The organism is Neomoorella sulfitireducens, from assembly GCF_024733845.1.
Taxonomy (GTDB): domain Bacteria; phylum Bacillota; class DSM-521; order Neomoorellales; family Neomoorellaceae; genus Neomoorella; species Neomoorella sulfitireducens.
Genome location: NZ_JANRHG010000006.1, coordinates 57,672 through 115,053, shown reverse-complemented (window position 1 = coordinate 115,053; position 57,382 = coordinate 57,672). Strand labels below are relative to the sequence as shown.

Annotated in this window: 58 protein-coding genes, 1 other RNA gene, 1 pseudogene and 1 riboswitch (2 of these 61 only partly in view); of the genes and pseudogenes, 52 read left to right on the top strand and 8 right to left on the bottom strand. The window is 54.4% G+C overall.

The features are described 5' to 3' along the window. Together NWF31_RS08000 and NWF31_RS07995 are read left to right on the top strand one after the other, a co-directional pair. Positions 1 to 1,897: the 3' portion of a U32 family peptidase gene (locus NWF31_RS08000; protein ID WP_258359977.1), read on the top strand. The gene continues 692 nt to the left of window position 1, outside the view; only the last 1,897 of its 2,589 coding nucleotides appear in the window; its start codon lies beyond the left edge, outside the window; its stop codon occupies positions 1,895 to 1,897. Positions 1,898 to 1,978: 81 nt separating this feature from the next. Further along, positions 1,979 to 4,354 carry an endonuclease MutS2 gene (locus tag NWF31_RS07995; protein WP_258359976.1) on the top strand — a complete coding sequence of 792 codons (2,376 nt, stop codon included), beginning with the start codon at positions 1,979 to 1,981 and terminating at the stop codon, positions 4,352 to 4,354. Between the two features lie 33 nt (positions 4,355 to 4,387). On the opposite strand, the gene NWF31_RS07990 is transcribed toward NWF31_RS07995, so the two are convergent. Next, positions 4,388 to 7,108, bottom strand: a complete 2,721-nt coding sequence (locus NWF31_RS07990) for a transglycosylase domain-containing protein (protein WP_258359975.1) — start codon at positions 7,106 to 7,108, stop codon at positions 4,388 to 4,390. A 189-nt stretch (positions 7,109 to 7,297) separates the two neighbouring features. On the opposite strand from NWF31_RS07990, the gene tyrS reads away from it, so the two are divergent. From tyrS to cysK, 5 genes are all read left to right on the top strand, one after another. Then, the gene (tyrS, locus tag NWF31_RS07985; protein WP_258359974.1) at positions 7,298 to 8,521 is read left to right on the top strand and encodes a tyrosine--tRNA ligase; all 1,224 of its coding nucleotides are present in this window, start codon (positions 7,298 to 7,300) and stop codon (positions 8,519 to 8,521) included. A 55-nt stretch (positions 8,522 to 8,576) separates the two neighbouring features. After that, positions 8,577 to 9,242, top strand: a complete 666-nt coding sequence (gene yunB, locus NWF31_RS07980) for a sporulation protein YunB (RefSeq protein WP_258359973.1) — start codon at positions 8,577 to 8,579, stop codon at positions 9,240 to 9,242. 172 nt (positions 9,243 to 9,414) lie between these two features. Further along, entirely contained in the window at positions 9,415 to 9,846 is a 432-nt protein-coding gene (locus NWF31_RS07975) for a DUF3842 family protein (protein WP_258360044.1), read from the top strand. Continuing rightward, positions 9,839 to 10,030 (top strand): CooT family nickel-binding protein, encoded by a 192-nt coding sequence (locus NWF31_RS07970; protein ID WP_258359972.1) that lies wholly within the window; start codon positions 9,839 to 9,841, stop codon positions 10,028 to 10,030. Before NWF31_RS07975 ends, NWF31_RS07970 begins: the two co-directional genes overlap by 8 nt. Positions 10,031 to 10,172: 142 nt before the next feature. Next, a complete protein-coding gene (gene cysK, locus NWF31_RS07965; RefSeq protein WP_258359971.1) occupies positions 10,173 to 11,093 on the top strand; it encodes a cysteine synthase A in 921 nt (306 codons plus the stop codon). Positions 11,094 to 11,167: 74 nt separating this feature from the next. Here the strand turns inward: cysK and NWF31_RS14785 are convergent, their stop codons facing one another. Next, positions 11,168 to 11,836: a CAP domain-containing protein gene (locus NWF31_RS14785; protein WP_258359970.1), complete on the bottom strand. Its 669-nt coding sequence runs from the start codon at positions 11,834 to 11,836 to the stop codon at positions 11,168 to 11,170. A 56-nt stretch (positions 11,837 to 11,892) separates the two neighbouring features. After that, a riboswitch (cyclic di-AMP (ydaO/yuaA leader) is annotated at positions 11,893 to 12,110 on the bottom strand. Positions 12,111 to 12,313: 203 nt separating this feature from the next. Between NWF31_RS14785 and NWF31_RS07955 the strand changes: the two genes are divergently transcribed. The 3 genes from NWF31_RS07955 to NWF31_RS07945 all read left to right on the top strand — a co-directional run bounded on the left by NWF31_RS07955 (position 12,314) and on the right by NWF31_RS07945 (position 14,920). Further along, positions 12,314 to 13,072, top strand: coding sequence for a YebC/PmpR family DNA-binding transcriptional regulator (locus tag NWF31_RS07955; RefSeq protein ID WP_258359969.1), 759 nt, complete (start codon positions 12,314 to 12,316; stop codon positions 13,070 to 13,072). Positions 13,073 to 13,141: 69 nt separating this feature from the next. Then, on the top strand, positions 13,142 to 13,699 hold the full coding sequence (locus tag NWF31_RS07950) for a hypothetical protein (protein ID WP_258359968.1): 558 nt from the start codon (positions 13,142 to 13,144) through the stop codon (positions 13,697 to 13,699). Positions 13,700 to 13,807: 108 nt separating this feature from the next. Continuing rightward, positions 13,808 to 14,920 (top strand): amidohydrolase family protein, encoded by a 1,113-nt coding sequence (locus NWF31_RS07945; RefSeq protein WP_258359967.1) that lies wholly within the window; start codon positions 13,808 to 13,810, stop codon positions 14,918 to 14,920. Between the two features lie 78 nt (positions 14,921 to 14,998). Here NWF31_RS07945 and NWF31_RS07940 read toward each other — a convergent pair whose 3' ends face one another. From NWF31_RS07940 to NWF31_RS07930, 3 genes are read right to left on the bottom strand one after another with little or no spacing between them, the layout of a single operon-like run. Further along, positions 14,999 to 15,766 (bottom strand): acyl-CoA dehydratase activase, encoded by a 768-nt coding sequence (locus NWF31_RS07940; RefSeq protein WP_258359966.1) that lies wholly within the window; start codon positions 15,764 to 15,766, stop codon positions 14,999 to 15,001. 12 nt (positions 15,767 to 15,778) lie between these two features. Then, a complete protein-coding gene (locus tag NWF31_RS07935) occupies positions 15,779 to 17,044 on the bottom strand; it encodes a 2-hydroxyacyl-CoA dehydratase subunit D (protein WP_258359965.1) in 1,266 nt (421 codons plus the stop codon). Then, positions 17,044 to 18,084, bottom strand: coding sequence for a 2-hydroxyacyl-CoA dehydratase family protein (locus NWF31_RS07930; RefSeq protein ID WP_258359964.1), 1,041 nt, complete (start codon positions 18,082 to 18,084; stop codon positions 17,044 to 17,046). The genes NWF31_RS07935 and NWF31_RS07930 overlap by 1 nt, the downstream gene beginning before the upstream one ends. 173 nt (positions 18,085 to 18,257) lie before the next feature. On the opposite strand from NWF31_RS07930, the gene ruvC reads away from it, so the two are divergent. The 30 genes from ruvC to trxA all read left to right on the top strand — a co-directional run bounded on the left by ruvC (position 18,258) and on the right by trxA (position 45,516). Further along, a complete protein-coding gene (ruvC, locus tag NWF31_RS07925; RefSeq protein ID WP_258359963.1) occupies positions 18,258 to 18,764 on the top strand; it encodes a crossover junction endodeoxyribonuclease RuvC in 507 nt (168 codons plus the stop codon). Further along, a complete protein-coding gene (gene ruvA, locus NWF31_RS07920) occupies positions 18,761 to 19,381 on the top strand; it encodes a Holliday junction branch migration protein RuvA (RefSeq protein ID WP_258359962.1) in 621 nt (206 codons plus the stop codon). Before ruvC ends, ruvA begins: the two co-directional genes overlap by 4 nt. Continuing rightward, complete coding sequence (gene ruvB / locus NWF31_RS07915) at positions 19,378 to 20,388, top strand: Holliday junction branch migration DNA helicase RuvB (protein WP_258359961.1); 1,011 nt, start codon at positions 19,378 to 19,380, stop codon at positions 20,386 to 20,388. Before ruvA ends, ruvB begins: the two co-directional genes overlap by 4 nt. 24 nt (positions 20,389 to 20,412) lie before the next feature. Then, the gene (locus NWF31_RS07910; protein WP_258359960.1) at positions 20,413 to 20,637 is read left to right on the top strand and encodes a DUF2905 domain-containing protein; all 225 of its coding nucleotides are present in this window, start codon (positions 20,413 to 20,415) and stop codon (positions 20,635 to 20,637) included. Between the two features lie 58 nt (positions 20,638 to 20,695). Beyond that, entirely contained in the window at positions 20,696 to 21,418 is a 723-nt protein-coding gene (gene sigI / locus NWF31_RS07905; protein WP_258359959.1) for an RNA polymerase sigma factor SigI, read from the top strand. After that, entirely contained in the window at positions 21,411 to 22,538 is a 1,128-nt protein-coding gene (locus NWF31_RS07900) for an anti-sigma factor domain-containing protein (protein WP_258359958.1), read from the top strand. Before sigI ends, NWF31_RS07900 begins: the two co-directional genes overlap by 8 nt. Before the next feature lie 264 nt (positions 22,539 to 22,802). Beyond that, positions 22,803 to 23,831: a tRNA preQ1(34) S-adenosylmethionine ribosyltransferase-isomerase QueA gene (queA, locus tag NWF31_RS07895; RefSeq protein ID WP_258359957.1), complete on the top strand. Its 1,029-nt coding sequence runs from the start codon at positions 22,803 to 22,805 to the stop codon at positions 23,829 to 23,831. Positions 23,832 to 23,861: 30 nt separating this feature from the next. Next, entirely contained in the window at positions 23,862 to 24,983 is a 1,122-nt protein-coding gene (gene tgt / locus NWF31_RS07890; protein ID WP_258359956.1) for a tRNA guanosine(34) transglycosylase Tgt, read from the top strand. Between the two features lie 82 nt (positions 24,984 to 25,065). Then, complete coding sequence (yajC, locus tag NWF31_RS07885; RefSeq protein WP_258359955.1) at positions 25,066 to 25,335, top strand: preprotein translocase subunit YajC; 270 nt, start codon at positions 25,066 to 25,068, stop codon at positions 25,333 to 25,335. Positions 25,336 to 25,341: 6 nt separating this feature from the next. Next, entirely contained in the window at positions 25,342 to 26,007 is a 666-nt protein-coding gene (locus NWF31_RS07880; protein WP_277998894.1) for an HD domain-containing protein, read from the top strand. Positions 26,008 to 26,116: 109 nt separating this feature from the next. Beyond that, positions 26,117 to 27,403 (top strand): protein translocase subunit SecD, encoded by a 1,287-nt coding sequence (gene secD / locus NWF31_RS07875; RefSeq protein WP_258359954.1) that lies wholly within the window; start codon positions 26,117 to 26,119, stop codon positions 27,401 to 27,403. After that, positions 27,403 to 28,335 (top strand): protein translocase subunit SecF, encoded by a 933-nt coding sequence (gene secF, locus NWF31_RS07870; protein ID WP_258359953.1) that lies wholly within the window; start codon positions 27,403 to 27,405, stop codon positions 28,333 to 28,335. The genes secD and secF overlap by 1 nt, the downstream gene beginning before the upstream one ends. Positions 28,336 to 28,475: 140 nt before the next feature. Continuing rightward, positions 28,476 to 29,120, top strand: coding sequence for a TrkA C-terminal domain-containing protein (locus NWF31_RS07865; RefSeq protein WP_258359952.1), 645 nt, complete (start codon positions 28,476 to 28,478; stop codon positions 29,118 to 29,120). Between the two features lie 47 nt (positions 29,121 to 29,167). Then, positions 29,168 to 30,298, top strand: a complete 1,131-nt coding sequence (locus NWF31_RS07860) for a betaine/proline/choline family ABC transporter ATP-binding protein (protein WP_258359951.1) — start codon at positions 29,168 to 29,170, stop codon at positions 30,296 to 30,298. Beyond that, positions 30,282 to 30,932 carry an ABC transporter permease gene (locus NWF31_RS07855; RefSeq protein WP_258359950.1) on the top strand — a complete coding sequence of 217 codons (651 nt, stop codon included), beginning with the start codon at positions 30,282 to 30,284 and terminating at the stop codon, positions 30,930 to 30,932. The genes NWF31_RS07860 and NWF31_RS07855 overlap by 17 nt, the downstream gene beginning before the upstream one ends. 34 nt (positions 30,933 to 30,966) lie before the next feature. Next, positions 30,967 to 31,590 carry an ABC transporter permease gene (locus NWF31_RS07850; protein WP_258359949.1) on the top strand — a complete coding sequence of 208 codons (624 nt, stop codon included), beginning with the start codon at positions 30,967 to 30,969 and terminating at the stop codon, positions 31,588 to 31,590. A 21-nt stretch (positions 31,591 to 31,611) separates the two neighbouring features. After that, entirely contained in the window at positions 31,612 to 32,526 is a 915-nt protein-coding gene (locus NWF31_RS07845; RefSeq protein WP_258359948.1) for a glycine betaine ABC transporter substrate-binding protein, read from the top strand. A 211-nt stretch (positions 32,527 to 32,737) separates the two neighbouring features. Continuing rightward, the gene (locus NWF31_RS07840; protein ID WP_258359947.1) at positions 32,738 to 33,226 is read left to right on the top strand and encodes a hypothetical protein; all 489 of its coding nucleotides are present in this window, start codon (positions 32,738 to 32,740) and stop codon (positions 33,224 to 33,226) included. A 127-nt stretch (positions 33,227 to 33,353) separates the two neighbouring features. Beyond that, positions 33,354 to 34,283 (top strand): cation diffusion facilitator family transporter, encoded by a 930-nt coding sequence (locus NWF31_RS07835; RefSeq protein ID WP_258359946.1) that lies wholly within the window; start codon positions 33,354 to 33,356, stop codon positions 34,281 to 34,283. A 35-nt stretch (positions 34,284 to 34,318) separates the two neighbouring features. Beyond that, positions 34,319 to 34,642, top strand: a complete 324-nt coding sequence (locus tag NWF31_RS07830; protein WP_258359945.1) for a LapA family protein — start codon at positions 34,319 to 34,321, stop codon at positions 34,640 to 34,642. After that, positions 34,639 to 37,395: a single-stranded-DNA-specific exonuclease RecJ gene (recJ, locus tag NWF31_RS07825; protein WP_258359944.1), complete on the top strand. Its 2,757-nt coding sequence runs from the start codon at positions 34,639 to 34,641 to the stop codon at positions 37,393 to 37,395. Before NWF31_RS07830 ends, recJ begins: the two co-directional genes overlap by 4 nt. 6 nt (positions 37,396 to 37,401) lie before the next feature. Beyond that, a complete protein-coding gene (locus tag NWF31_RS07820; protein ID WP_258359943.1) occupies positions 37,402 to 39,558 on the top strand; it encodes a RelA/SpoT family protein in 2,157 nt (718 codons plus the stop codon). A gap of 64 nt (positions 39,559 to 39,622) precedes the next feature. Further along, the gene (gene dtd, locus NWF31_RS07815; protein ID WP_258360042.1) at positions 39,623 to 40,072 is read left to right on the top strand and encodes a D-aminoacyl-tRNA deacylase; all 450 of its coding nucleotides are present in this window, start codon (positions 39,623 to 39,625) and stop codon (positions 40,070 to 40,072) included. Between the two features lie 32 nt (positions 40,073 to 40,104). Beyond that, on the top strand, positions 40,105 to 40,725 hold the full coding sequence (locus NWF31_RS07810; protein ID WP_258359942.1) for an MBL fold metallo-hydrolase: 621 nt from the start codon (positions 40,105 to 40,107) through the stop codon (positions 40,723 to 40,725). A 16-nt stretch (positions 40,726 to 40,741) separates the two neighbouring features. Next, positions 40,742 to 42,019: a histidine--tRNA ligase gene (gene hisS, locus NWF31_RS07805; protein WP_258359941.1), complete on the top strand. Its 1,278-nt coding sequence runs from the start codon at positions 40,742 to 40,744 to the stop codon at positions 42,017 to 42,019. Further along, entirely contained in the window at positions 42,012 to 43,823 is a 1,812-nt protein-coding gene (gene aspS, locus NWF31_RS07800; protein ID WP_258360041.1) for an aspartate--tRNA ligase, read from the top strand. The genes hisS and aspS overlap by 8 nt, the downstream gene beginning before the upstream one ends. Before the next feature lie 60 nt (positions 43,824 to 43,883). After that, positions 43,884 to 44,068, top strand: a non-coding RNA gene (gene ssrS, locus NWF31_RS07795) — 6S RNA. 17 nt (positions 44,069 to 44,085) lie between these two features. After that, positions 44,086 to 44,808, top strand: coding sequence for a tRNA threonylcarbamoyladenosine dehydratase (locus tag NWF31_RS07790; protein WP_258359940.1), 723 nt, complete (start codon positions 44,086 to 44,088; stop codon positions 44,806 to 44,808). 63 nt (positions 44,809 to 44,871) lie between these two features. Beyond that, positions 44,872 to 45,165 (top strand): metal-sensitive transcriptional regulator, encoded by a 294-nt coding sequence (locus NWF31_RS07785; RefSeq protein ID WP_258359939.1) that lies wholly within the window; start codon positions 44,872 to 44,874, stop codon positions 45,163 to 45,165. A 21-nt stretch (positions 45,166 to 45,186) separates the two neighbouring features. Beyond that, a complete protein-coding gene (gene trxA / locus NWF31_RS07780) occupies positions 45,187 to 45,516 on the top strand; it encodes a thioredoxin (protein WP_258359938.1) in 330 nt (109 codons plus the stop codon). Between the two features lie 67 nt (positions 45,517 to 45,583). Here the strand turns inward: trxA and NWF31_RS07775 are convergent, their stop codons facing one another. Beyond that, positions 45,584 to 46,921 carry an AAA family ATPase gene (locus tag NWF31_RS07775; RefSeq protein WP_258359937.1) on the bottom strand — a complete coding sequence of 446 codons (1,338 nt, stop codon included), beginning with the start codon at positions 46,919 to 46,921 and terminating at the stop codon, positions 45,584 to 45,586. A gap of 147 nt (positions 46,922 to 47,068) precedes the next feature. Continuing rightward, the gene (locus NWF31_RS07770) at positions 47,069 to 47,599 is read right to left on the bottom strand and encodes a nitroreductase family protein (protein ID WP_422880263.1); all 531 of its coding nucleotides are present in this window, start codon (positions 47,597 to 47,599) and stop codon (positions 47,069 to 47,071) included. Positions 47,600 to 47,866: 267 nt separating this feature from the next. On the opposite strand from NWF31_RS07770, the gene NWF31_RS07765 reads away from it, so the two are divergent. The 10 genes from NWF31_RS07765 to NWF31_RS07725 all read left to right on the top strand — a co-directional run bounded on the left by NWF31_RS07765 (position 47,867) and on the right by NWF31_RS07725 (position 55,218). After that, positions 47,867 to 48,319 carry an RrF2 family transcriptional regulator gene (locus NWF31_RS07765; RefSeq protein WP_258359935.1) on the top strand — a complete coding sequence of 151 codons (453 nt, stop codon included), beginning with the start codon at positions 47,867 to 47,869 and terminating at the stop codon, positions 48,317 to 48,319. Positions 48,320 to 48,339: 20 nt separating this feature from the next. Next, positions 48,340 to 49,503: a cysteine desulfurase NifS gene (gene nifS, locus NWF31_RS07760; RefSeq protein WP_258359934.1), complete on the top strand. Its 1,164-nt coding sequence runs from the start codon at positions 48,340 to 48,342 to the stop codon at positions 49,501 to 49,503. 25 nt (positions 49,504 to 49,528) lie between these two features. After that, complete coding sequence (nifU, locus tag NWF31_RS07755) at positions 49,529 to 49,906, top strand: Fe-S cluster assembly scaffold protein NifU (protein ID WP_258360040.1); 378 nt, start codon at positions 49,529 to 49,531, stop codon at positions 49,904 to 49,906. A gap of 54 nt (positions 49,907 to 49,960) precedes the next feature. Further along, complete coding sequence (mnmA, locus tag NWF31_RS07750) at positions 49,961 to 51,037, top strand: tRNA 2-thiouridine(34) synthase MnmA (RefSeq protein ID WP_258360039.1); 1,077 nt, start codon at positions 49,961 to 49,963, stop codon at positions 51,035 to 51,037. 67 nt (positions 51,038 to 51,104) lie between these two features. Further along, positions 51,105 to 51,563, top strand: coding sequence for a PRC-barrel domain-containing protein (locus NWF31_RS07745; protein WP_258359933.1), 459 nt, complete (start codon positions 51,105 to 51,107; stop codon positions 51,561 to 51,563). Between the two features lie 21 nt (positions 51,564 to 51,584). Continuing rightward, a complete protein-coding gene (locus NWF31_RS15055; protein WP_489676600.1) occupies positions 51,585 to 51,734 on the top strand; it encodes a hypothetical protein in 150 nt (49 codons plus the stop codon). Between the two features lie 14 nt (positions 51,735 to 51,748). Then, complete coding sequence (locus NWF31_RS07740) at positions 51,749 to 51,931, top strand: hypothetical protein (protein ID WP_258359932.1); 183 nt, start codon at positions 51,749 to 51,751, stop codon at positions 51,929 to 51,931. 12 nt (positions 51,932 to 51,943) lie between these two features. Further along, a complete protein-coding gene (locus NWF31_RS07735; RefSeq protein ID WP_258359931.1) occupies positions 51,944 to 52,981 on the top strand; it encodes an AI-2E family transporter in 1,038 nt (345 codons plus the stop codon). A gap of 125 nt (positions 52,982 to 53,106) precedes the next feature. Beyond that, entirely contained in the window at positions 53,107 to 54,312 is a 1,206-nt protein-coding gene (locus NWF31_RS07730) for a YgeY family selenium metabolism-linked hydrolase (RefSeq protein ID WP_258359930.1), read from the top strand. Between the two features lie 552 nt (positions 54,313 to 54,864). Beyond that, positions 54,865 to 55,218, top strand: coding sequence for a DsrE family protein (locus NWF31_RS07725; RefSeq protein WP_258359929.1), 354 nt, complete (start codon positions 54,865 to 54,867; stop codon positions 55,216 to 55,218). Between the two features lie 126 nt (positions 55,219 to 55,344). On the opposite strand, the pseudogene NWF31_RS07720 reads toward NWF31_RS07725, so the two are convergent. Continuing rightward, positions 55,345 to 55,775, bottom strand: a pseudogene (locus NWF31_RS07720) (DUF1638 domain-containing protein). A 308-nt stretch (positions 55,776 to 56,083) separates the two neighbouring features. Between NWF31_RS07720 and NWF31_RS07715 the strand changes: the two are divergent. Both NWF31_RS07715 and alaS read left to right on the top strand, forming a co-directional pair. After that, entirely contained in the window at positions 56,084 to 56,962 is an 879-nt protein-coding gene (locus tag NWF31_RS07715) for a class I SAM-dependent methyltransferase (RefSeq protein ID WP_258359927.1), read from the top strand. 106 nt (positions 56,963 to 57,068) lie between these two features. Continuing rightward, positions 57,069 to 57,382: the beginning of an alanine--tRNA ligase gene (gene alaS, locus NWF31_RS07710; RefSeq protein ID WP_258359926.1), read on the top strand. 2,332 nt of this gene lie beyond the right edge of the window; only the first 314 of its 2,646 coding nucleotides appear in the window; the start codon lies at positions 57,069 to 57,071; the stop codon falls past the right edge of the window.

Sequence of the window (57,382 nt, the reverse complement as noted above, 5' to 3'; positions counted from 1 at the left end):
ATTGATAGCTGCCGGCGTTAGGGCCTTTAAAATTGAAGGGCGGATGCGACGTCCCGAATATGTGGCCGTAGTTACCAGGGCTTACCGCCGGGTTATTGACCGTTATATGGCCGATCCGGAAAGTTTCCGGGTATGGCCTGAAGAAGAACGGGAAGTAGCCCAGATCTTCAACCGCGATTTTACCCCCGGCTACCTGGACGGGAACCCGGGGGCAGAGTTGATGAGTTATGGCCGGCCAAGCAACCGCGGCCTTTACCTGGGACGGGCCGGCCGGCGCCAGGGCGAGGGTTTCCTCGTTCATCTGGAAGCCCCCCTCCGCCAGGGTGACGGCCTGGAAGTCTGGATTAGCCGGGGCGGCCATCAAGGACTGGTGGTGCACCATATCTGGCAGGAGGGGAGAGAAGTAAGCTTTGCCCCGGCAGGGACTACCGTAACCCTGGAACTACCGCCGTCTATCAGGCCAGGTGACCGCATTTTTAAAACCAGCGACGTCACCCTTATGAATGAAATCCGGCGCACCTATGCCGCACCCCGGGAAGAGCGCCGCCTGCCCCTGGTCATGGAAGTGGAGGCCCGGGCGGGAGAGCCTTTAAGGCTCGAGGTCATTGATCCCCGGGGGCACCGGGTTCATACCCGGACTTCCGTACCTGCCGTGGTGGCAGAACGCCATCCCCTGGATGAATCGGTGCTGGTAGAGCAGCTGGGCCGCCTGGGCAATACACCCTACCGGCTGGCCGGACTTACTACCAGCCTGGCGGGGCCGGTGATGGTTCCTTTAAGCGAGCTAAACCGTGCCCGCCGGGAGGCTGTAGAAAAGTTACGCCAGGTACGCCTGGCAGCATGGCCCCGGCGGGTACCGCCGGAGGAAGAATTCCGGGAAAGGGTGGCAAAACTCCTGCCCCGAAGAGGGCGGGGAAGCAGGGAGACCAGGTTGGCGCCGGGTAAGGAACACGGTCCGGGAGATGAGGACCTGTTTTCACACGGCAGGCTGGAATTCCTCCGGGTGCCGCGGTTGGCGGTAGCCGTCGGCGATCTGGAAGGTGCCCGGGCCGCCCTGGTGGCCGGGGCCGGGCGGGTTTACCTCACAGGCGAAGTCTGGCAGGGAAAAGCACCCCTTAAGGAGGCTCAACTGCAGGAGCTACTGGCTGCAGCAGGAGAAAGAGGTGCGGCGGTCATCCCGGCCCTGCCGCGAATCTGGCATGAGACCGAAGCAGTTGCCGTGGTCCGGCAGCTTGAAAAGCTGGCTGCTGTTGGCGCCAGTTTGATCCTTATTGCCGGACCGGCCGGCCTGCGGATAATAAAAAGATACGGCCTGGATGGTTGGGGCGACTATCCCTTTAATGCCTTTAATACCTGGTCCCTCAGGGCTTTAGCTTCTGCAGGCCTTAAAGGCGTAACCCTTTCCCCGGAGATGAATTTTGAGCAACTGCGGGAACTGGACCCGCCTTTACCGGTGGAAGCTGTTGTGCACGGGGCTTTGCCCCTTATGATTTCGGCCCATTGCGTCGTGGGGGCGCGTCTCGGCGGCAAAAGGCCCGGCCGGGCCTGCGAGGCTCCTTGCCGGCAGGGACGTTACGGTTTAAAGGACCGCCTGGGCCTGGTTTTCCCCCTTACCACCGACAGGAATTGCCGTTTTTATGTATATAACGCCAGGGAATTAAGCCTCATAGATCATTTGGATAAAATTGCCGCCCTGGGATTTGCCTGGGTAAGGATTGAGGCGCGGGAAAAGGAACCCGGCTATATCCGGCGGGTGACGGCTCTGTATCGCGAGGCCCTGGACGCGCTGGAAAAGGGGGAAGGAAAAGAAATACTGGCTGCCCTGGCCGGGGAAGCGGAAAAGCTGGCTCCTGCCGGCATTACCCGCGGTCATTATTTCCGGGGAGTGTTAGAATAGGGGGAGCTATTTTCCTGTTGACCCCGGTTGCCGGGCGGGTTATCATCAGGCCGGAGAAGAGAAGATATGGGGGCAAAACGGTTGGATAAGACCTTTTTAAAATTAGAACTAGATAAAGTCCTGGAGCGATTGGAGGAGAAATGTTTTTCAACCCTGGGTGCGGAACTGGCCCGTAGCCTGCAACCCAACCGGCAACTGGAAGAGGTTTATAAACGTATTAAAGCAACCAGCGAGGCTGAGCAGCTACTTTGGCGTTATCCCGACATACCCCTTGGTAATATCTACGATATCCGGCCGCAGGTCACCCGGGCGGCCCTGGGGGGGCTCTTAACAGGGGAAGAGCTGTTGCAGGTTACCGCTACCCTGAACGGCGGGAGGAGATTGCGGCAGTTCCTCCTGGGACAGGAGGGAAACTGGCCTTTGTTACGGGAGATGGCTAATAGGATTGGGGATTTCCGGGACCTGGAAAAGGCCATCAACCAGGCCATCGGGCCGGAAGGGGAAGTTTTGGACCGGGCAACGCCGCGGCTTCTAGCTTTACGGCAGCAAATACGCAAGACCCAGGAAGAGATAAAAGAACGCCTGGATAGCTATCTCCGTTCCGCGGAAATGCAAAAATATCTCCAGGACAACCTGTTTACCATTCGCAATAATCGTTACGTCCTGCCGGTAAAGCAGGAATACCGCCATCAGGTACCGGGGTTAATTCACGACCAATCGGCCAGCGGGGCGACGTTGTTTATCGAGCCCATGGCCCTGGTAGAACTGAATAACGAGCTTCGCCGCCTTAAGTTAGCCGAAGCAAGGGAAATAGAGGCTATCCTGGGCCATTTAAGCAACCTCATCGGCAGGGAAAAAGAGAGGCTGGAAATTACCCTTGTGGCCCTGGGGGAACTGGACTTTACCCTGGCTAAAGGAAGTTTAAGCCGCGAGATGGCAGCTTTAGAACCGCGGTTAAATAATGAGGGTCGCTGGCGTATAATCCGCGGCAGGCACCCCCTGCTCAAAGGAAAAGTAGTACCCGTTACCCTGACCCTGGGGGAAAGTTTCGATACCCTGGTCATTACCGGCCCCAATACCGGCGGTAAGACAGTAACGCTAAAAACGGTGGGACTTTTTACCCTCATGACCCAGTGCGGACTGCACCTGCCGGCGGGTGAGGGTACGGAAATCGATCCTACAGCTACCGTTTATGCCGATATCGGCGACGAGCAAAGCATTGAGCAGTCCTTAAGTACCTTTTCGGCCCATATGGCGCAGGTCGTGTATATTTTAAAAAAGGCAACCAGGGGAAGCCTGGTCCTGCTTGACGAACTGGGGGCCGGTACCGACCCGACAGAAGGGGCGGCCCTGGCCATGGCCATCCTGGATTATCTTACCGGCGCCGGGGCCAGGACGATTGCCACCACCCATTACAGCGAACTGAAGGCCTACGCTTATGCCACCCCGCGGGTGGAAAATGCCGCCGTCGAGTTTGACAGCGAAACCCTGCAGCCCACCTACAATCTCATCATTGGCACCCCGGGGGAGAGCAATGCCTTTGTCATAGCTTCCCGTTTGGGCCTTGCATCCGCCGTAATTGAACGAGCCCGGAACCTTCTTGGCGAAGAAAACCAGCGCGTCAGCCGCCTGATAGCCGGCCTGGCCGAAGATAAGCGGCTGAGCGCCAGGGAACGGGAGCAAGCCGAAATTCTGCGCCGGGAGGCCGAGAGGGCCCGGGATGATCTGGAGCGGGAAAAAGAAGCCTGGCAACAACAGGCAGCAAAGGAAATGGAAAAAACACGCCAGGAAGCACGGGGGCTTTTAAGGCAGGCCAGGGCGGAGATCAGGGAAATCATGGTCCGCCTGGAAAAGGCCCTGGCTGAAGAGAGCCTGCGCGGCCAGCAGCAGGCTTTGGCCAGGGCGCAGCGGCAACTTAAAGAGCTGGAAGATGCCATCGAAGCCAGCCTGAACCGGTACCAGCCTGCCGCCGGTAGCCAACCACCGGCAAACGTCCGGGTGGGCGACAGGGTTTTCCTGGTGCGGCTGGGTCAGGCCGGTGAAGTTGTCAGCCCTCCTAATGAGCAGGGAGAAGTCGTGGTCCAGGCCGGTATTTTAAGAATTAATGCAAGGCTGAAGGATCTGCGGCTGGTAGAGATGGAAGCCGGGACAAGGCCTGAAAGGGAAGGTATCAGGAACGGCTGGACGGTTAAAACAGTAGATAATAACGATATCAGGCCGGAGATCGACCTGCGGGGTCTAACGGTAGAGGAAGCTTGTCACCGGGTCGATGCCTATTTGGATGATGCCGTCCTCGCGGGCCTAAACAGGGTGTATTTAATCCACGGTAAAGGTACCGGCACCTTAAGGGTAGCCCTGCATGATTACCTGCGCCAGCATCCTTTGGTCAAAGGCTTCCGCCTTGGTGGAGCCGGTGAAGGGGGCAGCGGGGTTACGGTAGTAGATATTAGCCGCTAAAAAGCCCCGGGTGTTTTATCCCGGGGCTTTAATTTATCTCCTGGGAATGGCAATGGTGACTTCATTCGACGGCGTACCGGACTTACTGTTAGCCTCCAGGGCAATGACCCGGTAACGGTAGGTAAAGCCGGGTTTTACACTGGTATCGGTATAGGTGGTATCTTTAACTATAGCCAGGCTCTTGCGGTTAGAACCCTGGCTGCTACGCTCAATAGAAAAAAGAAAATCGCCTTTCTCAGGAAGTTCCCAGCGCAGGATCACCTTGGGCTGGCTAACGTTGGGTCCGACTTCTAAATGAGCCGTTAGATTGGGCGCTGGCGGGCCTGTTTCCTGGTTTCCGCTTCCCGAGGTATCTTTACTTATCTGGTGGTCGGGCAGGTTGCAGTACTGGGTTGGCGTTTTTTCCGGGGGTAGTTTGACATGTTTTATATACTGGGACGGGCAGCCGCCGCTTTCCCCTGGTTCCGGAATATTGGCCAGGATAAGTTCGCCGTTATGGCGGGGGTCGGTACAGATGCTTACCTGTCCCATCATGCTATCGTCCCCGCCGCCGTGGAGGGTACACACTTCCGCCGGCGCTTCCAGGAAAGCGTCTTCCGGTTTCACCGGTCCGTTGTAACCATCGGGTCGCTTTAAAAAGACACCGGTTGTAACATCCGGGCAATTAGGCGAGGCCAGCTGGCCGCTGGTAGTGCAAACCTCGGCCTGGAACCAGACATCAGATATTTTTTGGGGGAGCATATTCTGGGTAAAGATTTCTTTGACAATAAACTCCTTGGGCGTCAGGTCACTGGGCAGGAGGCCTGACTTAGCATCAACATCGGCATAGATTATGCCACCGGGACGGGGAAAATCCTTGACGGGTTGACCCTTTAATGCAGCACCGATTACTTTTTTCCATATTAAAGCCGGGTAACCACCACCGGCAACATTTTTCAAGTAGTGTTTAGCATCGGTCTGGTCATAGCCCATCCATACGGCCCCTACCAGTTCAGGGGTGTAAGCAACAAACCATGCGTCTTTTTGTCCGTTGAGGCCTTTAAATTCCGGTGTATCCGGCAGGGATGTGGTACCAGTTTTGCCTGCTACCGGCCGGCCTATCTGGGCGTTTGTACCTGTGCCGGACATTACCACGGTTTCCAGTATATCGGTCATGAGGTAGGCAACCTGCTCGCTCATTACTTCTCGCCGCTGGGGCTTATTGACAAGTAAGTCCTGCCCGTTGCGATCGGTAATCTTGGTCACGAAATGGGGGGTAATGTAAATCCCCTGGTTGGCAAAAGCGCCATAGGCAGCAGCCATTTGCAGGGGGGAGACACCGGTGGTTAAACCGCCCAGGGCCAGAGCCAGGTTGCGGTCTTCATCCTTTAAAGGCAGGCCCAGCCGGCGGCCGAATTCAAGGCCCGTATCGATTCCGATAGTATTAAGCATTTTAACAGCCGGGATATTGACGGACCACCTGACGGCCTCCCGCATGCTGATGAGACCCCGGTAGCGACCATCGTAATTGACCGGGCTGAAGGGTTTTGGTGTGCCGGGGAAGGTTACCGGCACGTCATCGATAACAAAAGCCGGCGGATAACCTTTTTCCAAAGCCGGGCCATAGACAACCAGGGGCTTGATAGTTGAGCCGGGCTGGCGTTCAGCCTGGATGGCACGATTGAAGCCCCTCCTGGTGGTATAATCCCGGCCGCCGACCACGCCCCGTACTTCACCGGTGGTGGGGTCCAGGACCACCATGGCGCTTTCAACCAGGCGGTCGGAACTGCTGGTGGGGAAGTTGGATTTATCTGCGTAAACCTTCTCCATTTCAGCTTGAATTTTAGGATCAAGGGTAGTATAAATCTTCAGCCCCCCCCGGTAAAGCTCGGCGGCTTCAATACCCTGGCTTTCCAGAAGGCGACCGGCTTCATCAATAACAGCGTCGATGAAGTAGGGGAATTTTTCAGCTTTGGTTGTTGCAGCTTCACGGTATTCCAGTTTTTGCTCCCTGGCCTTTTCTGCCTGTTCGGGGGTAATATAGCCGTACTTGACCATATTATTAAGCACTTGCACCTGGCGATTTTTGGCGGCCTCTTCATGATAACGGGGATCGTAGTTGGCCGGGCTCTGAATCAAGCCGGCTAACATGGCACACTCGGCAAGATTCAGGTTGGATACCGATTTACCAAAGTATAACCGTGACGCCGCTTCCACCCCGTAAGTCCCGGGCCCCAGGTAAACAATGTTTAGATAACTTTCCAGGATTTCTTCTTTAGTATAGGTTCGTTCCAGTTTCAAGGCCATTAAGGCTTCCTGGATCTTGCGTTTCAAGGTACGTTCAGGCTTCTCAATAAAGGCATTTTTAGCCAGCTGCTGGGTTATAGTACTACCACCTTCACGTATGCTGCCGCTGCGTAAATTAATCCACAAAGCCCGTAAGATTGCCTTTAAATCTACACCATAATGCTGATGAAAACGCGCGTCTTCGATTGCTATAACTGCGTTTTGCAGGTCTCCGGGTATCTGTTCCAGGGGAACGATAATGCGGTTTTGTTCACCGTGAAGTTCTTCGACAAGCTGTCCGTCTTTATCATATATAAATGTCGTCATTGCCATCTGGAGCTTATCCGGCTGCCAGTCAGGCATGGTACGGATGACGCCGATAGTAAAACCGGCACCGGCCCCAACAAGGACCATGACCAGAACCAGCAGGGCAAGCAATAGGGCACGGAAAACGTTTAATTTGCGTCTTCTTTTTTTCGAGGATGCCATTTGTCCTGACGACCTCCTTTGCGGCTTCTTTATTATAACACAGGATTATCCCCAGGGGAATGATAAGACCTTGAAGCTTACTTATGGCATATGTTAAACTTAAACAGGCTCGCATTTTTGTAGAAAACGATAGTTTTGATACTAAAATATACTGGTACGAATAGAGCCAGGTATGGGGGATGATAAGGTTTGGAACGGGAAGTAGAGCGGCAGCTTAAGGTCTTACGCCGCGGGGTAGCTGAAATTGTCCCGGAGGAAGATTTAAAGGCCAAGCTGAAAAAATCCATCAGTACGGGGACTCCCCTGCGGGTTAAACTGGGCCTGGACCCGACGGCCCCGGACATTCACCTGGGCCATACAGTAGTGCTCCAGAAACTGCGCCAGTTCCAGGAACTGGGTCACAAGGTAATTATCATTATCGGCGACTTCACCGGGAGAATCGGCGATCCGACCGGGAAATCGGAAACAAGGCGCCAGCTGTCGGAAGGGGAAGTCCTGGCCAATGCCGAAACATACAAAGAACAAATTTTTAAAATCCTCGACCCCGGCCGGACAGAGGTTACCTTTAACAGCCGCTGGCTGGCCCGGCTTACCTTTGCCGATGTAATTCAACTGGCTGCCAGGATTACTGTAGCCAGGATGCTGGAAAGGGAAGACTTTGCCCGCCGTTTCCAGGAAAATCGTCCTATTAGCGTCCACGAATTCTTTTATCCCTTAATGCAGGGTTACGATTCCGTAGCCCTGGAGGCCGATGTCGAGCTGGGAGGAACGGATCAAAAGTTCAATCTTCTTATGGGACGGCAGTTACAGCGGGATTTTGGCCAGGAACCCCAGGTGGCTATGATGATGCCCATCCTGCCGGGACTGGACGGCATGCAAAAAATGAGTAAAAGCCTGGGAAATTATATAGGCATCAATGAGCCGGCAAAAGAGATGTACGGCAAGACCATGTCCCTGCCCGATGAACTCATGTTAACTTATTTCGAACTGGTGACGACAGTTTCTCTCGAAGAACTGGAAACTATAAAACAGGGGCTTGCCAGTGGTTACCTGCACCCCCGGGATGTAAAAATGCGCCTGGCCCGGGAGATCGTAAGCCTTTACCACAGTGAGGAAGCTGCCCGGGAGGCGGAGAAAGAATTTCGACAGGTCTTCCAGCTTGGCGACCTGCCGGAGGAAATGCCGGAGGTGACTGTCAGCGATACCAGGATGTGGTTGCCGCGCCTGATGGTCCAGGCAGGCCTGGCCCCCAGTACCAGTGAAGCCCGGCGCCTTATCCGCCAGGGTGCGGTAAAACTCGATGGCGCGCGCCTGGATGATCCCGATACCGAGATTAATGTACAAGACGGGGCGGTCCTCCAGGCCGGCAAGCGCAAGTTTGCACGCCTGCGCCTTTCTTTAGCACCCCGCTAAATTTTTTCACATTTTAAACACCCCCGGAGTATATTTCTATATGGGGGTGTTTGCCTTGCGGCGGCGATGGCGGCGGCCGGGACGAGAGCCAAAGAGTATGCTGGCCCTCGTCTTAGTAGCCGGTTTGCTGGTAGTTTCCCTGTTGGAATGGCGCCTGCACCACGCTATGGAAACGTTGGCTTATGCCCAGGCTCGCTGGGCGGCTACCGAGGCCATCCAACAGGCGGTGCTGGAAAAAATAACCGGCCAGGTAAGTTATAATAACCTGATTCAACCCGGCAGCAGCGATGGGCGGGTAGTTTTCATGCAGGCCGACGCATTAAGCATCAGCCGCCTCCAGGCCCAGGCCCAGCTGGCTATCCAGGAATACCTGGCCCAGTTGAAAGGAAAAACCTATTATTTACCCCTGGGGCAGGTGCTGGGTTTGGAACTCCTGGCAGCTTATGGCCCGCGGGTGCCCCTGCGTTTTATTCCTATGGGTATCGTTAACGTTAATGTAGGGGATACCTTTGAAGCCACCGGCATTAACCAGACGCGTCATCGCATTTTCCTCCAGGTAGAGAGCGTAATCCAGGTCATTGCCCCCTTTACTAGAGAAGAGGTAAAAGTTACCTCAACCATTCCGGTGGTTGAGGCCATTATTGTCGGACCCGTTCCCCAGACTTATATTTCTCTCGGGTCTGACTTGGTAAAGGGTATTTTGCGAACGCCACAATTGTAATTTTCTTGTCCAACCAGGCAGGAATCGTGCCGTTAAGAGCGAATAATAATATAAAGCGGTGTGGAGACCGCGCTGGATGGAAGGCCACGAGGAGGTCGGAGTCGACATCGAAGTCGACAAGGTTCCCTGTGGCCCCTTTTTACATTAAAAATTAATTGAGGGGTGTCCGCACCTGCGGGTAGCTGTAGTAGACGGGCAGGGAGGCGGCATCGGCAAGCATATTACCGTAAAACTCCGGGCAGAATTACCCCCAGAAGTAGAAATCCTGGCCCTGGGAACCAACGCTGCTGCAACGGTAGCTATGCTTAAAGCCGGAGCCAATGAAGGTGCTACCGGGGAAAAGGCCATCATCTATAACGCCCCCCGGGTAGACGTCATTACAGGTTCAGTAGCTATACTGATGGCAAATGCCATGCTGGGAGAACTGACGCCGGCCATGGCTGCGGCTATTGCCGACAGCCCGGCGCGTAAAATTCTCCTGCCTATAAACAAGGCCGGCGTTGAAATAGTTGGTGTTGTCCCTGAACCCTTGCCCCACCTCATTGACGCCCTGGTAAGGCGCCTTAAAATCTTTTACGAAGGAGGGAACCGGAAAAATGTGTGAAGCTAATGCTTATCTTTTAAAAGAAGGCGGCGAAGAAGAACTGGTTTTTGAAAATGTCGACCGGATCGTCCCCGGGGAAGATGGTATCCTTATGGAAGACATCTTTGGCAAAAGGAAAATTGTGCGTGCCCGTATTAAAGAAATGGCCCTGGTCGATCATAAAATTTTCCTTGAAGCCATTTAAAACCCGTAAATAATACGGATGCATACGGTTGAGCCACTACCTTAAAGAAGGGGTAGTGGCTTTTTACTTGACACATCCTGTACCGGAAGCTAAAATATAATTAATTCCGATAAGAAAACTATACATTAAGGGGGCAAATAATATGCAAGTAGCCGCCGACATAACCCAGTTAATCGGCCGGACGCCGGTGGTTGGCTTACATCGCCTGGTGGAAAACGGGGCGGCAGTATATGTAAAGCTGGAATATTTTAATCCCGGGGCAAGCGTTAAAGATCGGATCGCCCTCAGCATGATTGAAGCTGCGGAAGCAGCAGGTAAGCTTAAACCGGGAGCCACCATCGTTGAGCCCACCAGCGGCAATACCGGTATCGGCCTGGCCATGATCGCCGCAGTCCGTGGCTACCGCTTAATTCTTGTCATGCCGGAAACCATGAGCATTGAACGCCGCAAACTCCTGGCGGCCTACGGTGCTGAATTTATCCTGACTCCGGGGCAGATGGGTATGAAGGGGGCCGTAGACAGAGCCCTGGAGTTAGTCCGGGAAAACCCCGATTATTTCATGCCCCAGCAATTTGAAAATCCGGCTAACCCTGAGGTGCATCGCCGCACTACCGCCAGGGAAATATTAGAGCAAATGGGAAAAGACTTGGATGCCTTTGTTGCCGGGGTAGGTACCGGCGGTACAATTACCGGAGTGGGCGAGGTTTTAAAGCAGGAAATCCCGGGAATAAAAATAATTGCCGTGGAACCGGCGGCTTCTCCGGTCCTTTCCGGGGGCCGGCCGGGACCGCACAAGATCCAGGGCATCGGGGCCGGCTTTATCCCGCAGGTCCTGCGCCGCGAGGTAATCGACGAAGTTATAACCGTATCCAATGAGGACGCCATCGCGACCGCCCGGCGCCTGGCCCAGATGGAAGGCCTGCTGGTGGGTATCTCTTCGGGGGCAGCCGTTTACGCCGCTCTTCAGGTAGCCAGGCGCCTGGGGGACGGTAAAAAGGTCCTGGCAATTGCTCCGGATACCGGTGAGCGCTACCTGAGCACCGAGCTTTTTAAAATAGGATAATTACGGGACAGGAAAAAGCCCCTTTTGACCCGCCTGCCGGGCTAAAAGGGGCTTGCCTACAGGATACGTCTCTTTTACTTGCCGATGAATAACTGCACCCAGTAGTTACCGTAGCTACCACCCTGGGTATGGCCGACGCCAATGGCCGTAAAATTGGGGTTTAAAATGTTATTGCGATGGCCAGGGCTTCCCATCCAGGCAGCAACTACAGCTTCAGGTGTTTTATAACCGGCGGCAATGTTTTCACCGGCGGTGCGATAAGCAATATTGAATTTCTGTAACATGGTAAAGAAAGAACCGTAGGTGGGCGATTCGTGGCTGAAGTAATTATTATCCCGCATATCTTCAGCCTTGAGACGCGCCACTTTTGCCAGTTGCAAATCTACAGTTAACGGTTTCAATCCGGCTTTGGCCCGCTCGGCATTGACCAGGTCGGCTACTTTTTGTTCAAACTGGTTTAGCTGGTAGCTACCCGTGTCCGGCCGGGGTGCAGGTTGCGGGGTCGGGACTGGGTCCGGAGCCGGTTGAGGTGTCGGAGCAGGTTGAGGCGTCGGAGTAGGTTGAGGTGCCGGTTGCGGGCGGAAATACTTTGTGTAAAAATAATTTTGCGGTGCGAAATGAAAAGCATAATAGTTACCATAGTAAGTCGCAGCGTTAACAGGGGCAGCCGGTACAACGGCCAGGGTAGCGACAACAAAAGCTACAGCAAGGAATGCGGTCATAGTTCTGAGTTTGGACCGCAAGATTATCTCCTCCTTATTTACCTCATTGTTTTAACGCCTGGCCAACCAGTAAAAAATCCACCTCCCTCCAACGCCTGCGAGGTTAGCTGCCGGGTGCGGGCCGAAGGTTAGCCCTACCCCGCACTCAGTTTTTCTTCCGTCGCTACCTTTGCCTTATCCAAACTTTCCGGATAATGGGATTTTAGGGAAGACGAGAAAATTACTGAGTGCGGGGATTAACCCCAGAAAAATTGGTTCCCCCGCTTTCGAAAAGGAAATTCGGCGTTTCTGGTGGCCAAGACGTGTAAATAAAAAGTTACTAACTAAAATTTTACCATAAAAGTCCGCAAAAGTTAACATAAAACTACATTCATTTGTGAGGTAAAATATTACAGGTGTATCCCGATCTGGTAATGGGTAATAGGAGGTATATTGCTTTAGGGCGGTGTTATATGCTAGAATTTTAACGGCAATTAGAGGTGAGGGGGGGTTGAAGAATTGTCCGGACATTCAAAGTGGGCCAATATAAAGCATAGGAAGGCTAAAATGGATGAAAAGCGCGGCCGCCTCTTTACCAGGATAGGCCGGGAGATAATTATTGCCGCCCGGCAGGGAGGCGGTGACCCTGAAGGCAACCCGCGCTTGAAGGCAGCCATTGCCCGGGCAAAGGAAGTCAATATGCCCAATGAGAATATCCAGCGGGCTATAATGCGCGGTACCGGAGAGATTGAAGGTGCGGCCTATGAGGAAATGATTTACGAAGGCTACGGCCCCGGGGGTGTAGCCATGATGCTCAATATTGCTACGGACAACCGTAATCGTACGGCTTCAGAAATCCGGTATATCTTTTCCCGCAATGGTGGTAATTTGGGGGAAAGCGGCTGTGTAGCCTGGATGTTTAATTCCAAAGGGGTCATTAGTGTCGACGTCCCGGCGGGAGAAGCCAGGGAAGAATTAATTCTCCAGGCCATCGAGGCCGGGGCCGAAGACGTTGACGATAGTGACCCGGACACCGTAGAAATAAAAACTGCTCCCGAAGACCTGGAGAAGGTAAAGAAAGTCCTGCAGGAAGCCGGAGCGGCTATTACCAATGCCGAAATAGCAATGGTACCCCAGACTACAGTAACGATAGACGATCCCGAAACAGCCGCTAAAGTCATGCGCCTGGTAGATCGCCTGGAGGATCATGACGACGTCCAGGCTGTTTACACCAACGCCGACATTCCTGCTGCAATTCTGGAGCAGGTGGAGTTATAGGCTGGTATAAAACTTAGTTGCGCCGGTAAAGCTAGAAGGTGGTAATCCTTGTTGGAAGGAGGTACCACCTTGAGCGAAGCTTGCCGGCGCTTTATTATTGTTGGTCTTATGATTTTTATCCTTGGAGGGATGGTTGCTTACCAGCAGGCCAGGGTAAGCGCCGGGCAACAACCGGTTATCTTAAGGGTGCCGGGCCTTCTGGAGCCGCGGGTACTGGAGAAACCCCTCCTGGAAAGGTATTACCGCTACTGCGGCCACCGGGAACCCATGTCTTTGCCGGAAGGAGTAAAGTGGAATTGGGCCGGTAAAGAAGAGATGAGCATCCTTTTCCCGCCGTCAGCGGGCTGGCGCATTATAGGGGAAGGAGGGCGCCTGGTCATCACCCAGGAGGTAGACAGTTTGTGCCCTGCCGACGCTCCTAAACGTCACCTGGCCGTCAAGGATGGGCTGGTGGCCATTTACCAGGGCCCGTCCGGCAGCCTGGGGCCACTGATGCGGGTAACGGACCTGAGAGTTGCCTCCCTACCGCCCGCCTGGCGGGAAAAGATAGAAAACGGCCAGGCAGAATTCAACTCCGAACAGGAAGTCCTGAAGGCGCTGGATAGCCTGGACGAATTTCGTCCCTGAGGACCTGCGCCCGCCCCTTGCCTTTCATACCTCCACCTGGAACATATTTCTTAACCCCCCCTTGTAAAAGCACACCTGCGGGTTTAAGCTTAGGGTGGAGGGATAAATATGTCACAGGATAGCCATAAGGGATATCTTGACGCCCACATCCACGTATGGGAATTTGCCATCTTCAATGGCTTTACCAGCCTGGAAAAATGCTTAAACCTTGAAGAACTGGTGGAAACCCTGAAGTCCCATTTGGTTGAGGGATGGGCTGTGGGGGTGCGCTTTAACCAGGAAAGGTTGGTAGAAAAAATTATTCCTGGCCGGGCTTTCCTGGACCACGCCTTTGGTTCAACGCCGGTAGTTATAGTACGGACCTGTCTGCACCTGGCTGCAGCTAACGCGGCCGCCATGGAAAGATTGGGACTTTTTGCGGAAGACGGCCTATTCTATGAGGATAAAGTATTTAAACTCCTGAATACCTTGATAACCAGCCTCAACCTGGAACCAGGAGAAGTCCTGTCCCGGGGCTTAAAGGAATTAAAGCAACTGGGGATAGTTAAGGCCATCGATATGGGGATGGACCGCCATAAGCGCCCCTTTTTCGAGGGTTTGGACCAGGGAGTCGAAGTAGATTTCTATACGGTAGATTTTGATCTGCTGGACGAAGCCCTGGGGTTCAAATTCTTCCTGGATGGGGGCCTTGGAGCCCGCACCGCGGCCCTCACAAAGGAATATGCCGATGCTCCCGGTAACTATGGCATACTGAATTACACTGATGAGGACTTCCTTTCCCTGGTAGACAAGGTACACCGGAAAGGTAAACCCATAGCCGCCCATGCCATCGGCGACCGGGCCGTTGACCAATTCCTGCGGGTTGTACGGCAGAGCCGCCACCCCCTGGACCGCCTGGAACACGTCCAGTACGCCAGGGAGGAGCAGCTGGATTCCCTGGCAGAACTCGAGATCCCCGTCTGTATTCAGCCCATCTTTTCCCGGGAAATATCCTGGGCCGTACACAGGCTGGGACCTGAGCGGATGAAGACGGCCTATGCCTGGGGGCTCATGAAGGATAAAGGTATCCGCTTGCTGGCCGGCTCCGACGCCCCGGTGGAGGGCCACGATCCCCGGGAAGCGGCCGTAACGGTCGCTTCCCTGAAAGACGGGCATCATTTGGATTTCGAAGAAGTTCTGGAACTTTTTGCGCGGGCCAACTGGGAGTTCTATAACGGTTAAACAGGGGGGGCTGGCCGGGGGCGATTCATAGTCGGTACAGGGCTCGTTGTTGGCGAGGTGATACCGGGAGGATTTTTCTTACCCGGCCGCCAGGAGGGCCGCCCCCAGGGCGCCGATTATTTGCGGGTCCGGGGGTATGCGGATACTTGTGCCGAGGTATTCTTCCAGGCTTTGGACAACCCCCAAGTTTTTCGCCACACCCCCTGTCATGGCAACCGGCTCTTCCCAGCCTGCCCGCTGGGCCATGGCCACAACCCGCTGGGCGATGGCATTATGCAGGCCCTTGATAATTTCTGCTACCGGGCGGCCTTCGGCTACCAGGGAAACAACTTCGGATTCAGCAAAGACGGTACACATGCTGCTGATGCTGGCACCCTGGCTTGCCTGCTGGGATAGGGTGCCCATATCCTTTACCGGGACCTCCAGGGCATTGGCCATGACTTCCAGGAAACGACCGGTGCCGGCAGCGCATTTCTCGTTCATGACAAAGTCCCGCACTTTGCCGTCGTCATCCAGGAGGATAACCTTGCTATCCTGGCCGCCGATATCGATGACCGTGCGTATATCCGGCCAGAGGTGATAGATTCCCCTGGCGTGGCAGGTTATTTCGGTAACCCTGCGCCGGGCAAAGGGAATGCGGATACGGCCGTAGCCCGTGGCAACAATGCCGTCCAGGGAATCTTCTTTAAACCCGGCCTGTCCCAGGGCCTCCTGTAAAGCCTTCCTGGCAATCCCTGCACTGTCGACACCGCTTTTCAGGACGGCGGCACCTACCAGGTGGCCGTCCCGGACTACAACCGCTTTGGTCGTAAGGGAACCGATATCCACTCCTGCTGTTAAGACCAAGTGGATAACCTCCTATAATAACATTTCCAGGAAACCTTCCAGGCGCGTCCTGACAGCGCCCGGGGCATATTTGCTTTGATCGACGCAGTCGCCTTCCAGGTTGAGGAAAGGTATATCCCTTTCCCGCAGGGCATCCTGCAGCAACCGCAAACCGGCTGTGCTCTGGCGGCAACCCCAGTGGGCAAAATGGATCACTCCACTGGCTTGATAGTTGTCGGCCATGGCCAGGATGGCTTCTATCCTCCTGGTCACAGGGCCGAGACCGTGGTGGCTTAAAACTTTACGTGCCAGGCTGTAAAAGGGCCTTTCCGGGTCCAGGGGTTCCCAGTAAACATAATTCATTTCTTCGCCCACCACCACCGCCCCGGCTTCCTGCTCTAAAATCTGGAATATGGCATTGGGATAATAGGGACGCAGGTGCAACCATAATAAACGGGCTTTTTCTTCGGGTACGGCCCGGCGCTGTTCCCGGTAACGCCGGTTGAGCTCAGTTAATAGTTCCTCGTAAACCTCCACCGTGCCCGGGGCACCGAAACAGGCTAGTATGAGGTAAATAAAGCTGTGGGCTTCTTCTCCCCGGATGCAGGCCGGACGCTGCTGGCGCAGGCGGTTGACTGCCAGCAGGCGTTCCCGGGCGGCGTTGGAGTTGACAAGGGCTTTCTGAAAACGGTCCCCGTTCCAATCCAGGTTTAAGGCTTCCACCAGGGAAAAGGTTATGCGTTTGAGCTGGCGGGCGACATATTCCAGGGCGGCGTCGTCCTGCCGGTGGGGCACATCTAATAGATAAAAGGGCACACCGTGGTAAGCTGCTGTAGCCGCCAGGGACTGGGGAGCAGTGTCACACAGGTGCGAGCTGCAAACAACCGCTGCCGGCGGCGGGAAGTAACCTTCGCGGTCGCAACCATGGGCCAGGCGGTGGAAGGTGCAGGCCTCGCTGCTAAGCCAATCACCTTCAGCTCGCTGCAGTACCCTGCCTGCTATTCCTAATCCTGTGGCCACCACTGCGGCTGCTTCCGGGGCAAAGGGAATTGCCCCAAGGCCATAGAGAATCTCGGTAGGGAAAAAAACATTATGCCAGACTACCGGCCCTTTTTGCAGGAATGCTGCTGCGGCCTGGTCAATGGTATGGAGGAGCAGCCGGTGGGACGCCTGCCAGGGATAATGTCTTTTCTGGGCCGCCACGGCCTGTTTTATTATTTTATAGGTCCAGGAAGATTTTAAGGCGCGCTGGCGTATAGACCCTTCCAGATAAGAGCGCAGCAACTTGTAAATGTCCATCACTGCACCTCCAGCATTTCCAGGAAGGCTTCCAGCCGCGTCTGCCACTGGCCCCGGTTACCGCCGCTGAAATCGCCATCTAAGCGCAGGAGGGGTAAACCTCGCTTTTCGCAGAAGGCCTTCAGGGCCAGGAAGTCGTACATAGCGGCATCGCAAAACTTCATGACATGGTAAATGACTCCCTGGATATGAAACCTGTCTACTGCTTCGGCCCAGTACCGGTAGCGTTTTTCACCCTCGCCTACCATCCGGGGACAGGGGGGACCTCCCAGGTAGAGCCTGGCCAGGTAAAGGTAAGGGTCCTTTTCAGCACCGGCGGCGGGGGCTAATAACAGGCGCCTGCCGTTGCAGCTATCCTCGAAAACAGATAAACCGCCGCATTCTTCTACCATAGCAATCAATTCTTCCGGGAGGATGCTGCCGGCAAGGAGCAGGCGGGGGCGCCGGTCGTTCTGGTAGCAGGGATACCTGGCCAAACCATTAATAATTACCGTCCCTTCTTCTCCTTCCCCGGGATTAAGGGACCTTTGCCACCTGGCGAGGGCGTCCATGATTTCCCTCCCGGATTGATGGCATTGTACTGCGGCCCGGCTGGTGAAGACCTCGCGCCAGGCCGCCCTTTGCTTTTCCCACCAGGTTATGGCCGCCCACAAACTCTCTTCATTCAACTGCGTCCCGGCCAGCTCTGACGCCAGCCGGCGCAATTCCAGGCCGAAATAGATAACGGCGTCCTCATCGAGGCGGCGAGGGACATTAAGGGTGAGGGTCGTGCCCTTTAAGCCGTAGCGAGGCCACACGTTAGCCAGGTGGATCATGGCGTTGCAGGAGCGGGTGATTACGACACCTGCCAGGGGCGGCAGTTCCTGCCTGAGGGCTGCTTCGAGGCAGCTCTGGACGTAAGGGCAAAGGTTTCCCAAGAGGTACGATGCGGCCCGCGGGTTATTCCCTTTTCTTCCCAGCAGCCGGTAAGGGGTGTATCCTGAAGCAGTTAAAATTTCAACCGGTGTATAATGGCACAGCCAGCCCATTAAGTTGTTCATAGCTTGCAACCCCTTGAACTGTTCCTGCCAGGTCTTGCTAACACTAAATTATACTATAACTCTTTCCAGGGGTTAAGACATTGGAAATTTGTTTAAGAATAAATTGCTTGCCTGGTATAAAAAAAGGAACTACAATCTTTAACGTCGAATAATTGCCAGGGAGGAGTAAAAGGATGTTGATCCTGGGAATCGACCCTGGTACCGCCATTGTTGGCTATGGCTTGATAGAGAAGGAAACCGCCGGGCCACTGCAGGCTGTTGCCTACGGATGCATCCGGACGCCGGCAGGGGAAAAGGTAAGCCGGCGCCTGGTGATGATTTACGACTGCCTCCAGGAGATAATAAAAAACCATCACCCGGATATAATGGCCGTGGAGGAAATCTTTTTTAATAAAAACAGCCGTACGGCCCTGGCAGTAGGCCAGGCCCGGGGCGTGGCGCTGCTTGCGGCAGCCCATGCAGGCCTTCCTGTAGCCGAGTATACACCCCTGGAAGTTAAACAGGCGGTTACCGGTTACGGCCGCGCTCCCAAGGAGCAGGTGCAGCGTATGGTCCAGGCCCTTTTGGGGCTTAGAAGCCGGCCGGAACCCGATGATGTGGCCGATGCCCTGGCAGTAGCCCTCTGTCATGCCAGCATAGTCCCGTGGCGCCGGCGGGAAGCAGGGGTGTTGCCACGGTGATCGGTTATTTGCAAGGGCGACTACTTCAGGTAGTACCGGAAGGTATTTTACTGGAAACCAATGGCATTGGCTGGTTTGTCCGCACGCCACCTGCCGAAGCCTGGCCGCCTGCAGGAACGGAGGTGGCTGTTTATACCCATCTGGTAGTCAGGGAAGACGCCCTTGAGCTATACGGTTTTACCCGGCCAGAAGGGTTGAGATTTTTTACCCTTTTACTTGGGGTGAACGGCATTGGCCCCCGCGGGGCCCTGCAAATCCTCGCCGCGGCTTCGCCGGAAAAGCTGGCGCGCGCTATAGTTGCCGAAGATATAGCCTTTTTGACCCACCTTCCCGGCATCGGGGCTAAAAAGGCTAAACGCCTGCTCCTGGAATTAAAAGATGCCGTTTTAAAATCGGGTCTCGCTGTTGAGATCATGGTAACAGCCGGGGTGTCCGGGGATAAAGGGGCCGACGACAACGATGAAGCCCTGGCCGCTCTCCTGGCCCTGGGCTACAGCCGCGATGAGATAGGCCGGGTCCTGGCGAGGGTTAAGGCAGAGCTGGGGCCGGAGGCCGGTACGGCGGCCATCATCCAGGGAGTTTTGAAAACTATGGGCCGGGGAGGTGGAGCACCTTGACGGTAGAGCGCTTGCTGGCCGGCAACCTGCACCGGGAAGATGATGAACTGGAAGTAAGCCTGCGCCCGCGTCTCCTGGCAGAATATATCGGCCAGGAGCATGTCAAGGAAACCTTGAGCATCTTTATCCAGGCGGCCCGGGAACGAGGGGAAGCCCTGGACCACGTCCTGTTATACGGCCCTCCCGGCCTGGGGAAGACCACCCTGGCCGGTATCATTGCCAATGAGCTGGGGGTGAGCTTACGGGTTACTTCAGGACCGGCCCTGGAACGAGCCGGGGATCTGGCGGCCCTCCTCACCAATCTGGAGTCCCGGGATGTTCTCTTTATCGATGAAATTCACCGCTTGCCCCGCCAGGTAGAAGAGATCCTTTACCCGGCCATGGAAGATTTTGCCCTGGATATTATCCTGGGCAAGGGTCCCGGGGCCCGCTCTATCCGCCTGGATTTACCGCCCTTTACCCTGGTAGGTGCCACCACCAGGGCCGGATTACTCTCTTCACCTTTAAGGGATCGCTTTGGTATTAATTCGCGCCTGGAGTTTTATCGGGTAGAAGAGCTTGAGCAAATTATTCTCCGGGCGGCCTCCATCCTGCAGGTAGGTATTGAGGCCGAAGGGGCAAGGGAGATTGCCTGCCGTTCCCGGGGAACACCCCGGGTGGCCAACCGCCTGCTGAAAAGGGTGCGGGATTACGCTGAAGTTCGCGCCGGGGGGACTATTACCGGGCAGGTAGCGAGGGAAGCCCTGGAACTACTTCAGGTTGACTCCCTGGGCCTGGACAATTCCGACCGCCGCCTGCTGTTAACCCTTATCAATAAATTTAACGGTGGACCGGTTGGGTTGGAAACCCTGGCAGCAGCTATAAGTGAAGAACCGGATACAATAGAAGATGTTTACGAACCCTTCTTGCTCCAGCACGGTTTTATCCAGCGCACCCCGCGGGGACGCATGGCTACGACAAGGGCCTATGATCATCTTGGGATACCCCGTTTGGGGAGTTTGTTTTAAATTCTTTCCGGAGGGGCGACTATCATGGGCGACTGGAGTTTTTTTGGCAAAATACTGCTGGGGATGGGACTGCTGCTTGCCTTGATGGGTCTCATTACCATGGGATTGGGGAAAGTTTTTTCCATCGGGCGCCTGCCGGGTGACATCTATATCCAGAAGGGCAACTTTACTTTCTATTTTCCCCTGCTTAGTTCCCTACTTTTAAGCCTGATCCTGACTATTATTTTAAATTTAATTTTGCGCCGTTAGGGATTGACAGCCGGAAAACAAAAGGAACGGGCGAATATTATGTGAGGTGAGGCTGAAAGTGCCATCGGCAGAGGACCCCAGCCAGTTATTGTTAAGGGCAAGGAACGGCGACACCGGGGCCAGGGAGGAATTAATCCGCCGTTTTACCCCCTTTATCCTGGCCGTCGTTTCCCGGGCAACGGGGCATTTTATCCGCCTGGGAGAAGATGACGAGGCCAGTGTCGGCCTGATGGCCTTTAATGAAGCTATCGACAGTTTCCGTCCAGGAGGAGGTTCCAGCTTTTTAACCCTCGCCGAGACCATAATTCGACGCCGTTTAGTCGATTATTTCCGCCGGGAGGGGCGCCACCAGCGGGTGCTATCCTTACATGCTATAGATAACGAAACGGCGGCAACCGTCGACCCCCTGGGCGGGGAAGCTATAAACATGGTCAACGAGTTGGCCGACCGGCGCCGGGAAATTGAGCGCTACCGGGAAGAGCTTGCCGGTTTTGGTATAACCTTCAAGGACCTGGTCAAGGCCAGCCCCCAGCACCGGGACGCCCGTGACCGGGCCCTGGCAGCCGCCCGGGTAGTGGCGGCCAACCCGCTATTCAGGCAGTACCTCCTGGAACGTAAAGCCTTACCTCTGAAAGCCCTGGAAAAGTCGGTTGAAACAAGCCGTAAAACCCTGGAACGTCACCGTAAATATATTATCGCCGCAGCATTAATGTTAATTGGTGACTATGAATACCTGGCAGATTACATAGGTCAAGGCAAAAGAGGTGGTCAGGATGCTTAACCCCGAGCGTGGCCTGGTAGTATCCAGGCAGGGAAAAGAGGTCATTGTTCTGACCCCGGAAGGGGAGTGGCGTGCCTTCTACCTGGACGGCCAGGTACCGGAAGTAGGGGAAGAGGTAATGGTGCCTCCGGTAAAAAAGAAATCCCGCCTGGCGGTTGCCATGGCAGCAGCGGCAGCAATTTTGTTACTTTTTTTGGCTCTACCCCTGGCCCGCAGGGCCGCGGCACCACCTGTTCCCGGTGAACCGGCCTATTATATAAATATTGACATCAACCCCAGCATTGAATTAGCGGTAGATGAACGGGAAAAGGTAATCAGTGCCCGCGGCTTAAATGAGGACGGCGAAAAGCTACTGGCCGCAATCGCTATTAAAGATGAAAAAGCTGATGTTGCCATTGAAATCCTGACCAGAGAGGCCGTGCGCCAGGGTTATTACCTGCCTGACACCCGGGGTGCTTTATTAGTAACCGTGAGCCCGGCTGCCGGGAGTGACCTGGAAAAACTGGCGGCCAGTACCGAGCTAAGCCAGAAACTGACCGGCCAGGCCAGGAATATCTTGCAGCAGGCCAGGGTCCAGGCAGTAGTGGAAGCAGCAACCGTAACGCCGGAAATCCGCAAGCATGCTGAGGCCGCCGGTCTTTCGGCAGGGAAATACGGCATCCTCCTGGAAGCCCTGGAAGCAGGGCTGCCGGTTACGGCGGCCGACCTGCAAAAAGAAAGTGTAGCCAGGGTGCTGGAGAGGTACGATACTAACTGGGAGCGGTTGCTGCAAAAGTTGCATCAGGAGAAAGATCTTTTAAAGAAGGAGCAGCAGCTGGGTGCTATCCTCAGGAAGGCCCTTGAGCCGAAAGAGCCTGGTAGCGCCCATCCCGGTACCCCCAAAAACAGTGGCGGGGAACGTACTGAAAAACAGGAAAGCATAGCCGGCAGCGACGAAGGTGGAGCGAAGGAAGAGACGGCAATCTCCCGTGAAAGCGGTAAAAGTGTTTCCGGGGAAAAAACGGGAACCGGCGGCCGGACGAAGGAAACCCCTTCAGATTATGTTAAGCCTGATAATAGAAACCTGAAAAAAGCGGTTCCCGGGAATAAAGACGCACCCGGGGACAAAAAAGCCAGGTAAAGGGTGAAGCCCTCCCGGATAAATTTTTCTGCGGTATTTATGATATTTATCCAGGACCCGGTTTCGGGCCTTTAACCGGTGCAGTGCCCGGGAGAAAACAGGAAAGGGTATACTTGCCAGGGAAATATTGAAGACTATAAAAACCGAGCTTCTTTACGGAAGCATAAAGACGGCGCCGACTTTATCATGGCTGCCGGTCCGGACGCGGCTGATGCTTCCGCGAAGTAGACTAATCATAAATAAGAGACAGCAGGTGAAAATTATTTGCGTCTTGATGAATTCGATTATAATCTCCCCCCGGACTTGATTGCCCAGACACCGGTGGAGCCGCGGGATGCCTCGCGGCTCCTTGTCCTGCACCGGGGAAGGGACTATATAGAACATCGCCATTTCTACAACCTGCCCGATTATCTCCGTGAGGGGGATGTCCTGGTTTTGAATGAGACCCGGGTGCTGCCGGCCCGCCTCTGGGGCCGCCGGGCCGGCACCGGGGCAAGGATTGAAGTCCTGTTACTTACCAGGCGTGACCGGGATACCTGGGAAGCCCTGGTACGGCCGGCGCGGAGGGTACCATTGGGAACGGAGATAATTTTCGGCAGGGGAGAACTGAAAGCACGGGTAACGGCTGTGAGCGGCGACGGGGGGCGGGTGTTGGAGTTTACTTACCAGGAAGGTTCCTTTGAAGCTCTCCTGGACCGCCTGGGGGAGATGCCCCTGCCGCCGTATATTAAAGCAAAGCCTGAAGAACCCGGGCGTTACCAGACCGTATATGCCCGGGTGGACGGATCTGCCGCGGCGCCGACGGCCGGCTTGCATTTTACTCCCCGGCTCCTGGAGCAATTGCGGGACCAGGGGGTTCAAATTATTTACCTTCTTCTCCATGTGGGCCTGGGCACTTTTCGCCCCGTTAAGGTAGAAAACATCGAAGAACACCACATGCATGCCGAATATTACGAAGTAACCCCGGAAGCGGCGACGGCCATTAATGCCGCCCGCGCCCGGGGAGGACGGGTAGTGGCCGTGGGCACGACGGTAGTACGCACCCTGGAGACGGTAGCTACCGGAGAAGGCCTTATCCGGCCGGGGAAGGGCTGGACAGATATCTTTATTTATCCCGGCTACCGTTTCAAGGCCGTTGACTGCCTTATAACCAATTTCCACCTGCCTAAATCGACCCTTATCATGCTCGTCAGCGCCTTTGCCGGCCGGGAAAAAATCCTGGCCGCCTACAGGACTGCCATAGCGGAGGGTTACCGTTTCTTTAGCTTCGGGGATGCGATGCTGATCTTGTAGGAAAAAGTATTTCAGGAGGAAAAAGCTGTTTTGCCTGCCGTAACCTTTACCGTGCTCAAACGTGACCGGGCCACGGGCGCCCGGCTGGGGTGTCTAATAACCCCCCACGGCACCGTCGAAACGCCGGTCTTTATGCCTGTCGGCACCCAGGCTACAGTCAAAACCATGACGCCGGAAGAAGTGGCCGGGGTGGGGGCTGAAATAATACTGGCCAATACCTATCACCTTTACCTCCGCCCCGGCGCCGGTATCATCCGGGAAGCAGGGGGCCTGCATAAATTCATGCACTGGAACAAGCCCATTCTCACCGACAGCGGCGGCTTCCAGGTCTTCAGCCTGGCCGGTTTGCGGGAAATCAACGACGCAGGGGTAACCTTTCGTTCCCACCTGGACGGCTCCACCCACTTTATGGGACCGGCGGAATCTATGGCCGTCCAGGAAGCCCTGGGTTCCGACATTGCCATGGCCTTTGATGAGTGTGTTGCCTACCCTGCCGGCCGGGAAGAAGTAGAAGCGGGGGTGGAGCGCACCAGCCGCTGGGCGGAAATTTGCCTTGAAGTCCACCGCCGGGAGGACCAGGCGGTGTTTGGCATTATCCAGGGCGGGGTGATTCCCGAATTGCGCCGCCGCAGTGCCCGTGAGATTACCGCCCTTGATTTCCCGGGTTACGGTATAGGGGGCTTAAGTGTAGGCGAACCTAAAGAATTGATGTACAACATTTTGGAGGATTTACAAGGATATCTGCCCGAAAATAAGCCCCGCTATCTTATGGGTGTGGGTTCACCTGACTGCCTGATTGAAGGGGTAAAAAGGGGAGTGGATATGTTTGACTGCGTCTTGCCGACCCGCATTGCCCGTAACGGCACGGTAATGACTACTTACGGCAAGCTGGTAGTGCGTAACGCCGCCTATGCCCGGGATTTTCGCCCCCTGGACCCCGAATGCGAATGTTATACTTGCCGCCACTACACCCGGGCCTACATCCGGCATCTCCTCAAGGCCGGCGAGATCCTGGGACTCAGGCTGACCACGATTCACAACTTGTATTTCCTGATTAAGTTGATGCACCGGATTCGCCAGGCCATAGCTAACAATGACCTGGAAGCAATGGCGGTTGAGTTTTATGCCAAATATAATTCGGGAAAAATCTAGAACAGGGCAGGTATTTTCCAGAAGCACGTCGAATGATAAGCAAGTCCGGATTAAAATTTAAAATAAGGATGGAGGTTGTTTTATGGAACAGTGGGCAGGAACTATTTTTTACATGGCGGTTTTCTTGGCGATCCTGTATTTCTTGATGATCAGGCCCCAGCAAAAGCAGCAAAAGCGGCGCCAGGAAATGCTGAACAGCTTGAAAGTAGATGACCGGGTGGTCCTGGCGGGCGGGATCCATGGCCGGATAACGAAAATTAAAGATAGAACCATGATGGTCCGCATTGCCGACAAGGTAGAGGTCGAGGTGGACAAGGCGGGGGTGGCCTATGTCCCCGGACAGGGGGAATAACAAGGATTGGACCCGGTGACCCTGGAAGACGTTAAAAGGGATCAAGAAGTAGACGCGCTGATTGTCAAAGGTAATGAACACCTGGGCGCTATGGGATTTACCGAACACAGCCATCGCCATTTGAACCTGGTAGCCAGGATCAGCTATAACGTCCTTGAACACCTGGGTTATGACCGGCGGCTGGCCGAACTGGCAGCTATTGCCGGTTACTTGCATGATATCGGTAATGTTATAAGCCGGCAAGATCACGGCCAGACGGGGGCCCTGCTGGCTTACCGCATTTTGACCCGCCTGGGCATGCCTGCCGGTGAGGTGGCCGTCATAGCGGGCGCCATCGGCAACCATGAAGAAGAGTACGGCCAGGCCGTCAATACCGTTGGTGCCGCCCTTATCCTGGCGGATAAATCCGATGTCCACCGCTCCCGGGTGCGCAACAATGATATCAGCACCTTTGATGTCCACGACCGGGTCAATTATGCCGTCCAGCATTCTTTTTTACGGGTGGATGCTTCCCGGCGTACCATTACCCTGGAGTTGACTATTGACCTTTCCATCAGCACGCCCATGGAGTATTTTGAGATCTTCCTGACGCGGATGATGATGTGCCGGAGAGCCGCCGCTTTTCTTGATTGCCATTTTGGGCTGGTGGCGAACGGGGCGCGCCTGCTTTAGAAGGCAGAAAATGGAGGCAGTGGTACTGGCAGCAATTGACGGCTAACTCTTACTAGAGTTATAATAGGTTGTCTTACAATTGCATTTGGTCAAGGGAGGCAGGAGAGTTTTGGCAGGGGGAAAAGGAACAGGCAGCTTTTTCAAGCTCGCCATTGTTTTAGTCGCCATCCTGGCGTTAGGTATAGGAGCGTTTCAACCTTTATTACAGGCCATGAAACTCGGACTGGACCTGCGGGGTGGTGTTTATATTCTCCTCCAGGCCCAGAGCACACCGGAACACGCGGTTACCGGTGAGGATATGACCGCCCTGGAACGGATTATGCGCGACCGGGTCGACCAGCTGGGAATAGCTGAACCGGTAATCCAGCGGGAAGGCAGTGACCGCCTGATTATCCAGCTGGCCGGGGTCAACAACCCGGAGGAAGCCGTTAAAATGATCGGTAAAACGGCCCTGCTGGAGTTTAAGACCAGTGATGGCCGGGTAGTAGTATCAGGGAAAGACCTGAAAGACGCCAGGGCCGTTATTGACCAGCAAACACGGGAGCCCGAAATCACCCTTAAATTTAATGCCGAAGGCACTAAAAATTTTGCCGAGACGACCCAGGAGCTGGTTAGCAGCTACAGCAGGGGTGACCCCAAGCGGCACATAGCCATCTATCTGGATAACCAGCTGTTGACCAATCCCCACGTTGATGAAGCCATCCCCAGCGGCGAGGCGGTCATCAGGGGTGGTTTTGCTTCCTTCGAGGAGGCAGCCAACCTGGCAGCCCTCTTGCGCGGCGGTGCCTTGCCGGTACCGGTACAGATTATTGAGCGCCGGGCCGTAGGCCCGACCCTGGGAGCCGATTCCCTGGCCAAGAGCAAGACGGCCATCATTGTAGGCCTGGTTTTAATTGCCCTGTTTATGCTTATTTTTTACCGCCTCCCGGGAATAGTAGCCAATTTTTCCTTGATTATTTACGCCTTGATTGTCCTCGCTGTCTTATGGTCTTTAAAGGCCACCCTGACACTGCCGGGCATAGCCGGTCTCTTGCTGTCGGTAGGCATGGCCGTCGACGCCAATATTATTATCTACGAGCGCCTTAAAGAGGAATTGCGTAATGGTAAAACCTTACGCGCGGCTGTTGATGCCGGTTTTAAACGCGCCTTCACTACCATCTTTGACGCCAACGCCACGACGGTGCTGGCGGCCCTGGTCCTCTACTTCCTGGGCAGCGGTACGGTTCGAGGGTTTGCCGTAACCCTCTCTATGGGTATTATCACCAGCATGTTCACGGCCATAACCCTTACTCGTTTCCTTTTACACCTGGTCATTGGCGTACCGGCCTTCCAAAAATTGTGGCTTTATGGAGTTAAAGAAAGTCAAATTCCGGTAGCAGCAAGGGGTGAGATTTAATGAACTTTAACTTTGATTTTGTTCGCAGGCGCAAGTGGTGGTATGCCCTTTCGCTGCTTATAATTATACCGGGCCTTATAGCAATGGTCCTGAACTGGCCTTCCCCTTTGAATTTTGGTATTGATTTCACCGGAGGGAATATTATCCAGGTCCAGTTTGACCAACCGGTAACTGCCAGCCAGGTGCGGGAGGTTCTCGGCGGTCTCAACCTGGGCAACAGTTCCATCCAGGCAGCCGGCAATAATGAGTTTCTCATCCGGACAACAGAAATCAATGAAGAGCAAACCGACCAGGTAATCAGTGCCCTGCGCGATAAGCTGGGGCAACTTGATTTAAAACGTAACGAAAAGGTCGGCGCAACCATTGGCCGGGAACTGACCATCAAAGGGATCGAAGCCATGGCCATTGCCTGGGTCCTGATGGTTATCTATATCACCATCCGCTTTGAATTTTTATCGGGCCTGGCAGCTATTTTGGCTTTGATCCATGACGTCCTGGTTACCGTAGGGCTATTTGCCATTTTCCGCTGGGAAGTAGACAGTACCTTTGTAGCGGCAATACTCACCATTATCGGTTATTCTATAAACGACACCATTGTTATTTTTGACCGCATCCGGGAAAACTTGCGGTTACGCAGGAAGGAAACTATCGAGGAGCTGGTGAATCGCAGTATTAACCAGACCTTGACCCGGTCTATTAATACTGTCCTTACGGTAATCATTGCCCTGCTAGCCTTGATGCTCTTAGGTGGTGAGACCACCAGGACCTTTGCCCTGGCCATGCTTATCGGTACTATCAGCGGTGCTTATTCTTCAATCTTTACCGCCAGCCCCATATGGATCGAACTTCGTATTTTTAGCCGGGAACGCCACCGGCAAGCGGCAAGCAAGGCAGCGACTAAAGCCAAGACACGTAAAGCCACTTCCCATTAAGTTGAACTATAAAATAGATTGCACGGAGATAGCCTGCCCGTTAAATTGGGCAGGCTATCTTTATGGTAACGCAAGTGGCATAGGTTGACAGGTGACAACCTATATAATAAAATAAAGTTGGCGGATAGGAGAGAATAAAAATGTGTTGTATAAATGGCGAAGAACTAGCCCGTTATGAACAAATTGCGCTTATGATTGCCGGCGAAATACTACGGGGAACTTACAAAGAAGGGGAAAAAGTCTCGGGAAGAACCATTTTAGCCGGGCAGTACGGTGTTTCGCCGGAAACTGTAAGAAAAGCCCTGGCCCTCCTACAGGCACGGCAGGTAGTCGATGTAGTTCCGGGTAGCGGGGTGATTATCCTTTCCCGCCAGGCCGCCCGGGAGTTTATCGAAGACTTCCATGAACATAATTCCCTTGCGGTCCTGGAACGCCGCCTGGAGACCCTTATAAGACAGCGTAATAAGCTAAACGCAGAAATCGATAAACTTGTTAAAGAGATTGTGTATTTTAAAACCGGCATGCTTAAAAACATGCAGAATGCTGAAGAGGTCCTGGTTTCACCGGGTTCGCCCCTGGTGGGAAAAAGCGTGCAAGAGGCCCAATTGAGGACAGTAACGGGGGTTACCGTTACCGCTGTACGGCGCCGGGGCCGGTGGTACGCTTCTCCGGGGACAGAGCTGCGCTTAAACGCAGGGGACTTGCTCCTGGTAGTTGGGAATCAAAAGGCGGTGGACAGGTTGCGCCGCCTGGCTGAAGTTAAACCATCACTTAATGACAGTTAAAACCAGGTATTGTTGGGCTAAAACAACACTGGTGAAAGGGGGACACCATGCTTACCTTCGAACACGTTGCAAAAGTATATGCCGGTAATAGAGTAGCCGTAGCTGATTTTAACCTGGAAGTCAAAGCAGGAGAATTTATTGTGTTAATTGGCCCCAGCGGCTGTGGCAAGACTACCACCTTAAAAATGGTTAACCGCCTTATCGAACCCACCTCCGGGGCCATCTACCTAAATGGTAAAGATATCCGGGAACAGAATCCTGTGATGTTAAGGCGGCAGATTGGCTATGTTATCCAGCAGATCGCCCTGTTTCCCAACATGACCATTGCCCAGAACGTCGATGTGGTACCTCGTCTCTTGGGCTGGCCGGCCGAGCGCCGGCGGCGGCGCGCCTGGGAGTTGCTGGAGCTGGTTGGCATGGACCCTGATGTATATGCCGGCCGGTACCCTTCGGAGCTAAGCGGGGGACAGCAACAACGTATCGGCGTGTTGCGAGCCCTGGCGGCAGAACCCCCCCTTATCCTTATGGATGAACCCTTCGGTGCCCTTGACCCCATTACGCGGGAAAACCTCCAGGAGGAATTAAAGGGACTGCAGGCTAAGCTGCACAAGACCATTCTCTTTGTTACCCACGATATGGATGAGGCCCTGAAGCTTGCCGACCGGATTGTAGTAATGAAGGACGGCAACATCGTCCAGGTGGCAGCGCCAGAAGAGCTATTGCGGCACCCGGCCAACGAGTTTGTGGCCTCCTTCATTGGCAAAGACCGGCTGGGCCCTGGGCTGGAATTGCGTTCCGTAGAACAGGTTATGATTGGTGAACCGGTGACGGTGCGGCCTCATACGGGTATTGCCGAAGGGGTTGCCATCATGCGTCGTAAAAAGGTGGATACACTGCTGGTTACCGAGGAATCTGGCCGGCTGTTAGGCGCGGTATCTATCGAGGAATTGAATCGCAACTACCAGCGGGCTCACCAGGTACAGGATTTGATGGCGCGCGATGTTCCCGCGGTGTTTGAAGGAACCCCGGCCCGGGAAGCTTTTGATCTGATCATCCGGGAGAAGTTGGAATATCTGCCGGTAATGGACAGGGAAGGCCGCTTGAAGGGGCTGGTCACCAGGACCAGCATGGTCAATGCCCTGGCTTCCGTAGTATGGGGAGATGAGGCCGGTGCTTAGCTGGACGGAGTTCCTGGCTGTTAAAGGTCCTGGTATCTTGTCTGCTACCTGGGAACACCTAATGCTTTCGCTTGGTGCAGTGCTGCTGGGAACCCTTATCGCCGTGCCGTTGGGTATTATACTCGCCCGCCATGAGCGAGGGGCATCGGTGGTACTTGGTATTGCCAGTACTATTCAAACCATTCCCAGCCTGGCGTTTTTTGGTTTTGTTCTGCCTTTTCTAGGTATTGGTGTCGTGCCGGCCATGACTGTATTGTTCCTTTACTCGCTTCTCCCTATCCTGCGCAACACTTATACCGGCATTCGTGAAGTAAACCCGGCCTACCTGGAAGCGGGTATAGGTATGGGTATGAACCGGCGCCAGCTTTTAACCTGGATACAGTTCCCTTTGGCCTTCCCGGTTATCATGTCCGGCATCCGCGTTTCGACGGTCTATATTATAAGCTGGGCTACCCTTTCGGCCTTAATAGGCGCCGGTGGATTGGGTGATCCAATTCTTGCCGGCATCCATACCTATGACGCCAAGCTCATCATAGCCGGCGCATTACCCGCTGCTATATTGGCCCTACTGGTCAGCTGGTTACTAGGCCTTGTCGAGTACGCGGTAACCCCGCGGGGGCTGCGGCAGCGATAAGCCCGTTTAAAAACCAAATGAGAGGAGGCGAAAGATGGATAGGGTCCTGGCTCTGAGCTGGCAACACCTCAGCCTGTCGGTGACGGGAGTATTGCTGGCCGCTGCGGGCGGTATCCCGCTGGGAATATTATTGACGCGGCACCGGTGGTTAGCCAAGCCCGTAATGGCAGCCACGGAAGTGATCCAGACAATTCCCAGCCTGGCTATGCTGGCTCTGTTGATGATGTTATTTGGGCTGGGGGATACTACCCTTGTTGTTTCTTTATTCCTTTATTCCCTGTTGCCCATCGTCCGCAATACCTATACCGGTCTATTAGGGGTAGAACCCAGCCTGCTTGAGGCAGGTAAAGGCATGGGGATGACCAGGGGGCAATTGATTTGGCGGGTGCAGGTGCCAATTGCCCTGCCGGTGATCCTGGCCGGTTTACGTGTAGCCCTGGTGACTGCTATTGGCATTGCGACCATCGGCGTACTCATTGGAGCGGGTGGACTGGGAACCCTAATCTGGCGGGGTATTCAAACGCGGAACAACACCATGGTACTGATGGGGGCCGTGCCTGCGGCGCTGCTGGCCATTTTGACCGATGCCGGGCTGGCCCTGCTGGAACAAACCCTGGTCCCGCGGGGGCTCAAAAAAAAGGCTGTCTCGGCATTATAATTAAAAGAAGGATGGGATATCATGCATAAGAAAACCAGACGATTAAGGAAGCTAATCGCGTTAATTACAAGCCTCGCCTTACTACTATTTGCCGCCGCCGGTTGTGGGGGTACCGGGGCTAAAGGTACAGTAGTGGTAGGTTCCAAGGACTTTACCGAAAACATTATTCTTGGCGAGATGATGGCCCAGCTTATTGAAGCCCATACGGACCTGAAGGTCGAACGCAAATTAAACCTTGGCGGTACCCTGGTTAACTTTAACGCCCTCAAAAAAGGCGAGTTAGATCTTTACGCTGACTACACCGGTACCGGCCTGGTAGCCATCTTGAAAATGGATGTTATTAATGACCCCCAGGAGGCCTACGATACCGTCCAGAAGGAATATAACGAGCAGTTTAAACTGAAGTGGCTAAAACCTTTTGGTTTTAATAACACCTATGCCCTGGCGGTACCGGAGGAGGTTGCTGAACGGCATAACTTACAAAAAATTTCCGACCTGAAAAGCGTGGCCGGCGAAATGGTATTTGGGGCCGAGCAGGAATTTTTTAACCGCCCGGACGGCTATGACGGCTTAATTGCCGCTTACGGGTTAAACTTCAAAAGCGCCAGGCAAATGGAAACCGGCCTTAAATATGAAGCCATCGGTAACAAAATGGTGGATGTGATCGACGCCTTCTCCACCGACGGCCAATTGATTACCTATAACCTAAAAATCCTGGAAGATGACAAGCACTTCTTCCCGCCTTACTTTGCAGCACCACTAGTACGTATGGATACCCTTGAGAAGTATCCCCAGTTGGAAGAGGTCCTTAACAAGCTGGCCGGCCAGCTGGATGATGATGAAATGCGCCAGCTCAATTACCAGGTGGATGAAGAAAAAAAGGAAGTGGCCCAGGTGGCAAGAGACTTCCTGCTGAAAAAAGGCCTGATCGAGTAACATGTGGGTATAACTAAAAAGTATTCGCCAGTACGACACAGCCCACCGGTTTCCTGCCGGTGGGCGAAATATTTTTCCCATATATGAGTTCCGGGCGCCAGGGGGACTGGCGGCCATGACTTCCCAGGAAATGGAGCGAAGGGCCCGGCGCTGCCTGGCATAGCCAGCTTCCACAAGGGTATGCTAAAAGAAAAAAACGCAGGTAAATTATATGGATACACGTTTAGCCATTCCCTTCCTGGGCGGTTTGACCTTTATCCTTGCCCTGGGTGCGGGGGTGATCCAGCCCTGGCGGGGGTTATTGCTTCTATGGGCCGCGGGGTTAATTTTTGGTGCCACCGGCCTGGTCCGGGAACTTTCTGCTTCTTATGTTACCCTGGTTACAATCGTGGGAGCTGTTGCCCTGATGGCAACCGAGGGAATTACCCGGCCCTGGTACAGAGGGCATAAGGAAGCCGTCCTGGCAGGAAAACAGTTGCTAGCAGGCTGTTTGACGGTCCTGCTCCTGGCCGGGATCTTTCTTGGTCCCCTGTGGGGATTGCTCCTGGCAGGAAGTACAGGTAGCCTGGGAGCGGCGTATATTTCACGCCGGCATTCACTGGCGGGATTGGCCCGGGGATTGTTCTTGCTATGCATTCGCGTAGGCGCTTTACTTTTACCGGCTGCGCTGCTGGGCGGTCGCCTGCTTGGACTTTTTTAAGCAAGTCGCCTTGCAGATGGACAGCCAGCGGTGTACAATGAATAAAAGGCCTGGTGGCAGGGACTTCATCGCTCCCGGATGAAGTCCAATTTTTTAATTTTTACATATGTGCAGGAGGCCATAAGGCATGGATTTACGCATCAAAGCTGCCAGGGTATCCATCTTTTCTAATTTTACCTTGGTGTTGAGCAAACTAGGGATCGGTTACTGGATGCATTCGGTCAGCGTCATGTCGGAAGCCATTCATTCCGGCCTGGACCTGGCGGCAGCGGCTATAGCCTACTATTCCGTCCGGGAAGCCAGCAAGCCGGCCGATGCCGAGCACCGCTACGGTCACGGTAAAATTGAAAATATTGCCGGCACCGTTGAAGCCCTGCTGATTTTCCTGGCAGCCCTATGGATTATATATGAAGCTTTAAAAAGGCTTATTGGCGGCAGCCATGCCGTAAACGACCCCATAGCCGGCGTTGCCGTTATGGGCGGGGCCAGCGTTATCAACTACCTGGTGTCCCGCTATCTCTTTCAGGTAGCAAAGGATACGGATTCCATCGCCCTGGAGGCCGACGCCTGGCACTTGCGCACCGATGTTTATACTTCTGCCGGAGTTATGCTGGGCCTGGTAGCCCTGTTTTTTACCGGCTTCCACTGGCTGGACCCCATGGTGGCCCTGGTTGTAGCTGCAATGATCATCAAAGCTGCCTACCAATTAATAAAGGAGGCCATGCTGCCACTGGTAGACGTTAGCCTGCCGGCTGAAGAAGAAAATATTATCAAGGATATTATATCCCACCACGCCGGCCAGTATATTGAATTCCACAAATTACGCACCCGCAGATCGGGCCGGGACCGCCAGGTAGACCTGCACCTGGTAGTGCCGCGCTACAAACCTATCGAACATGTCCATGACCTCTGCGATCAAATTGGCAATGAGATTAAAGCGGCCCTGCCCTATACCGAGGTTTTAATCCATGCTGAACCCTGCACTTCACCGGTGGATTGCCCGGCGTGCGCCGCCTGCCCGGAGAAGGAAAACGTTACGCGAGAGCGAAATGAATAGAAACGAAGGTTGTCAATTTAAAGGGGGAGAGGGTAATGCAGGTACTTTCTTTATTGGCCATTCTTTTTGCTTTGCTGGTGGCCATCTTTGCCTTGCAGAATGCGGGACCGGTGGAAATTAATTTTCTAGTATGGAAATCCCGCTATATTTCCCTGGTCCTGGTAATCCTGGGGTCGGCAGCCTTTGGCGCCGTGGCGGTATTTTTACTGGGCGTAGTCAGGCAGGTGCGCCAGGCCCGGGAAGTAAAAGAATTAAAAAGCCAGCTGAAAAAATTACAAGAAACCGTAGCCGGCTACGAGAAAGAAGCGGCGGTAGCGGAGCCAGGGGGAGGCAGGCAGGAAGGGACTGGACAAGCTTGAAAAGTACGCGTTGGGCCATGCCTCCAGTAAACCCGGTAGAGAGGCTGGCCCTGGCCCGGGAGTTACATATCTCACCGGTAACGGCGCAAATCCTCCTTAACCGGGGTATAACTACGGTAGAAGCAGCGAGGGCTTTTTTCCACCCCGATCCGGCCAACCTTTTCCCGCCGGAAAAGATTCCCGGCCTGGCGGCGGCCAGGGAACGCCTGGTCCGGGCGATAGTAAACCGGGAAAAAATAATGGTCCATGGCGACTATGATGTCGACGGTCTGGCGGCCACAGCGATTATCCTGGAAACCCTGGCACGCCTGGGAGTGGAAGCTGAAGTTTATATCCCTGATCGCCTGGCCGAGGGGTATGGCTTAAAAAAGAAGGGGCTTATTAAAGCCCTGGAATTAAATTGCCGGCTGGTTATAACCGTAGATTGCGGTATAAATTCCCTGGAGGAGGCTATCTTTGCCCGGGAACAGGGGTTGGACTTGATTATTACCGACCACCACCGGCCCGGGACAGTCCTGCCCCAGGCTGATGCCGTAGTCAACCCCCTGCTGGGACCGGATTTGCTTCCCCTATGCGGCGCCGGGGTAGCCTTCAAGCTCGCCCAGTCCCTGGCGGCTCATTTTGGCCTGGCAACGCAGGAAGGAGTTGCTGCCGGTTGGGCCCTTGACCTCGTAGCCCTGGCAACCATTGCCGATGCCGTCCCCCTTCTGGGAGAAAACCGTCTCCTGGTCCAGCTGGGTTTAAAGGCCCTGGCCAGGAAAACGCGACCCGGACTGAAGGCCCTGGGAGAAGTGGCAGGCCTTCCCGCCAGGGAATGGACGGCCCGGGAGGTGGCTTATGGTCTGGCGCCACGCTTGAATGCCTGCGGTCGCCTGGGAAGCGCCATGCCCGCCCTGGAAATTTTATTAACCGATTCTACCCAGCAGGCTCTGGAACTGGCCCGGCACATGCAAGAGGAAAACCAGGCCCGGAGACAACTGGAAGAGAGCGTTACCGCCGAGGCCGAAACCATGGCCGTGACGGCATTGGCAGAGGGAGCAAAAGGCCTGGTCCTGGCGTCCGAGGACTGGCATCCAGGGGTGATAGGCATTATAGCTGCCCGCCTGGTGGAAAAATATAACTGCCCGGTTGTCCTAATCGCTTTGGCAGGCGACAGGGGCAGGGGCTCGGGCCGTAGCATTCCTGGTATCAATCTCCATGAAATTTTAACCAGGTGCCGTTCTCACCTCCTGGCCTTTGGCGGCCATGCCCTGGCAGCAGGGCTGGAGATCGCTACTAAAGAAATTCCGGCCTTCCGGGCTGCCTTTAATGAAGTAGTAAAGTTACTTTTGGCTAAGGTTCAACCTGCTCCGGAAATAGCACCTGACGCGGAAGTACTTTTCAGCCAACTGGATTGGGAGTTGCTGGCGGAGCTGGAGGGCCTGGCACCCTTTGGCGAGGGCAATCCACGCCCCCTCCTGGTCTGCAGTAACGTCCTGTTAAAGACGGCCCGCCAGGTGGGGAGCAACGGTGCCCATTTAAAATTAACGTTATGGAATGAGGGCAGGCAAATAGAGGCTATTGGTTTTAACCTGCAGCTGCCGCAGGATCTGGCTCCCGGGGAGCGGGTGGACCTGGCCTTTTACCTGGAACGTAACAATTACCAGGGAAGAGAGGAATTGCAGCTTTCCCTGGCAGCCATTCGCCCCTCAGAAAGGATAACGACAATACCGGTCATAAGCAGGGAACAGGTGGCGGCAACCGTTATGCCCGGTGCCGGTACCACCTGGTGCTGGCAACTGCAAAGGGCCGTTAACAAGGATAGTCCGGTTACAGGTTTTTTATTTGCCACTGGGCTGGCCGTCCGCCAGTGCTATTGCGGTTTAAAACGCCATTGCGAGGAACCTGTATTTTTGCGCCCCCTGGGCCCGTGGCTGGGACAGGCAGGTGTAAACAGGGTTTTAGCCGGGGAAGGAGCAATTATTACCTGTTACCCTTTCTGGCCGGCGGGAGCAGGAGCGGGGAAAGCTTCCTTCCTGGTATCTGCCCTCGTCAGCGGGGAAAAGGGGGCTGGTTACCTGTTGCCTCCTGCCAGCACCCCGGCGACATGGCAGGTAATCCCGGAACTGTTGCCCACTTTAAAAGAGCTGCTTGCCAGGGGGCAAAACATTCTCCTATATGAAAAAGATGCTGCCCGGGCGTTACGGCTGGGAGACCGGTTGCGGCAGGAACTGCCCGGGATACGGCTGGCCGTAGATACTTTTCTAGATGCCCGGCCTCTCTGGCTGGTTACGGAGGCGGCATTGAGCGGACGCTTGCCGTTACTGGTGGCCAGCCGGGAGATGCCGGTATGGTTTTATCCGGCCGGTGCCGTAATATTTAATTACTCCCCCGGCAGCCAGGAAGAAATTGAGCTGGCCCTACCGGGGATGGAACAGGTGCCGGAAGTATATATCAACCTCCGGGGAGGAGACAGGCAGCCGGAAGACCTGCGCCGGGAACTGGCGGTATTTTACCGCCGGCTGCAAGAGGGGACTAACAACGGCAACAGGCTTTACATAATTAATAATAAAGGTTATCATCAACGATGGTACCTGGCGATTTTTGAAGAACTGGGTCTCATCCGGGTTGAAAGTCGTGGGGGTGAGCTCGCCGTCCACCTCCAGGAAGTAGCCGCCAGGCGCAATTTAATGACTTCCCGGCGCTACCGCCAGCTCCTGGCGGAAACAGAAAAGGCCCGGCAATTTTACCGGCAAATTGCAGGCGGGAGGTGATGACCTGTGGACCTGAAGGAACTGGAGCAACAAGTTAAAAGTTACCGGCCGGGAGCGGACCTGAAACTCCTTCATGACGCTTACCAGTTTGCCGCTACAGCCCACCGGGGGCAAAAACGGCGCTCGGGTGAAGATTATATAACCCACCCCTTAAATGTAGCTGCTATCCTGGCGGAGTTACAGCTGGATGTAGTTACTATAGCAGCAGCCATCCTTCACGATGTGGTAGAGGATACACCTATCCGCCTGGATACAATCAAGGACATTTTCGGCGAAGAAGTGGCCCTTCTGGTCGATGGCGTCACCAAACTCAGCCGCCTGGAATGTAAGACCAAAGAAGAACAGCAGGCGGAAACCTTACGCAAGATGTTCCTGGCCATGGCCCAGGACATACGCGTCATTTTGATTAAGCTGGCCGACCGCCTGCATAACATGCGCACCTTGAAGCACCACCAACCGGAAAAACAGAAAGAGATTGCCCGGGAAACTTTAGAGATTTTCGCCCCCCTTGCCCACCGCCTGGGTATATTCCGCTTGAAGTGGGAGCTGGAAGACCAGGCCCTGCGTTACCTCGAGCCGGAGCGCTATTATGAGCTGGTCAACAGCATCAACATGAAGCGCCAGGAGCGGGAGGAATATATCCAGCAAGTAGTGAAGATCCTGGGAGAGAAACTGGCCGAAGGTAAGATTAAAGCCGACATCCAGGGGCGGCCCAAGCACTTTTACAGTATTTATAATAAAATGATGAAGCAGGGCAAGGAATTAAGCGAGATATACGATCTTATTGCCGTGCGGGTGATTGTTGACAGCATAAAGGATTGTTATGCCGTCCTGGGCCTGGTTCACGCCCTGTGGAAGCCCATTCCCGGGCGCTTTAAAGATTATATTGCCATGCCTAAACCCAATATGTATCAATCCCTGCACACCACCGTTATTGGCCCTAACGGGGACCCCTTTGAGATCCAGATCCGTACCTGGGAGATGCACCGCACGGCCGAATACGGTATTGCCGCCCACTGGCGTTATAAAGAAGACGGCGGCAACTCGGACCCGGATTTTGAAAAAAAGCTGACCTGGTTGCGGCAGCTCCTGGACTGGCAGCGGGAGATGCGCGATCCCCGGGAATTTATGGAATCCTTAAAGATCGACCTTTTTTCCGATCGCGTGTATGTCTTTACTCCCAAGGGGGATGTGGTAGAACTGCCGGCGGGATCAGTACCTATAGATTTTGCCTACCGGGTGCATACCGACGTGGGCCACCGCTGTACCGGGGCCAGGATTAACGGCCGCATTGTACCCCTGGATTACAAACTAAAAACGGGCGACATAGTAGAAATTTTAACCACCAAGGGCAGCCGCCCCAGCCGTGATTGGCTGCACATTGTTAAGACCTCCCAGGCCAAAAACCGCATCCGCCAGTGGTTTAGAAAGGAAGAAAGGGAGAAAAACCTGGCCAGGGGCCGGGAGATGCTGGAAAGGGAATGCCAGAAGCAGGGCCTGGACCCGGAGGAAATCCTTAAACCGTCCCTCCTCCAGGAAGCAGCCCGCAAGTTCAATGTGGCCGGCAGCGAGGACCTGCTTGTAATGGTGGGCGACGGGGTCTTGCCCCCGTCCCAGGTAATCGGCCGGCTAAAGGGCGATGAAGAATTACCTTCTCCCGGGGAAGCAGCTAAAACAGCAATAAAGCCCTGGAGCGGCTACGGCAAACCATCCCACGGCATCCGGGTTAAAGGTGTGGATAACCTGGATATCCGCCTGGCCCATTGCTGCAATCCCCTGCCCGGGGATGCCATCCTTGGTTATATAACCCGGGGACGGGGAGTCAGTGTCCACCGTAGCGATTGTCCCAACATCAACCACCACCTGGATACGGAAAAGGAGCGCATTATTGAGGTGGCCTGGGAAGATACTGCTGACGCCACTTACCAGGTGCATATTGAAGCCCTGGCCCTGGACCGGCCCAACCTGGCCATGGATATTATGGCTGCCGTGGCGGACACCAAAACCATTATTAATTCCATCCACGCCCGGGCTACGAGGAACGACCAGGCCCTGGTGGACTTAAAGATTGAAATCAGGAGCCTGGAGCACCTCAATTATATAATGGATAAAATCCGCCGGATCCGCGATGTGATGGACGTTAAAAGGGTCATTCCCGGTTAATAGAAAAGGATATTGGCTTTGTTTTCATATCTTTTTGTGTTAAACTGGAAGGCAGGTGACCGTTATCAGGGCGGTAGTACAACGGGTCAAAAGGGCGCGGGTGATGGTTGCGGGACGGGAAGTTGGGTCCATTGGCCCGGGGCTCCTTGTTTTCATAGGTGTAGGGCAGGGTGACAATGACCAGGATGTTGTCTATTTGGCCGACAAGGTGGCCAATTTGCGAATTTTTGCTGATGAAGAAGGCAAAATGAATTTATCGGTCCGGGATATCAGCGGGGAAGTACTGGCTGTTTCCCAGTTTACCCTTTACGGCGATTGCCGCAAAGGACGGCGCCCCAGTTTTACCGCCGCAGCACCGCCGGAATTAGCCGGGGAACTGTACCGGCAATTTATTGGTGCTTTAGAAGCTTATGGCATCAAAGTGGCAACCGGCCACTTCCAGGCCGAGATGGTGGTGGCCCTGGAGAACGACGGCCCGGTAACCATGTTGCTGGATAGTAAAAAGTTATTCTAGTCCGGAGTTATATTCAGGGGTGTGGTAGCTAGATGTTTCTTAAGACACTGGTTGTAGGCCCCATCGGTACCAACTGCTACCTTATAGGTTGCCAGGAAACAAAGGAAGGGGCTATCATTGACCCCGGTGCTGAAGGCCAGCGAATTCTTGCGGCAGCCGGGGAAGCTGGCTTGAAAATCCGCTATATCATCAATACCCACGGCCATATCGATCACATAGGGGCCAACGGGGTCATAAAAAATGCTACGGGGGCGTCTATCCTGATCCACAGCGATGATGCTCCCTTCCTAATTGATCCCGGGCGCAATCTTTCCGTTCTTATGGGAAGCAGGGAAAGGGGCCCCGGCGCCGATCGCCTTTTACAGGAGGGCGATACCATTACCATCGGCCGGACTATCACCCTGACGGTGCTCCATACCCCGGGGCATACTCCCGGGGGGATTTGCCTACAAGGCGAAGGATTGATTTTTACGGGGGATACCCTGTTTGCCGGTTCCATCGGCCGTACCGACTTTCCCGGCGGCTCCTTCAACCAGCTCATTAATTCCATTAAAGAAAAACTTTTTGTCCTGGACGATGACCTGAAAATTTATCCCGGCCACGGCCCGGCGTCTACCATTGGCGCCGAGCGGGTTGATAATCCTTTCTTTTAGTTAACGGAGGCTTGAGATGCTGACGAGTCGACCACGGGGTACGGAAGACATCCTACCGGAAGAGATAAACCGCTGGTACTTTGTGGAAAATACCGCCAGGCAGGTGAGCCGGCTTTACGGTTACCGGGAAATCCGCACGCCCGTTTTTGAACATACCGAGCTTTTTAATCGCGGCGTCGGGGATACTACCGATATTGTGGAAAAGGAAATGTATACCTTTACCGATCGCGGCGGGCGCAGTTTGACCCTTAGACCGGAAGGCACGGCGCCGGTGGTGCGGGCCTTCCTGGAACATCACCTGGAGGCAGGGGGATTACCGGTAAAGCTATTTTATCTTGGTCCCATGTTCCGTTACGGCCGTCCCCAGGCCGGCCGGCTGCGCCAGTTTCACCAGTTTGGAGTGGAGGCCTTTGGTTCCCGTGACCCGGCCCTGGACGCCGAGGTTATCGCCCTGGCCATGGATTTTTACAACCGCCTGGGGTTGAAGGAGCTGGAACTGCATTTAAACAGCGTCGGTTGCCCTGCCTGCCGTCCCCGGCACCGGGAGAAACTACAGGAGTACCTCAGGCCCTACCTTGGTGATCTATGCCCAACCTGCCAGGGGCGTTTTGATCGTAACCCGTTGCGCATCTTTGACTGCAAGAACACGGTATGCCAGGAAATCGTGGCCGGGGCGCCGACGATCGTCACCTGCCTTTGCCCGGACTGCGGCCAGCATTTTGCGCGCGTTCAAGAGTACCTGCAAGAACTGGCAATTGACTTTATCCTGGACGAGCGCCTGGTACGCGGCCTTGACTACTACACCAATACGGCCTTTGAAATAATGGTTAAGGGCATCGGCGCCCAGGGTTCTATTGGTGGCGGCGGGCGCTATGATGGCCTGGTAGAAGCCCTGGGGGGGAAACCGGTGCCGGGAATCGGTTTTGGCCTGGGGCTGGAACGCATCTTGCTTGCCCTTGAAGCCCAGGGCCGGGAGCAGGTGCCAGGTGGAGGGGTAGATGTTCTGGTGGTGACGGCCGGCACCGGTGCAGAGAAGGTGGCAGTCCGACTGCTGGCCGATCTGAGAGCGGCCGGGCTGAAAGCAGATAAAGATTACCTGGGCCGCAGCCTCAAGGCCCAGATGAAATATGCCAATCGCTACCCGGCCAGGATGGCAGTAATCCTTGGGGAAGAAGAACTGGCCCGGGGGCGGGTCCTGGTACGCCGCCTGGATAGCGGGGTCCAGGAAGAAATACCTTTAGACGCAGCAGCAGCTTACTGCCGGCAGGAAAAGGAGCGTGGATTTAGTGGTTGAATCTATATCCGGGCTGCACCGCACCCATTGCTGCGGGGAGCTCGGGACAATTGATACGGGTAAAGAAGTAACCCTTATGGGCTGGGTGCACCGTCGCCGCGATCACGGCGGCCTAATCTTTATCGACTTGCGGGATCGGTCTGGCCTGGTCCAGGTTGTCTGTGACCCGGAGGCAGGAACGGCCTTTAAGAAAGCCGAAGAGGTCCGCAATGAATATGTAGTTGCGGTTAGGGGCAATGTACGACTGCGACCGGAGGGAACGGCCAATCCCCGGCTGGCCACCGGTGATATTGAAGTAGAGGCGCGGGAATTGCGTATCCTCAACCCGGCCAAGACGCCACCCTTTTACATTGAGGATGACATAGCCGTCGATGAAGCCCTGCGCCTGCGTTACCGCTACCTGGATTTGCGCCGGCCGGAGATGCAGGACATTATGCACCTGCGTTACCGGACTACCAGGGCCATTCGCGATTTCCTGGACGGCCGGGGTTTCTGGGAGATTGAAACGCCTATGCTTACCCGCAGCACCCCTGAAGGGGCGCGGGATTTCCTGGTGCCCAGCCGCCTGCGGCCGGGGGAATTCTTTGCCCTGCCCCAGTCGCCCCAGCTCTTTAAACAAATTCTCATGGTGGCCGGTATAGAGCGTTACTTCCAGATCGTCCGCTGTTTCCGGGATGAAGACTTAAGGGCCGACCGCCAGCCGGAGTTTACCCAGCTGGATATGGAGATGTCTTTTATCCAGCGCGAAGATATTCTAAACCTGGTGGAAGAATTAATGGCCTATGTTTTCCGGGAAACCCTGGGGGTGGAAATTGACCTCCCCCTGCCCCGGCTGACCTATAAGGAAGCCATAACCCGCTATGGAACCGACAAACCCGATTTGCGCTTTGGACTGGAGATTTTCGACGTTTCCGACGTGGTTGGAGGTTGTGGCTTCAAGGTTTTTGCCGACGCAGTAGCAAAGGGCGGGGTTGTACGGGGGCTGTGCGTTCCCGGCGGCGCCGGTTTTTCCCGCCGGGAACTGGATGAATTAACGCAGCAGGCCGTGACATCCGGGGCTAAAGGCCTGGCCTGGATGGCCCTTGCGGCCGGTGAAATCCGCTCTCCCATTGCCAAATTCTTTACCGGTGAAGGGCTTCAGGAACTGGTAGCCAGGGCAGGCGGCAGGGAAGGAGAGCTGCTCCTGTTTGTAGCCGATAACGAGACAGTAGCTGCCTCTGTCCTGGGGTCTTTACGCCTGGAACTGGGACGTCGGTTACATCTCTATGACCCGGAGCAACTGGCCTTTACCTGGGTGACGGATTTTCCTCTTCTGGAATACAGCCCGGAGGAAAAACGCTACGTGGCCGTCCATCACCCCTTTACCATGCCCATGGAAGAGGACTGGCCCTTGCTCGATATAGAGCCTCTAAAGGTGCGTGCCCTGGCATACGACCTGGTTTTAAACGGCGTTGAGCTTGGCGGGGGCAGCATCCGTATCCATCGCCGTGATATCCAGGAAAAAATGTTCAGCCTTCTTGGCTTTTCCCCGGAGGAGGCGCAGGAAAAATTCGGATTCTTGCTGGAGGCCTTTGAGTACGGCACCCCGCCCCACGGTGGTATTGCCTTTGGCCTGGACCGGATGATCATGCTCATGGCCCGGAGGGATACCATCCGCGACTGCATCGCCTTCCCCAAAACCCAGAGCGGTACCTGCTTGATGACGGCGGCTCCTTCTACTGTCGCTCCAGAACAACTCCTGGAACTGCACCTTAAAACAACCGCCCGTCCGGCGGGAAAACAATACAGTACTGGAAAAGCATAGCACTTGCAATCCCTTTAAGTTTATGTTAAGATTATGCTTGCAACAGGAGGAAATAAAAAATTCACCCTGCGATGTTCGTGTCGCACCGTGGAGTTTTGAGCCAACACCTATACAAAGGGAGCCCTGCCTCTGGGCGTGGCTTGCAGGCCCCCTTGTAGGGGAAGCAAAAAGCGTCCAGGGAGGCACCCACCTGCGGAGAGCGGGTTCATTAAACACACGGTGAGCACGGCATTTGTGGGGTTTTTATTTTCAGGTGGGCAAGATGGAAAGTTTCTGGACCCGCACGGAAATGCTCATTGGTCCTGAAGGGCGGGCCCGCCTGGCAGCATCCCGGGTAGCGGTAATAGGAACCGGCGGCGTCGGTTCCTTTGCTGTGGAGGGCCTGGCCCGGGCAGGTATAGGCTACCTGGAACTGGTGGACCCAGATATAGTCCGTCCCAGCAACATCAACCGCCAGGTACCGGCTTTACATACAACCCTTGGCCGGCCAAAGGTCGAAGTCATGGCCAGGCGGTGCCGGGAGATTAACCCGGAGGCGGTAATTGTTACCCGGCAGGAAGCGTACAGCCCGGCAACGGGCTCCAAATTTGTCCGGCCCGACCTGGACTACCTGGTGGATGCCATTGACAGCGTGGGGGCTAAAATTGACCTCCTCGCGACAGCCTTGCAAACGGGGGTACCTGTGGTCAGCAGCATGGGGGCAGGTAACCGGATGGATCCCACCCGTTTAAAGGTGGCCGACATCAGCGCCACCCGTGGGTGTCCCCTGGCACGGGTTGTGCGACGGGGATTAAAAGCCAGAGGTATAACCTATGGATTGACGGTAGTCTATTCCGAAGAAGTTCCCATTACGCCCCGGACCAACCCGGAACTGGCACCAGGCGAGCGCCGGCCACCCGGAAGTATGGTTTTTGTCCCGGCCGTAGCGGGGTTAATGCTGGCCAGCGTGGTTGTACGGGACCTCCTTTCCCGGAATAATTGTTAGTTGCCGGGGTGGCAAATATCCTTTATACTGGATAAGGGTATCACGGGAAAGGAGGTTAGAGGAGTGAGCAGGAAACCGGGCGAAGAAAGTTCGTATGCTCCCCAGCGGGACGATTTACTACTCCGCCTGCGGAAGATAGAAGGCCAGGTTAAAGGTATCCAGCGTATGATTGAAGAGGACAAGTATTGTGTGGATATTCTTATTCAAATTGCCGCAGCGCGGGCAGCCCTGAAAAAGGTTGGAACCATGATTTTTGAAGCCCATGTCCGCGGCTGTGTCCGGACGGCAATCGTTAACCAGGAAGATGGAGAAATAATTAATGAATTAATTGATGTATTAAATCGTTTCACCAGTTAAAATGAGAAGGAGGGAAAAGGTTTGGCCTCACCAAATATAATTACCCTTAGTGATGCCGATTTTAAAGAAGAAGTCCTTGACGCCCAGATTCCGGTTCTGGTTGACTTCTGGGCCGGGTGGTGTGGTCCCTGCCGGATGATTGCACCAATAGTAGAAGGACTGGCAGAGGAATACCGGGGCAGGATAAAGGTGGCTAAGGTAAATGTCGATGAATATCAAGGTTTAGCAGCGCAATACGGTATTATGAGCATTCCTACCCTCCTGTTATTTAAAAACGGCGAGGTTGTCTCTCGCCTCGTTGGATACCAGTCAAAAGAAAAACTGGTGCAGGTGCTGGAAAAGTATTTATAAAGCATCGAAAGAGCCCACCGGTAGATAACGTGCCACCCGGTGGGCTTTTTATATTTTAAATTATTCCTTAAGCCTTGCTGTCACCCTTGCTATGCCTACGCTGCTGCCAGGCTATTTTTAATTGCCCTTCCCGGCCGTAGTTGCTGGGATGATAAAAAATCTTTCCCCGGAGGTTGTCAGGAAGGTACTCCTGTTCGACCCAACCGCCGGGATAATCGTGGGGGTACTTATATCCCTTCCCATGGCCGAAGGCGGCTGCTCCCCGGTAATTTGCATCCCGCAGGTGGATGGGTACTGGCGCGGCCGTTTCTTTTTCTACCGCTGCCAGGGCAGCGTCGATAGCTTTGATGACCGAATTGCTTTTGGGAGCCAGGGCAATATAAATAGTAGCTTCGGCTAAGATTATCCGGCCTTCCGGCAGGCCTACCCGTTCCACCGCCTGGGCGGCGGCACTGGCCACCACCAGGGCCTGGGGATCGGCCAGGCCCACATCCTCGGCGGCGTGGATGAGGAGTCGCCGCGCCAGGAAAGCCGGATCTTCCCCGGCATAAATCATCCGGGCCAGCCAGTAAAGGGCGGCGTCGGGGTCCGAGCCGCGCATGCTTTTAATCCAGGCCGAGACGCAGTCATAATGCTGGTCACCGTCCCGGTCATAGAGGACGGCCCGCTGCTGGATGGCCTCTTCGGCAACCCTGAGGGTAAGGTAGCGGTAGCCTTTTTCGTCCGGCGGGGTGGTGAGGACGGCAAACTCCAGGGCGTTTAAGGCTACCCGGGCATCGCCGTTAGCTACCCGGGCCAGGTGCTCCAGGGCTTCCGCTTCAACTACGACATTGAATCTGCCAAGTCCCCGTTCCGGATCTTCCAGAGCCCGGCGGAGAAGGGCCAGGATGGCCTGGTCAGATAAAGCCTCCAGGCGGAAGATCCTGGAGCGGGAACGAATGGCGGCATTAACCGTAAACATGGGGTTTTCAACGGTGGCACCGATAAGGGTCAGCAATCCTTCCTCGACGCAAGGGAGGAGGGCGTCCTGGATATTTTTGGCCCAGCGGTGAATTTCATCAACAAAAATGACCGTCTTTTGCTGGTAGTATTTTTCCCGCTCCCTGGCGGCGGCAATGACCCGGCGGATATCATTAATACCGTCTAAAACGGCATTTAAAGATTCAAAATGGGCCCTGGTCATACGGGCGATTATCCGTGCCAGGGTTGTTTTGCCGCTCCCGGGAGGACCCCAGAGGATAATGGAACCCAGGCTGTCGTTCTCAATAGCCCGCCGTAGCAGGGTGCCGGGACCCACGATTTTTTCCTGGCCGATAAATTCATCTAAAGTACGGGGCCGCATCCTTACGGCCAGGGGAGCGCGTGCCTCCCGGTTTTCCTCGCTGGCCTGCTCGAATAGATCCATTAATAACACCTCAACTCTATTCTAACATTTTACAACGGCATGTAAAACCGGCTGGAAGATTTACGCCGGCTCCTGCTGGAACAGGCCAGGGAGATTGTCAGCATGATAGCGATTAGGATTAATTTTTTTGCCCCGGTAAACTTTTATTTAACGTATAACCCGTACCACCTCTTCCAGGGAACGGCGCGGCCGCGGTGATGGCTTCTGGTCGGGGTAACCCACCGGTATGATGGCTACCGGCCGCAGGTTAGGTGGTAAAGAAAGGATGCGGCTTACCTCAGCTTCACTGAAAGCTCCTACCCAGCAGGTCCCCAGGCCATAGCCGGTGGCGGCCAGCATGAGATTAGTGACGGCTGCAGCCGTATCCTGCAAGCAATAAAGATAGCGGCCCCGTTCACCGTAAGCGGTTGCGGCCCTTTCCGGATCGGCGCATACCACAATGACGACCGGCGCCTGGGCAACAAACTTCTGGCCCAGGGCTGCCCGGGCTATGGCCTCTTTTAGATCATCCTTGTAGATGCAATAGAAAAACCACGGCTCCACGTTACCGGCCGAAGGCGCGGCGCAGGCTGCTTCCAGCAGGCGGCCAATGGTAGCTTCGGGAATGGGGTCAGGCTTGAAACGGCGGATGCTCCGGCGTTCTTTAATGGCAGCAATTACGTCTTTAGTCAAGGTCATGCCTCCCTTGCTCAATCTTCAATACTAGAAACTAGCATAACTTACCAGGAAAATCAAGCCCTGGTAATCTGCACACATTTTCTAGGCCTGCCCGGGAAATGAATAATTTTGGCGCATGTACATGGATTATTACCATGATTGTATATTTACCTGTCGATCAGGATAATTTAAAGCTGAGTAAAAAAGTCGACTTTAGCGTTGACAAAACCCGAGTTAATTGCTAAGATATTATTACCGAGCAAATCACTAGGGATTGGAGGTGATGGGGTGAAACTCTCGACGCGGGGCGAATACGGCCTGCGCGCCATGTTTGACCTGGCCCAGCATTACGGCGAAGGCCCCATCCCTATTAAAAGCGTAGCCGAAAGGCAAGAGATATCTGAACACTACTTAGAACAGCTCATTGCCGTTTTGCGTAAAGCCGGCCTGGCGAAAAGCGTCCGGGGCGCCCAGGGCGGTTATATCCTGGCCCGCGACCCGGAGGAAATTACCGTGGGGGATATTATCCGCGTGCTGGAGGGTCCCATTGCTCCGGTTGATTGCCTGAATGACAGGGAAGGTGAATGCTGCGAGCGGGCAGAGACCTGTGTCACCAGGGGCATCTGGGAAAAGGTGCGGGACAGCATCAGCAGCGTCCTGGACAGCTTTACCCTGGCCGACATGGTAGATAAAGCAAGTAAAATGCAGCAAGACGATAAACATTATATGTATTATATCTAGCGAAAGAAAAGGGTGGAATTATGCGCAGGGTTTACCTTGATCACAGCGCTACTACGCCGGTCCGGCCCGAAGTCCTGGAAGCCATGCTGCCCTTTCTCAAGGAGGACGCCCTTGGCAATCCTTCCACCATTTACAGCTACGGCCGGGAGGCGAAAAAAGCCCTGGATGAAGCCCGGGAAAAGGTAGCGTACTTGATTGGCGCCCGGCCCGAGGAGGTCTTTTTTACCAGCGGCGGCACTGAGGCCGACAACCTGGCCCTTATAGGCACGGCGGCGGCCAACGAGAAAAAGGGCCGCCATATTATAACCTCCAGCATCGAACACCACGCCGTCCTGCACACGGCCCAGTATTTAATGCGCCAGGGTTTTAAAGTAACTTTCCTGCCGGTGACCCCGGAAGGCCTGGTACGGGTGGAGGATGTAGAAGAAGCAATTACCGACGAAACCATTCTCATCAGCGTCATGCACGTCAACAATGAAGTAGGTACTATACAGCCCATTAAAGAAATAGGGCATCTGGCCCGGGAACGCGGGATTATCTTCCATACCGATGCCGTCCAGAGTGTAGGCAAGATCCCCGTTGATGTCGATGAACTGAATGTGGACTTGCTCTCGGCCTCCGCCCATAAGATATACGGTCCTAAAGGCGTGGGCTGCCTTTATATACGTAAAGGTACGAGGATTACCCCCATCCTGCACGGGGGCGGCCAGGAGCGCAAGCGCCGGCCGGGTACGGAAAACATGCCGGGAATTGTAGGTTTTGGCCGGGCGGCGGAACTGGCCGGAAAGGAACTGCCCCACGAGATGAAACGACTGCAAGCCCTGCGGGACAAGCTAATAGATGGCATCCTTGAGCGGATTGAGGATGTCCAGGTAAACGGTGACCGGGAAAACCGGGTGGCCACCAACGCCAATTTCAGCTTCCGCTATGTAGAAGGCGAATCCCTGCTTTTAAGCCTGGACATGAAGGGTATCTGCGCCTCCAGTGGTTCGGCTTGCACATCCGGTTCCCTGGATCCGTCCCATGTCCTGCTGGCCATGGGTATACCCCATGAAGTGGCCCATGGGTCGGTACGCATGACCCTGGGCCGTGATAATACGGAAGCCGATATTGACTACGTCCTGGAAGTGATGCCCGAAATAGTAACCCGCTTGCGGGCCATGTCGCCCCTGTACAACAAATAAAAGGAGAAACAAAGGAGTGAGCAGGGTGTATTCCGAAAAGGTTATGGACCATTTTACCAATCCTCGCAATGTGGGCGAGATTGAAAACCCAAGCGGTGTCGGTGAAGTGGGCAACCCCGTTTGCGGTGATATCATGCGCCTGTACATCCAGGTGGAAGATGGCGTTATTAAGGATTGTAAGTTTAAAACCTTTGGCTGCGGCGCCGCCATTGCAACCAGCAGCATGGTGACGGAACTGGTCAGAGGAAAAACAATAGAAGAAGCGCTGCAAATAACCAATAAGGCGGTAGCCGAGGCCCTGGACGGCCTGCCGGCCCAGAAGATGCATTGTTCCAACCTGGCCGCCGATGCCCTGCATAAAGCCATTGAAGATTACCGGAATAAGAATAAAAAGGTTTCTTGAGTGAACAATACTAAATCCAGGGGGGTGGCCAAAGCGGCCCACAAGGCAAAAGTTATGGTGGCCATGAGCGGCGGCGTGGACAGTTCTACGGCCGCCGCTTTATTGAAGGAAGCCGGCTATGAGGTAATCGGCGTTACCCTGGACCAGTGGCCTGAGGGCACACCGCCTCCGGCAGGAGAAACCGGCTGTTGCAGTCTCGCTGCCGTGGACGATGCCCGCCGGGTGGCCGGCATCCTGGAGATACCATATTACGTCTTGAACTTTCGCGAGGTTTTTGAGCGCGAAGTTATCGATTATTTCGTTTCCTCCTATCTGCAAGGGGAAACTCCCAATCCCTGCATAGCCTGCAACCGTAAGGTACGCTTTGACGTCCTTTTAAAAAAGGCGCGCGCCCTGGGTATGGATTACCTGGCCACCGGCCATTATGCCCGGCGACTTTACGATGCCGGGCGCGGCCGGTATCTCCTGGCCAAGGGGCGCGATCCTGATAAGGACCAGAGCTACTTCCTTTATTCCTTTACCCAGGAACAGCTGGCCCATACCCTCCTCCCCCTGGGGGACTATACCAAACAGGAAGTGCGCCGGCTTGCCAAAAGATATGGCCTGCCGGTTGCTGAAAAGGCCGAATCCCAGGATATTTGCTTTATCACGGAGGGGGATTATCGCGATTTTCTCCGGAGCAAGGCGGCGCAGGCTATAAAACCTGGTCCCATCCTGGATGTTAGGGGGCAGGTGGTTGGCTGGCATGAGGGGCTTCCTTATTACACCATCGGCCAGCGCAAAGGCCTGGGCCTGGCCCTGGGTAAGCCCTGCTTTGTGGTAGCCCTGGATCCAGAACGCAATGCCGTTATTGTCGGCGGCAAAGAAGACCTGGAGCGACGCGTCCTTTATGCCCGGGATAACAATTACATCCTGTGGGGGGAACTGCCCTCCCGGGCCCGGGTAACGGCGAAAATTCGTTACCGGGCCCCCGAGGCGGCAGCTACCTGGTATCCCATGGCAGATGGCCATGCCAGGCTGGAATTTGATGAGCCCCAGCGAGCCGTTACCCCCGGCCAGGCCGTGGTATACTACCAGGACGACCTGGTGGTAGGAGGCGGTACCATTGAGGCTGCTTTTGATTATGAGTGAAGCGCATGTCGATAACCTTCCCCGGTTATACTAGAGGAAGGTTATCTTTTTTAACGGGGGTTTGAGTATGCCCAAGGGGAGGGAACTGGTCGGTTTGCCGGTCATCAGCCAGGACCGGGGAGAGGAGTTAGGGCGGGTCCAGGACCTCCTCTACGACGAGAAAACAGGCCTTTTAAAGGCTCTTGTCCTGGCCGACGGCACCTGGTTGCAACAGCCCCGGGTGATATCCTTTGAGGAACTGCAGGGCCGGGGACCCAAAATCTTTACCGTTACCGGTGCAGGGGCCATAGGCAATGAACTGCCGGAGGGGTTCAGGCGCTGGCAGGAGATAAAGGGCCTTCGCCTTTTAAACCGGGAGGGCCTGGAATTGGGCCTGGTGGAAGATCTCGTTGTTGATCTTCCTTCTGGGAGGGTAAGAGCCCTGGAGATATCAACGGGGTTGGTGAATGACCTCCTGGAAGGGCGCCGGGAAATTCCTCTCACCGGTGAAGTAGAGTGGGGAGCACAGGAAGTGATCATGGGTTGAGTATCTTAGGGAGTGAGTAAAATGTTAAACTGCCCCCATTGTGGGAGTAGGGCCATCGGAAAAATCGGAAGCGATCAATATTACTGCTGGGATTGTTTCGTAGAATTTAACGATCGCTGGGAGATTTTTAATGTTGCTGAGGACGGAACCTTAATATCCCTGGAAGGGTAGGGGGCAAAGTAAGCTTGAGTTTCTGGCGTGGGTTTATTGCCGGTAGTATCGTGGGGGCCATAATCGGAAGTACTTTTAAATGTCCCCGGGAAACACCGCCGTTGCCGGCAGATCCGGTAACAGTCATGTCCCAGGAGGAAACCGTCCCGGACCGCCCCAGGGGAGTTGTTCGCCGTCGCTCCAAGGGCAGGCTTTAGGCTGGGAAAGATATGACGGTAAAGCGGGCTTTAAAAATCTGGCGCCTGGCCGGGGCCGGGCTTTTCCTGGCCGCGGCCTTGTTTTTCCTGTACCGGGTGCGAGGGGTTTTAACACCTTTCTTCCTGGCGGCCTTCCTGGCTTATCTATTAAAGCCGGCCATGATGAAGCTGGAGAAAAAGGGTTTAAAGCGCCCCCTGGCTATTTTATTATTGTATCTCCTTATCCTGGTCCTTTCCCTGCCGGTATTTTTCTTTATTTTGCCCAGGCTAATCCGGGAATTAAATGAATTCCTTATCCGGTTACCTGCCTTAACGGCCGAGGTTGAGGGCTTGCTTCAGGCTTTTTACCAGCGGTACAATCAAGTAGCCATACCTGCCGGCCTGCGGCGGCTTCTGGACGAATCCCTAATCAATATAAGCATCACCTTCCAGCAGGAAGCCCGCCGGGCCCTCCAGGCCATCCTCGATCTCCTGGCCGGGGCCACCAGCTTCCTCCTGGCGCCAATTTTAGCCTACTACTTATTACGCGACGGTGAGCAAATCGGCCGGGCGGCCAGCCACCTGCTACCTATCCAGATGAAGGAAGATTTTTTAGGCCTGTGGCTGGAAATTGACCGGGTATTGACCAGCTTCATCCGCGGCCACCTGCTGGTGTCCCTGATTGTAGGTTTTCTAACCGGTCTGGGCCTTGCCATGGTTGGTTCACGGTACGCAGTAATCCTGGGTATAGTAGTGGGCCTGGCCGATTTAATTCCTTATTTTGGACCGGTAATCGGTGCCATACCCGTCCTGGCCCTGACCCTGCTGGAATCAAAGAAAACGGCCCTTTACGCCCTGGTCATCATGGTAATTGTCCAGCAGGTTGAGGGTAGTTTGCTGGCACCTCGTATCTTAAGTGAGAGTGTCGGTCTCCACCCTTTGGTAATTATATTTGCCCTCCTGGCCGGCGGTGAACTCTGGGGGGTGAGCGGCCTGCTTTTGGCCGTGCCCCTGACGGCTATCGGGTACATTATAGTGAAATTTATCTGGGCACGCCTGGTGGGGAGTTGATTTGAAGTTAAAATTTTACTATATGGCAGGAATTCTGCTCCCGATGTGGAAATAAATTAACTGTAAGTTAAAAATGATAATCTGATTAAAGTAAAATTAAGTCGCGTTTAGAGGAGGATAACTGGATGCACGAGGAAATCATTAAAAGGATTAAGGCGGAAGTAGACAGGTACCGGGAGGATATAATCCAGTTTTTACGGGATATAGTAGCCATCCCCAGCCCCAACGGGGACATTAAAGCAGTGGCCGAGCGCATCGGCCAGGAAATGCGAAAATTGGATTTTGATGAAGTTTTCCTGGACAGCATGGGCAACATAGTTGGCCGTATTGGCAGCGGCTCGAAAATCCTTCTTTACGACAGCCATATTGATACGGTTGATATAGCCGATTCCGGGCAGTGGCAGTGGGACCCCTACAAGGGTAAAATCGAGAACGGCATTTTCTACGGCCTGGGAGCCGGGGATGAGAAAAATTCCACCCCGGGGATGGTATACGGTCTTAAAATTATGAGGGACCTGGGACTGACGCGGGATTTTACCCTTTATTACTTCGGCAACATCGAAGAAATCTGCGACGGTGTGGCCCCCAACTCCCTGGTGGTCACGGATAAGATTAAACCCGACTTTGTCGTTATCGGTGAGCCGACGAAAATGAATATCTACCGCGGTCACCGTGGCCGCGTGGAGATGAAGGTCACAACCAAGGGCCGTACCTGCCATGCCAGTGCCCCCGAGCGCGGGGTAAATGCTGTTTATAAGATGGCAGAGATTATCAAGGCTGTAAGCCAAATGGGGGACAAGTTTATTGATGATCCCTTCCTGGGAAAGGGATCCATTGCCGTAACAGATATCCACTGCAAAACGCCTTCCATCAATGCCCTGCCCGATGAATGCTTTATTTACATCGACCGCCGCCTTACCTTTGGTGAAACCCGGGAAATGGCCGTGGAGCAGGTGCGCAAGGTAGCTGAACCCCACGGGGGCGTAGTGGAAGTACTGGAATTTGATGAACCCAGCTACACCGGCTTTGTCTTTAAAGTCGATAAATACTTCCCGGCCTGGGCCCTGCCGGAGGACCACTTCCTGGTGAAGGCCGGCCTCAAAACCTATGAGCAGCTTTTTGGCCGACCCACAGGCGTAGGCAAGTGGGTTTTCAGCACCAACGGTACCTACTGGATGGGCAAAGCCGGTATCCCTGCCATCGGCTTCGGACCTGGCGATGAGGTATATGCTCACACTGTCCTCGACCAGGTACCCGTTGAAGACGTAGTCCGATCCACCGAGTTTTACGCCTTTTTCCCGACGATCTTAAGCGAGATGCTGGCTAAATAAATGCAGTGCTGCAGCCCCTCAACTGCGAGGGGCTTTATTCTATATTAGCTCTATATCATGTAAAATAATGGCGGGACGCCGACAGGCACATCCATAGTCACTTAGTCACCGCCTTCTTTACAATGGCGATCGGTTTTCTACGGCGAAAAGCTTATGTTCTTTTTTATCCGGTATACTTTCGGCAAGCACACGGATGTGATATTATAATTCTACTAGTATATTCAGAATATCACCTGCTTTCCTCCCGGGAGATTAAGAGTGAAAACGGAGAGGTAAATATTGAAACATTGTATTATTTGCTTACAGAAGCTACCGCTTTTTAAGAAATCCGTCGGCGGCCCACCCTACCTCATTTTATCAGCTAAGTTAAAGAAGTGCAGGGAAGAGACACCCTGGTTTTTGGGGTTTTCAATTTGGAAAAACACCAGAACCTGCTTAAAACTAGGGTCAAGGTAGCCGCCGTTGCTGTGAAGAAGGATTATCGTTTAACGGTAAAGCCCGGGCCAAAGGTAATGAAGTATTATTTATGGTGGAAAGGGTTGACGTCTTGCTATGACTGCAGGTAACTCAGCCGGTAAGCTAGTTGTCCTCTGGACAAGCGGGGACAGAGAAGTCGCCGAGAAAATGGTGTTTATGTATACCCTTAATGCCAGAGTCCGGGAGTGGTGGCAGGATGTCACTTTGATCGTCTGGGGCCCTTCCGCCAGACTCCTGGTAAACGACGCTGACTTGCAAGATTACCTGAAAAAGCTCCAGGAAGCGGGCGTAAAGGTGATGGCCTGCAAAGCCTGCACTGATAGCTACGGTGTTTCCGCGTCCCTGGCCAGCCTTGGTATAGAAGTAAAATACATGGGAGAACCCTTCACCCATTACTTGCAGGGCGATTATAAGGTTATTACAATTTAACCTGTAAGTTAAGCTCACTCAAAATTAAATGTACCAAGGAAAAGAGATAGACCTGCGATGTTCTGTCGACAGGTCTATCCCTCTTTTTAATTACCTGAAACAGGTATAGTGCCTGAACTTAAAAGACTATTGATACTGTATCAGCTTCTGAATTAAATTGGTGAAATGATTTAAACCCAACGGGCGAATTTCAATTGGTACGCCCGTGTAATCAAAAAATTCAAGTAATTTTTCCTCGTCAACTGTGCTTATACCGCTATCCAGGAATAAAATTCTTTCGTACCTGCCAAAATTGAGATGCGCTTCGGTTTTATCCCATCCCAGGTTTTCCGCAAAAATTTCTTTCCAGTGCCGCAACAACCCGACGTCAGGTAAAAAGTGCGTGCTTCCTGGTTGAATTGTTCTCTTCGCTCCTGTCCCAGCAAAGTGCCGATACAGTCGGGTTCCTCTGGCTGGCGGAATTTGTATTTCCGCTGCCAAGTTTTCATCTCAGGGTGACATTGGCTGCCATAAATTAAAACAAGATTTTTGCCGCAGCAATCTTCCAGAGCGGGCACAAGCTTCTGCCCTAACTGCCTGTTGTCAACATGGAGTCCAGGAGTCAAACAGGAAAGTTCGGCTTTAAATGCAGGTCGTTTAAAACCTTCTTGAGTTCTCCGGCCAGAACGCTGCAACAGATAAATTTAAGGTCTGCCATTGTTGCGCCTCCTCAAGTTTTAATTTTTTAGTATAGCTTGATTATATAGCAGCAAAACATCGGAGTATGTAAAATAATTTACCCGATCTCAATTGGACTAAAACGAAACCCACTTTTCTCTAGCAAAATGTTGCTATAAGGGTAAAATAGGGGCAGAGGTGATGTTTGATGGGTAGCATGGAGTTACCCTTGTTTAAACGGGCCGATTTCTGGGAAGAGTCCTGGCAGGAGGAGCGCCGGCAGTCCCTCTATGGCCGGCGCCGGCCGAATCGCGATGGTACCGGCTACTGGAACAGGCGCGCCGGCCATTTTGCCCGCCTGGCCGGTGGGGAAGAGGGGAAGCAGAGGGTGGCCCAGGTCCTCCACTGGCTGGGGCACCACGGCGGTTTGGACCGGGACCTGGAGATCCTGGATATCGGTTGCGGCACGGGCAACTATGCCCTGCCCCTGGCCCGCCGGGCGCGGCGGGTGGTAGCCCTGGACCCGGCAGAGGAGATGCTGGCCATTTTAAAGGAGCGGGCCGGAGAAGAGGGCATAACCAATATTGAGCCGGTCCAGATGACCTGGGAGGAGGTGGACCTGGATAAACAGGGCTGGCGGGGAAGCTTTGACCTGGTCCTGGCCCTCATGAGCCCGGGGATTAAGGATGCGGCCACTTTAAGAAAAATGATTGCCGCTTCCCGGGGCGCCTGTATCCTGGCAGGCCATTTGCGCCAGGAGAACAGCGGCCGCAGGGAATTATGGCAGCAGTTCATTGGCGGGGAAATGCCGGGAATACCTGCGGACGTCCTCTATATTTTCCATCTCCTTTATGCCTGGGGATACGCCCCTTCCCTGGAATTGGAGCGGCGGGTAAGTACCAGAGAAATGGAACCTGATCAGGCCGTTGAGGAAATGGAGATATTTTTTTATCCTTACCTGGAACTAACGCCGGCGGTACGCAGGGCTATTGTGGATTATGTCCGGGGTCATCTGGTAAACGGCCGCTATCTTTCCCGCCGGGAAATTACGGCCGGTTATCTTTTCTGGAACGTCAACTTTGATTGACATCCTTCGCCGCTTCAGGTATAATGTAGAAAAATTAGCCGGGAGAACCTCGTTCACCGCCCCGGGGCGGGGGCGAGGTTTAGTTTTGATGAGGAGTTGACCTTTTTTGACGGGGAATGAGCTCCGGGAGAAATTTTTAAGTTTTTTCGCCGGTAAGGGTCATACCATTGTTCACAGTTCTTCCCTGGTGCCGGCGAACGATCCGACCCTGCTCTTTACCAATGCCGGTATGGTCCAGTTTAAAGACGTTTTCCTGGGCTTGGACCGGCGCCCTTTTAAACGCGCGACGACAGCCCAGAAGTGTGTCCGGGCTGGGGGCAAGCATAACGATCTGGATACCGTCGGGCGTACGGCCCGTCACCATACTTTTTTTGAAATGCTGGGTAACTTCTCCTTTGGCGACTACTTCAAGGATGAGGC

Bases quoted from the DNA above. Each gene is read 5' to 3' on its own strand.
- NWF31_RS07990 (WP_258359975.1), bottom strand. From the start codon at position 7,108: ATGGCATCCTCGAAAAAAAGAAGACGCAAATTAAACGTTTTCCGTGCC.
- NWF31_RS07970 (WP_258359972.1), top strand. From the start codon at position 9,839: ATGTGTGAAGCTAATGCTTATCTTTTAAAAGAAGGCGGCGAAGAAGAA.
- cysK (WP_258359971.1), top strand. From the start codon at position 10,173: ATGCAAGTAGCCGCCGACATAACCCAGTTAATCGGCCGGACGCCGGTG.
- NWF31_RS07945 (WP_258359967.1), top strand. From the start codon at position 13,808: ATGTCACAGGATAGCCATAAGGGATATCTTGACGCCCACATCCACGTA.
- NWF31_RS07935 (WP_258359965.1), bottom strand. From the start codon at position 17,044: ATGGACATTTACAAGTTGCTGCGCTCTTATCTGGAAGGGTCTATACGC.
- NWF31_RS07930 (WP_258359964.1), bottom strand. From the start codon at position 18,084: ATGAACAACTTAATGGGCTGGCTGTGCCATTATACACCGGTTGAAATT.
- ruvC (WP_258359963.1), top strand. From the start codon at position 18,258: ATGTTGATCCTGGGAATCGACCCTGGTACCGCCATTGTTGGCTATGGC.
- NWF31_RS07910 (WP_258359960.1), top strand. From the start codon at position 20,413: ATGGGCGACTGGAGTTTTTTTGGCAAAATACTGCTGGGGATGGGACTG.
- NWF31_RS07900 (WP_258359958.1), top strand. From the start codon at position 21,411: ATGCTTAACCCCGAGCGTGGCCTGGTAGTATCCAGGCAGGGAAAAGAG.
- yajC (WP_258359955.1), top strand. From the start codon at position 25,066: ATGGAACAGTGGGCAGGAACTATTTTTTACATGGCGGTTTTCTTGGCG.
- secF (WP_258359953.1), top strand. From the start codon at position 27,403: ATGAACTTTAACTTTGATTTTGTTCGCAGGCGCAAGTGGTGGTATGCC.
- NWF31_RS07865 (WP_258359952.1), top strand. From the start codon at position 28,476: ATGTGTTGTATAAATGGCGAAGAACTAGCCCGTTATGAACAAATTGCG.
- NWF31_RS07860 (WP_258359951.1), top strand. From the start codon at position 29,168: ATGCTTACCTTCGAACACGTTGCAAAAGTATATGCCGGTAATAGAGTA.
- NWF31_RS07855 (WP_258359950.1), top strand. From the start codon at position 30,282: ATGAGGCCGGTGCTTAGCTGGACGGAGTTCCTGGCTGTTAAAGGTCCT.
- NWF31_RS07850 (WP_258359949.1), top strand. From the start codon at position 30,967: ATGGATAGGGTCCTGGCTCTGAGCTGGCAACACCTCAGCCTGTCGGTG.
- NWF31_RS07845 (WP_258359948.1), top strand. From the start codon at position 31,612: ATGCATAAGAAAACCAGACGATTAAGGAAGCTAATCGCGTTAATTACA.
- NWF31_RS07840 (WP_258359947.1), top strand. From the start codon at position 32,738: ATGGATACACGTTTAGCCATTCCCTTCCTGGGCGGTTTGACCTTTATC.
- NWF31_RS07835 (WP_258359946.1), top strand. From the start codon at position 33,354: ATGGATTTACGCATCAAAGCTGCCAGGGTATCCATCTTTTCTAATTTT.
- NWF31_RS07830 (WP_258359945.1), top strand. From the start codon at position 34,319: ATGCAGGTACTTTCTTTATTGGCCATTCTTTTTGCTTTGCTGGTGGCC.
- NWF31_RS07810 (WP_258359942.1), top strand. From the start codon at position 40,105: ATGTTTCTTAAGACACTGGTTGTAGGCCCCATCGGTACCAACTGCTAC.
- hisS (WP_258359941.1), top strand. From the start codon at position 40,742: ATGCTGACGAGTCGACCACGGGGTACGGAAGACATCCTACCGGAAGAG.
- NWF31_RS07790 (WP_258359940.1), top strand. From the start codon at position 44,086: ATGGAAAGTTTCTGGACCCGCACGGAAATGCTCATTGGTCCTGAAGGG.
- NWF31_RS07775 (WP_258359937.1), bottom strand. From the start codon at position 46,921: ATGGATCTATTCGAGCAGGCCAGCGAGGAAAACCGGGAGGCACGCGCT.
- NWF31_RS07770 (WP_422880263.1), bottom strand. From the start codon at position 47,599: ATGACCTTGACTAAAGACGTAATTGCTGCCATTAAAGAACGCCGGAGC.
- nifS (WP_258359934.1), top strand. From the start codon at position 48,340: ATGCGCAGGGTTTACCTTGATCACAGCGCTACTACGCCGGTCCGGCCC.
- mnmA (WP_258360039.1), top strand. From the start codon at position 49,961: ATGGTGGCCATGAGCGGCGGCGTGGACAGTTCTACGGCCGCCGCTTTA.
- NWF31_RS07745 (WP_258359933.1), top strand. From the start codon at position 51,105: ATGCCCAAGGGGAGGGAACTGGTCGGTTTGCCGGTCATCAGCCAGGAC.
- NWF31_RS15055 (WP_489676600.1), top strand. From the start codon at position 51,585: ATGTTAAACTGCCCCCATTGTGGGAGTAGGGCCATCGGAAAAATCGGA.
- NWF31_RS07735 (WP_258359931.1), top strand. From the start codon at position 51,944: ATGACGGTAAAGCGGGCTTTAAAAATCTGGCGCCTGGCCGGGGCCGGG.
- NWF31_RS07730 (WP_258359930.1), top strand. From the start codon at position 53,107: ATGCACGAGGAAATCATTAAAAGGATTAAGGCGGAAGTAGACAGGTAC.
- NWF31_RS07725 (WP_258359929.1), top strand. From the start codon at position 54,865: ATGACTGCAGGTAACTCAGCCGGTAAGCTAGTTGTCCTCTGGACAAGC.
- NWF31_RS07715 (WP_258359927.1), top strand. From the start codon at position 56,084: ATGGGTAGCATGGAGTTACCCTTGTTTAAACGGGCCGATTTCTGGGAA.